This is a genomic window from Sphingomonas faeni (assembly GCF_024273235.1).
Classification (GTDB): domain Bacteria; phylum Pseudomonadota; class Alphaproteobacteria; order Sphingomonadales; family Sphingomonadaceae; genus Sphingomonas; species Sphingomonas faeni_A.
Map to the genome: position 1 here is coordinate 1 of NZ_JANBVH010000032.1, position 51,938 is coordinate 51,938.

Consider the following 51,938-nt stretch of genomic DNA (forward strand, 5'->3'; position numbering starts at 1 on the left):
CCGCGTCCAGGCCGTTGAGGCCGTCCGCTGCGGTGACACCCCTCTAGGCGGGGTTCGCAGAACCGTCAAACGCTTTTTTACAGTTCCGCGTCACTTTTTTGGGTTTTCAACCGGAGACGCCCTCCGGGCTTCCTAGCGTGGGTGGAGACGGGCCAACGCAATGCCCGCCAGGTTTTGCGCCCGGCCGATATGGCGGATGCGAATGGAGTCGAAGCCGCGGGCAAGTTCTGCGAACCTCGCGCGATGGGCTTCGAGTGCGGCGGTGCGGCATCGCGCTAGGCCGTTTGCTTGAGTCACGACGAGGGTCGAGTCTCCCAGCAGGACAATGTCGCGTTCGCCGTTCTGGTTGGCGACTTCGAGGGCGTGGATAGCCGCGAGCCACTCCGCATCGCTGTTCGTGCCGTGGCCGTAGTCGTGCTGGTAATAGGGTACGCCCTTATGGACGACGGCGCACTCGATCGCGCCCGGGTTCGGGCGACAGCCACCGTCAAAGAACAGCTTGGTGCGTCGGCGGTGCGGCATCAGGACTTGGCCGATGGGCGCTTGCGCGATGCCAGCGCTGCACTGGTCACGAGCAGGCCAATGCCCGTGACGGTCGCCCCACGGCGGACGGCACGTAATCCGCCAAGTGCCAACAGCGATGCGGAAAGGCTGCCATCGGCGCCGGCTATATGCGCTAGTGCCAACCGCCCTACCCCGCCAGATGGTGGTGGAGATGGCGCCGGAATCGGCAAAACTTCAGTGGCGACGGTATCTGCGACGGTGGCGCCGCGATCTCCTAACGGTTGCGCAGCGCCGGTCGTCGTATCGTGCTTGGTCTGATGCTCGAGTTCGGAATTGAGTTCGGCGCCGAGCAGGAACACATAGGCCGACAACCAGAGCCAGGTTAGCAGCACGATGACCGCGCTCAGCGATCCGTAGGTCGCGCCGTAATTGCCGAAGCGCGACACATAGACGCCGAAGCCGATCGTCGCGGCCAACCAGATCAGCGTCGCCGCGAGCGAGCCCGGGGTGAGCCACGTCCATTTCGCCTTGTGGCGGTTCGGGCCGAACCGGTACAGGCACGCCGCCGCGGTCACGCCCAAGGCTGCGAGCACCGCATAACTGACCAGCTGGATCGCGGCGAGCAGGAGGTCGGGCGCGTTCGGGATCAATCCGTCGAGCAACGCGAACGCCGCCGTCGACAGCGCCGCGACCAAAGCAAGGACCACAGCGCCGGTGGTGATTGCGAGGGCGAGCAGGTTCAGCGTTATGAAGCCGCGGGTTTCGCGTTGTTCATAGGCGATATTCAGTGCGGTGACGATCGACGAGGCGCCCTTCGTGCCGCCATATAACGCGATGCCGAGCGCGATGACGAGACCGAAGCCCTTCTTGCCCTCGGACGTGCCGACCACGGTGGTGAGCTGATCGCCGATCACGCGCGCGGCATCGTCGGGCAGGACGTGGAACAGCGCGCGGATGTTGGCGACGACGGTTTCGGTGTCGGCGACGAGACCGTAGATCAGGACAATCGACGCCAGCAAAGGCACGATCGCGGCGAACCCGTAGAACGCGGTGCCTGCCGCGATGAGGCCGATATTGTCCTCGCCCGCCTCGGTCCAGGTCCGCTTCAGGACCTTCCACCATTCGCGGGCCGACATCGACCACGGGCTGGTGGCCTCATGCTCGGCTCGTAACTCCCCTTTGCTCAGCGTCTTGCCCCTCGGTCCCGGTATATGCCGACCCAACGCCGTGCGCGCGCAAACGTGCCGTCAGAGTTGCCGCAGCGCCTGCGCCGGACGTGCGCCGAGGATCGGCCACGCACCGATCAACCCGATCGCCATCGTCAGCCCTGCCCCGCCAACCAGCGTCGCCGCGACCGCCGCATAATCAGGCAGCCACTGAAAGCTGAACAGCTGCGTGACGACGTACCACGCGCCGCCGAGCCCGAGCGCGAGCGCGAGGAGCGACAGCACGATGCTCAGAAAGGCGTATTCGAGCGCCTGGACCGCGAGCACCTGGCGTCGCGTCGCCCCGAGCGTGCGCAGAATCACGCCGTCATAGGTGCGCGCCTCGCGTGCGGCGGCGATCGCGCCGATCAGCACGGCGATACCGGCGAGGATCGCGACCGACGCCGCCGCCGTGATCGCGGTCGCCATCTGCGAGACGATCGCGCGGACCTGCCCCAGCACGCCGCGCACCTCGATCACCGACACCGACGGGAAGCGAGGCAGCAAGGCGCGCATCACCATCGATTCCTCGCCCGGCGCGAGATCGATCGTCGCCGCCAAATTATGCGGCGCATCCTCGATCGCGTTGGGCGAGAACACCATCACGAAGTTGAAGCCGAGCGTATCCCAGCTGATCCGGCGGAACGATGCGATCCGCGCGGTACGCTCGACCCCGAGCACCGTGTAGCTCAGCGGATCGCCGATCTCGAGGTCGAGCGCCTTCGCCAGCCGCTCGTCGATCGAGACGAGCGGTGGGCCGCGGTAGTTACGCGGCCACCAGCGGCCGGCGGTGAGTTCGCTCCCCTCGGGCAAGGTCGCGGAATAGGTCAGGCCGCGTTCGCCGCGTAACGCCCACGCGCCTTCGGGCAGCGTCTTCAGGTCGGCGACGCGCGTCGTGCCGTAGCCGGTGATCGTGCCGCGCATCGCCGGCACGGTGCGGATCACCGGGTGGATCGCGATGCCTTCGATGGTGCGGCGAAAATCGGCTTCGCGATCGGGCGGGACGTCGAGCGCGAACAAGGCCGGTGCGCGCTGCGGCACGGTCCGCTCGATATTGGCGTCGATGCTGGTGCGGATCGCTGCCAGCAGGACGAACAGCGTCAGTCCCAGGCCGAGCGCGACGACCAGCGTGCCGGTCCTTGCGCCGGGCCGATGAAGGCCAGCGATCGCCAACCGGAGCAGCGGGCGGCGCGACCGTGGCAACAGTGCGGCACCCCGTCGGACGGCCCATCCGAACACGGCCAGGAGGGCCAGCACGCCGGCCACCGCCGCCAGGAACCCGGCGCTCAGCGCCGGCTGTTCGGCGGTGAGCAGCGCGAGCGCGACGATCGCGGCGCCGGCGCCGAGCACCCATGGCAGGGTCTTGCGCAGCGGCACGGGGCGCTCGCCCGGCACGCCGCGCAACAGCCCGGCGGCGGGGATGCGCCCGGCCTCGATCAATGGCGGCGCGGTAAAGGCGAGCGCGATCAGCATGCCGTACGCCGCGGCAAGCGCCAAAGGCGCGAGCTGGAGGGTGAAACGCGGCGCGACCGGCAGCACGTCGCCCGCCAACCAGACGATCAACGGAACGGTGAGGACGCCCGCGACCAGCCCGGCGGCGATCCCGATCGCCGCGACGACCGCCACCTGCAGCACGTAGATCCGCGCGATGATCCCCGACGTCGCGCCGAGCACCTTCAACGCGGCGATGCTCCCGCGGCGGGCGGCGAGATAGGAGGACACGCCGTTGCCGACGCCGATCCCGGCAATGACCAGCGCCGACAGCCCGACCAGCAGCAGGAACTGGCCCATCCGGTCGACGAAGCGCTCGGCGCCGGGGGCGGCGCGATCGCGCGTCTTGGTTTCCCAACCGGCGGTCGCGAACGCCGCCTTGAAGCGATCGACGGCCTTGGCGGGCGATGCGCCGGTCGGCAGGCGAACACGATATTTGCTTTCGTACAGGCTGCCCGGCTGGACCAGTCCGGTCCGCGCGATGCCGGCAAGCGAGACGATCGCCACCGGGCCGAGCGTGAACCCTTCGCCCAACCGGTCGGGCTCGCCCGTGACGATACCGCCGACCGTGAAGGTCGCGGTGCCGAGCTTCAATTGCGCGCCGGGTGCTATCCCGAGGCGATCGGCAAGCGCCGGCACGATCAAGGCGGTGTTCGCGTCGAGCGACTTCGCCGTATCGCCGCGCAGGGCGAGCGTACCATAGAGCGGATAGGCGCGATCGACGCCCTTGAGTTGGATCGGGACGCTGTTGGTGCCGCGCACCGCCATCGCCTGCATGCGCACGGTTTCGGAGACTGTCCCCAGCCGTGCCATCGCAGCACGTTCGGCAGGGGTCGCGGCGCGCTGAGACGCGGCGAACTCGACGTCGCCGCCGAGGATCGCGCTACCGCGAGACGCCAGTTCGGTGTCGATCGCCCGGGTCAGGCTGCCGATCGCGGCCAGCGCACCGACGCCGAGGAACAGGCAGGCGAGCAACAGCCGCAGCCCGCGAAACCGCAGGTCGAGTTCGCGCCGCGCAAGCCGCCACGCCAGCCGCCAGTCGTTCACCGCAACCGGTCCGAGACGATCCGGCCATCACCGAGTTCGACGATCCTGTCGCAGCGTGCCGCGAGGGCGGGATCGTGGGTGATGACGATCAGCGTCGCGCCGGTAACCGCGCGGCGGTCGAACAGCAGGTCCATGATCGCGGTGCTGGTCGTCGCATCGAGGTTGCCGGTCGGTTCGTCGGCGAAGACGATGTCCGGCCTCGGCCCGAGCGCACGGGCGATCGCCACGCGCTGTTGCTCGCCCCCCGACAATTGCGTCGGGTAATGGCCGATCCGATGCGAAAGGCCGACCGCGTCCAGTTCGGCCTCGGCGCGCGCGAACGCGTCCGGCATGCCCGCCAGCTCCATCGGCACCGCGACATTCTCGAGCGCCGTCATCGTCGGCAACAGATGAAAGGCCTGGAGGACGATCCCGATCCGCCCGCGCCGCGCCCGGGACAATGCGTCCTCGTCCAGCGTGCCGAAATCGAGCCCGGCGACCTCCACACGCCCGCCGCTCGCCTGTTCGAGTCCGGACAGGATCGCCATCAGCGACGACTTGCCCGACCCCGACGGCCCGAGCAGCGCGACGCTGGTGCCGCGGGCGATGTCGAGGTCGATGCCCTTGAGGATCGTCGTCGCGGCGGTGGCGGCGCCGAGTGTCAGCGTGACATCGCGCGCCGAGATCACCATATCGGCGGAGGCAGGTTCGGACATGGAGACCAATATCTTGGAGAAACAGATGCGACGCTGGCCTCTTTATGGGGGCGGACTGGCGCTTCTCCAAGCCGCGCTGTTGAGCGCGTGCGATCGGGCGGCGGAGGCCCCTGCCCCGGCTGCCACCACGAACGCGGTCGCACCGGTCGTGGAAGCGCCCGCCCCGAGCGGACCCGAGCGGCTGATCCTGGCGTTCGGCGACAGTCTGTACGCGGGCTATGGGCTCGACCGCGGCCAGAGCCTGCCGGACGCGGTGCAGGCGCGACTGCGGCGCGACGGCATCAACGCGACGATCGTCAACGCCGGCGTCTCGGGCGACACGAGCGCGGCGGGACGGCAGCGGTTCGCGTTCGCGCTCGACAACATGGCGCGCAAGCCGGACCTCGTACTGATCGGACTCGGCGGCAACGACGTGTTGCGGCAGATCTCGCCGGCCGAGACGCGCACGAACATGACCGCGATGCTCGACGAGGCGAAGCGGCGCGGGATTCCGGTCGTGCTGACGGGCATGATGGCCCCGCCCAACCTTGGACCGGACTTTTCATCGCAGTTCAACGCGATATGGCCCGATCTTGCGAAACGTTACGATGCGACGCTCTATCCGTTCATTCTGGACGGCGTGATCGGCAATGCGCAGTTGATGCAGGCGGATCATGTCCATCCCAATCAGACCGGCGTGAACAAGATTGCGGCCCGCGTCGCACCGGTCGTCGAGAATGCTCTGAAAAAGGCCGAATGATCGGAAACACTTGGCAGGCAGTTCTGTGTACGGGTCGCAAATAGTTGGCGAGGCCATCGCAAGATCGTCCAGTTTCGTCACGGGGCGTGGCTTGCATTCCCCCTTTCACAGGGGGCGCGGTTGGTGCAACGCCGACATGAGGGATACAGAGGGCTAGGACACACAGGGCGATGCAATGCAATTGAGCGGTTTGATCGCACGGCTTGGTCGACATCTCGACCTGACCGATGCGGAGCGCGAGGCGATCACGCGGGCCGAGCGCGGCGAGCGGCGGTTGAAGGCCGGCGACATCCTGATGGCGGAAGGTGGCGAGAGCCACGCGCTGTACGTCGTGCGCCAGGGGTGGCTGCATTCCTCGACCAAGCTGATCACCGGCGGCCGGCAGATCCTGCGGTTCCATTATGCGGGCGACCTGATCGGCACGTCGAGCATGGCCTGGTCGCAGGCGGCGGCAACGCTGACCGCGATATCGGACTGCTGGGTGATCGAACTGCCGAAGACCGAACTCGGGCTGCTGTTCCGCGCGCAACCGCGGATCGCCGGGCTGCTCTACGCCATCGCCGCGGCCGAGAACGTCGCGATGAGCGACCGACTGACGACGATCGGGCGGATGGGCGCGAGCGAGCGGCTGTCGACCTTGCTGCTCGACATCATGGCGCGGCTGCGCGTGACGGCGGGCGGGATCGTCGACTCGTTCGACCTGCCGCTGACGCAGACCGACATCGGCGATGCGCTGGGGCTGACTAAGGTGCACGTCAACCGGACGATCCGGGCGCTGGAGAAAGCGGGCGTGATCGAGCGGAACGGGCGGCGAGTGCGGATCGTCGACGAGGCGGCACTGGTCGCGGCGACCGGGTTTACCGATCGGTATGGCGAGATCGAGACGGCCTGGTTGCCGCCTGCGGCTTGAGGGAATTCCGATCCTCCCCCGCCAGGGGGAGGTGTCTCCGGAGGTGACGGAGGGGGAGGACACGGAGCAGGCGTTTCGCATGCCTCCCCCTCCGTCTGGCAAGAGCCAGCCACCTCCCCCTGGCGGGGGAGGATCAGTTCAGGTGCGGTCTACTACGAACAGGGTTACGCGGTCGTACTTGATGTCGCCGGGGTTGAAGATCGCGTCGGGGACGAACGGGCGATCGATCACCTCGATATCCTTCAGGCCGGCGAGCTTAAACGTGCCGAGCTTGATCTCCTTGGGCGGCTGACCGTCGCGCTCGAGCGTGATCGCGTCGACGAACACGTCGTCATGCTTGGTGTAGAGGATGTGCGGCGCCAGCGTGCAGACCATCCGGTTGTAGGTCGCGGTGATGCACTGGCGCAGCGCGATCGCCTGCAACAGCAGCGCGTTCGCGTTGGACGGGGCTGACTGGGATGGGGCGGACTGGTCTGGGGTCGAGGTCATGTTGTGCATCGCAGCATAAGTTAGGGGATCGGTGCCGTTAGGCCGAACGCGCTACATGCGACAAGGCCTAACTTGACGCCATACGCGGTTTAGCCCGCCTGCTCGACCCGCCCCGGAGCTTCGACCTCGTCGGTATGGACGTCGAAGCCGACCAGACGCGCGGGGCCGAAGCTGGTGGTGAGCGCGGTATCGGTCGCGTCGCGGCCGCGCGCCATCAGGATCCGGCCGATCCGCGGGCGATTGTGACGCGCGTCGAGCGTGTGCCACGTGCCGCCGAGATACACGTCGAACCATGCGGAGAAGTCCATCGGCGCATCGACCGGCGGGATGCCGATATCGCCGAGATAGCCGGTGCAATAGCGTGCTGGGATGTTCATGCAGCGGCACAAGGTGACGGCGAGATGCGCGAAGTCACGACAGACGCCCTGGCGTTCCTGATAGACGTCCCACGCGGTCTTGGTCGATCGCGCGAAATGATAGCCGAACTCGACATGGTTGTGCGTGAAGTCGACGATCGCCTGGACGCGCTGCCAGCCGGCGGGGACGTGGCCGAACAGCGACCAGGCGGTCTCGGACAGGCGGTCGGTCTCGCAATAACGGCTGCCAAGCAGGTAGATCAGGATGTCGTCGGGGAGATCGTGCACCGCGTGCTGGACCGCGTCGGGGGAGACGGGATCCGGCAAACCGCTGTCCTCGATCGTGAAGTCGCACGACAGGGTGAGGCCGCCGCTCGGCACCGTGAACCGCGTGCAGACGTTGCCGAACGCGTCGAGATAATCATAGGTCGGCACGTCGGGATCGGCGGCGATCCGGTGCGGGGTCACGAAATCCTTGTTTCGCGACGGATGCACGCTGAGCATCGCCAGCATCGGTGTCTCGACGTCGGTTTCGAAACGAATGTCATAGCCAGCCCGGATCAGCATCGATGTCCCCCTTGGGCGCCGTAAGTCGCGCCGTATGTCACGCTGTGTGTGATGATTGGTGGTGGTCGGCGGCCTCGTTCGAGTCTTCGTCGACGGTGATGTCGACCGACACGCTCATGTCGAGGAAGCTGCCGGGAAAGCCGCTCCAGGTGCCGGAGACGGGCACCGCCTGGTAGATATCGCGCGCGACGGCGACGCGGACGAGGCCGCGGTTGCCGACGATGCCGTTGGTCGGATCGAACTCGACCCAGCCCGAGCCGGGGATATAGACGCGGACCCAGGCATGCGTGTTGCCGCCGCCGGTGCGATGTTCTCGACGTGTCGGATTGTAGACATAGCCCGATACGAACCGTGCCGCGAAGCCGAGCGCGCGGACCGCCTCGATCATCAGCATCGCATAGTCGCGGCAGGTGCCCTTGCGCTTGGCGAGCGTCTCTATCGGCGACTGCGTGCCCTTTTCGGGACGCTGGACATAGGTGAACTCGCGCTTGATCGCCGCGGTCATCTCGGAGAGCATCGCGAGCGTATCGGTCTGCCCGCCCGGCGCGACGAACCGCCGCGCCCAGGTGTCGATCTCGCGCAGCGGATCGTGATGCTGGCGCTCGATCGAGCGGAGCAGGTCGGGCATCTCCTCCGACGAATAGGTGAACGGATAGAAGCGCGCGTAACGTTCGATATCGACGTTCTGGAGTTCGGCGGGGGTGTGAGCGAGCCTCACGCGGCTGTCGATCACGAGGTCCTTGGCGCGCTTGTCGAAGGTGGCGATCGCGACCGCGTTGCCGAACACGTCGTGCAGCCAGCGAACGTCGGACGGCTCCGGGGTGATCGTCAGCTGCGTGTCGATCAGATGCTGGTCGTAGCTTTCGCGCGGCCGGACCATGATCCGATGCTCGCCGAACGCAACCGGTTGGCGATACGAGTATTTGGTTACATGAGAGAGCGTTAGAGATGGCATCGAGGATCCACGTCGCATGAACAGCACTGCCAGCCAAACGCTGCTTGGGACCGAAGATGCCGCACCGGTCAGGGTAATCAACCCCAAAGGCGCGTCATCGTTCCTGTTGATCGGCGATCATGCGGGAAATGCCGTACCGAAGGCGCTGGGGTCGCTGGGCCTGAGCGAGGCGGAGCTGTCGCGGCACATCGGCTGGGACATCGGCATCGGCGAACTGGGTGCGCTGCTATCCGAGAAGCTCGACGCGGTGTTCGTCCGGCAGAGCTATTCGCGGCTGGTGATCGACTGCAACCGGAGCCCGAGCCAGCCGGATCTGATCGCCGAGGTGAGCGACGGGACCGTGGTGCCGGGCAATGCGGGGCTCGGGGAGGCCGATCGTGCAGCGAGGTTCGACGAGATTCACACGCCGTATCAGGCGGCGATCGCGGCGGAGATCGCGCGACGCGATGCGGCGGGGATGACGACGGTGCTGGTCGCGCTGCACAGCTTCACGCCGGCGATGAAGGGCGCGTTGCGGGATCAGGCGCGGCCCTGGCATATCGGCATCCTGCACGACGGCGGCGACACCGCGTTCGCGCACGCGCTGCTCGACGTGTTGCGCGACGAGGCGGACCTGGTGGTGGGCGACAACGAACCGTACCGGATGGACCTGATCGACTACACCATCCCGCGTCATGCGTATCCGCAGCGTCGGCTCTATGCCGAGATCGAGGTTCGGCAGGATCTGCTGGGGTCGAGCGAGGGATGTGCGGCATGGGCGGAGCGGCTGGCGCGGGTGCTGCCGGTGGCGCTGGGCCTGCTGTAGGTCCGATATTTCGATCCTCCCCCGCCAGGGGGAGGTGGCTGGCACTCGCCAGACGGAGGGGGAGGAAAGGTAAACCCTGGTTGCGTGTCCTCCCCCTCCGTCGCCTTTGGCGCCACCTCCCCCTTGCGGGGGAGGATCAGAGTGTTTGGGGTTCGGTTTGGCCATGGGTTCGCAGGCGCAATCGGATCGGGGATCGTCTTGGCGGTCTGGTGCGTTCGCTCGGCGGCCAAAGATGTGACCACCCCTCTGTTTGAAACTCGAGCCTGATGCAGTCCACGCCCCAGCCCCCGGCGCCCGACCAGATCCCGATCCCGGCGCAGGAGCGGTACAAGGCCCTGTTCGAGGCGATCGACGCGGGATTCTGCATCGCCGAGGTCATCTTCGACGAGCATCGGACGGCGGTCGATTACCGCTTCGTCGAGGTCAATCCGCAGTTCGAGCAACAGACCGGGCTGCTCGACGCGGTCGGCCGTACCGCACGCGAGCTCGTTCCCGATCTCGAGCAATTCTGGTTCGACACGTACGGCAAGGTCGCACTGACCGGCGAGCCGGTACGGTTCGATCATGGCTCCGACCCGATGGACCGCTGGTTCGAGGTGCATGCATTCCGGATCGGCGCGCCCGACGCGCATCTCGTCGCGATCCTGTTCAACGACATCTCGGACCGCCGCCGCGCCGCGTTGCAGACCCAGGAGAGCGAGGACCGCCTCACCCAGGCGCTGACCGCGGGCAACGGCATCGGCACCTGGGACTGGGACGTTCCCAACGACAGGATCAAGGCGGACGAACGGTTCGCGCGGCTGTACGGCGTGCCGGTCGAGATGGCCCGCAAGGGCGCGCCGCTCGAGCGCTATTTCGCCTGCGTCCATCCCGACGACTTGCCGGCGACCCGATGCGGCGTCGCCGATGCGATGGAGGCGGGCGGCGACTATTCCGCGGAATACCGCGTGGTCCAGCCCGACGGCGCAATCCGCTGGGTCGCCGCGCAGGGCCGGTGTCGGCTCGCCGCGAATGGCTCGCCGCTGCGTTTTTCGGGCGTCAGCTTCGACATCACCGAACGCAAGCAGGCCGACCTGCGGCAACACGCCTTGCTCGAACTGGGCGATGCGATCCGCGACCTGACCGAACCCGACGAGATCGCCTATGCCGCGTCGGCGATCCTCGGCACCGCGTTGCAGGTCAGCCGGGTCGGCTACGGCGTGATCGACACGGTGCGGGAGACGATCACCGTCGAACGCGACTGGAACGCGCCGGGGATCACGACCATCGCCGGTACGCTCCGGTTTCGCGACCACGGGTCCTATATCGAGGATCTGAAGGTCGGCCGCACCGTGGCCATCGCCGACGTCGATCTCGACCCGCGGACGTCCGAAACGGCCGATGTGCTGAGGGCGATCAGCGCGGCGTCGTTCGTGAACATGCCATTGGTCGAGCAGGATGATTTCGTCGCCTTGCTCTATGCCAATCACGCGACGCCGCGGCTATGGACCGAGAACGACCTGCTGCTGATGCGCGAGGTCGCCGAACGCGTCCGCACCGCGACCGAGCGCCTGCGCGCCGAGAACGCCCGCCGCGCCAGCGAAGAACAGTTCCGCGTGTTCGCCGAGGCGGTGCCGAACCAGATCTGGGCGGCGCGACCGGACGGCTATCTCTATTGGTTCAACCAGCAGGTCTATGCCTTCAACGGCCTCGAGCCCGGCGCGCTCGACGGCACGCGCAGCTGGGCGAACCAGGTGCACCCGGAGGACTCCCCTGCTGCAACAGAGGCTTGGAAGCGATCCCTCACAACCGGTGAGCGCTACAACGCCGAGTTTCGCGCGCGCGGCAAGGACGGCATCTACCGCTGGTTCCTGGTCCGCGCCGATCCGGTCCGCGCCGCCGACGGTACGATCCTGCGCTGGGTCGGCACCAACACCGATATCGACGACAGCCGTCGCCAGGCCGCCGAGCTGGTCCGCTGGAACGAGACGCTCGAGGAGCAGGTCGCCGCCCGCACCCGCGAGCTGATGGCGACCGAGGAAGCGCTGCGCCAGAGCCAGAAGATGGAAGCGGTCGGCCAGTTGACGGGCGGAATCGCGCATGATTTCAACAATCTCCTGACCGGTATTACCGGCAGTTTGGAACTGTTGGGAATCCGCATCTCGCAAGGGCGGCTGAACGATGTCGAGCGCTATTCGATCGCCGCACAGGGCGCCGCCAAGCGTGCGGCCGCACTGACCCACCGCCTGCTCGCCTTCTCCCGCCGACAGACGCTCGATCCCAAGCCGACCGACGTCAATCGGCTCGTGTCGGGGATGGAGGATCTGGTGCGGCGGACGGTCGGTCCCGCCATCGAGGTGGAGGTCGTCGAGGCGGTCGGGCTGTGGGCCACGCTGGTCGATCCGAACCAGTTGGAGAACGCGCTGCTCAACCTGTGCATCAACGCGCGCGACGCGATGCCCGAGGGCGGGCGGCTGACGATCGAGACCGCCAACCGCTGGATCGACGCACGAACCGCGCGTGAACGCGAGCTTGAGCCCGGCCAATATGTCTCGCTCAGCGTATCGGATACCGGCACCGGGATGCCGCCCGAGGTGATTGCCAAGGCGTTCGACCCGTTCTTCACGACCAAGCCGCTCGGGCTCGGCACTGGGCTCGGGCTATCGATGATCTACGGGTTCGCGCGACAGTCGGGTGGCCAGGTGCGGATCTATTCCGAGGTCGGCGACGGTACCAACGTCTGCCTCTATCTGCCGCGGCATTTCGGCGAGGCGGAAGACGCCGGCGTCGATGCCGAACTCGCCGACGCCCCGCGCGCGCTCGACGGCGAGACCGTGCTGGTGGTCGACGACGAGCCGACCGTGCGGATGCTCGTGATCGAGGTGCTGGAGGAACTCGGCTATAAGGCGATCGAGGCGGCGGACGGCGCCGCGGGATTGAAACTGCTGCAATCGTCCGCGCGGATCGACCTGCTGGTAACCGATGTCGGACTGCCCGGCGGGATGAACGGACGCCAGATGGCCGACGCCGCACGCGTCGGGCGGCCCGAGCTGAAGATCCTCTTCATCACCGGCTATGCGGAGAATGCGGTGGTCGGCAACGGCTTCCTCGATCCGGGCATGCACGTGATGACCAAGCCGTTCGCGATGGAAGCGCTGGCTGGGCGGATCAAGGCGTTGATTACCGCGGGATGATGTTGCCCGCAGCGTAGATTTCGAACCCGACCGTCGATCGGTGCGCATGGTCCGCCCGCCCCCGACGGCATGCGCTTCCGTGCCAGACCGCGCGATGATCTGTGTTGCCTTGCGGTAACAGCCTGACTCCCAAGTACGAAGATGGCAATATTGTCACTTGATATGATGTATCATCAAATTTACCCGGCGACTCGTACAGGGACGACACCCCGACGATAAGGGAATTTCATGAAGACGATGCTGTTCGGCGCCACCGCCCTGGCTGCCCTCCTCGCCTCTCAGGCTCACGCTCAGACCGCCGCGACGGATCCCGCGACGCCGGCCCCTACCCCGGCGCCCGCCTCGACGTCGGTCGGTTCGACCAACCAGCGTGACATCATCGTCACCGCACCGCTGCAGACCAGCGAGCGCGATGTGTTGCAGGGCACCACCGTCCTCACCGGCCAGGAACTCACGCGTCAGTTGCGCCCGTCGATCGGTGAGACGCTCGCGCGCCAGCCCGGCGTGTCGGCCAGTTCGTTCGGGCCGAGCGCCTCGCGTCCGATCCTGCGCGGCTTCCAGGGTGACCGCATCCGCGTGCTGACCGACGGGATCGGCTCGATCGACGTGTCGAACACCTCGGTCGACCACGCGGTCATCATCGATCCGCTGCTCGCCGAGCGCATCGAGATTCTGCGCGGCCCCAGCGCGCTGCTGTATGGCACGTCGGCGGTCGGCGGCGTGGTCAACGTCATCGACACGCGCATCCCGCGGTCGGTGCCCGAGAACGGCTACCGGTTGAACGGGATCGCCAATTATGGCTCGGCGGCGAACGAACGCTCGGGCGGCATGGCCGGCGACGTCGCGGTCGGCCAGCATCTCGTGCTGCATGCGGACGGCTCGTACCTGAAGTCGGGCGACCTGCGCACCGGCGGCTATATCCTGTCGCGCGACGCCCGCGCACAGGCGCTGGCGACAGCGGCCACGCAGCCGGTCGACCCGAACGAAGCCGATCCGATCGATTATGCCGCATCGGCGCAGCTGAAGGGCAAGCTCCCCAACACCCAGTCGGAGACCTGGACGGCGGGCGCCGGCGCGTCGATCATCACCGACAATGGCAGCCTTGGCGTGTCGTACAGCCACTATGACAGCCTGTACGGCGTGCCGATCCGCTACGCCACGCAACCCGGGCAGGAGCAGGAGGCACCGCGTCTCGATGTCGTCCAGAACCGCGTCGACCTGCGCGGCGAGATCGATACCGGCGGCGACGTGCTCAGCAAGATCCGCGTCCGCGTTGGGCAGGCGAGCTATCGCCATTTCGAGCTGGAAGAAGACAACTCGGTCGGCACCGCCTTCTACAACAAGGGCCTAGAAGGGCGCCTCGAAGTCGTCCAGGCGAACCGCGGCGGCTGGCAGGGCGCGTCGGGCGTGCAGTTCTACAACCGGATCTTCAACGTGGTCGGCGACGAGGCCTTCCTGCCGAAGAACGAGACCAACCAGACCGGCCTCTTCACGCTCCAGCAATATGAGTCCGGCAAGTTCCGCGCCGAGGGCGGCGTGCGCTACGAGATCACCGATCTCGCCGCACGGACGCCCGAGGACGATCTGCGCTTCTTCCGCGGCAGCCAGAGCTATCATTCGGTCTCGGGGTCGCTCGGCGCCTCCTACGCGCTGACCGACAGCATCCGCGTCGGCCTGAACGGGTCGCGGACCGAACGGGCGCCCTCGGCCGAGGAACTGTTCGCGAACGGCGCGCATGCGGGCACGCAGGCGTATGAACTCGGCAACCCCGACTTCAAGCTGGAGAAGTCCTGGGGGCTGGAAGGCACGCTGCACGCGCATGGCGATGGCTTCAGCTTCGATGCGTCGGCCTATTACAACTGGTTCTCCAACTACATCTCGGAGAACCAGGTCGCGTCGTCGGTCTGCCAGGCTGCTGCGAACCCGTCGGGCCGCGTCGTCGACCTGCCCTGCTTCCAGTATCAGCAGGCGGATGCGCGCTATTACGGGTTCGAAGCGGATGCGTCGGTGAAGGTCGCGCAGATCGGCGGCTATGCGGTGAACGCCGACGTGCTGGGCGATTACGTCCACGCGAACATCGTCGACCAGGGCCCGGTCCCGCGCATCCCGCCGATGCGCGTGCTCGGGGGACTCGAGGCGCAGGGCGATCGGCTGAACGGCCGCGTCGAGGTGGAGCACGTGTTCGACCAGAATCGGATCGCCGCGTTCGAGACGAAGACCAACGAGTACACGATGGTCAACGCGTCGATCGGGCTGAGCCCGTTCGGCAAGGATTCGAAGACGACGTTGCTTCTGAGCGCGAACAATCTGTTCGACGTGAATGCCCGGCGCGCGACGAGCTTCCTGAAGGACTTCGCACCGCTTGCCGGTCGTGATTTCCGCGCGACCCTGCGCTTCGGGCTGTAAAGCCGCTACACGCCCCCTCCCCCAACCGTCACCCCAGCGAAAGCTGGGGTCTCCCCCCGTGGCACGCGGCGTCTGCCCCCATGATGAGATCCCAGCTTTCGCTGGGATGACGTGCGGGGTGAGGCGCGATTTGTAGGCGATGCTGCGCTTCGGGTTGTAACCCGCTCGCGATCCTCCCCCGCCAGGGGGAGGTGGCGGGCTCTTGCCAGACGGAGGGGGAGGATAGGGACACCTCTGTTCCGTGTCCTCCCCCTCCCCCTCCGTCACCTTCGGCGACACCTCCCCCTGGCGGGGGGAGGATTGGCCGAACGAATGTTGATCCTCCCCCCGTCCGTCACCCCAGCGAAAGCTGGGGTATCCGCCGTGGCACGCGGCGTTCGCCACATGCTGAGATCCCAGCCTTCGCTGGGGTGACGGGGAAGGATACCCGCTGGCCCATCGCAGGAGGGACAGCCCCCCGCAGAAGGGACAGTGCTTCACCCCCAACATGAAACATATGTCATTTTCGGGTTTACGCCGCCCCGCCCCCGCCGCTAGGAGAAGTCCTTCTAAAGGGTGGCAAGGTGATGATGCGGAAGGCTATTTCTCTTTCCGTGGGCGCGTGCCTGCCGCTGTTGGCGGCGTGCAACCAGCACCAGTCGACGCTCGCCCCGTTCGGTGAGGAAGCGGACAAGGTCCTCTCGATCACCATCGTCCTTGTCATTGGTGCCATCATTCTCGCAGGGGGCCTCGCGCTGCTCATGCGTCACGCGATGCGCGCGCCCGAGGGCGACCTGACGCACAAGGGCGGGATGAAGCTGGTGCTGTGGCTCGGCGGTATCGGGCCCTCGATCATCCTGCTGGCGCTGCTTCTCTACGCGCTCCCCGCGATGCGCCCGCGCGAGGTCGCGAACAGCGATCTCCGCATCGGCGTCGAGGGCGAGCAATTCTGGTGGCGGGTCCGCTATGCCCCGCCCGGTGGATCGGTGGTCGAGGGGGCCAACGAACTTCGCCTGCCCGTCGGCCGCACCGTCGAACTGTCGCTGCGCAGCCCCGACGTCATCCACAGCTTCTGGGTGCCTGGCCTCGCCGGCAAGATGGACATGATCCCCGGCCGCACCAACCGGCTCGTCGTTCGCGCGACCAAGGCGGGGACGTACCGCGGTGTCTGCGCGGAGTTCTGCGGGCTCGGCCATGCGCTGATGGCATTCGACGTGATCGCGATGGAGCCCCCCGCGTTCGAGCGCTGGCTCGCCGCGCAACGCCAGCCCGCCGTCGTCACTGCATCGCCGGGCGCGCGCGCCTTCGCGAGCTATGGCTGCAGCGGCTGCCACAGCGTCCGCGGGGTCGGACCGGTCGCGAAGATCGGCCCGGACCTCACGCACTTCGGTTCGCGCCCGACGCTCGCCGCCGGCATCCTGCCGATGACCAAGGCCAATATCGCCGGATTCGTTCGCGATCCGGCCAAGACCAAGCCGGGCGTGCGGATGCCCGCCTTCCCGCAGATGTCGGCCGCCGAAGCCGACCAGATCGCCAGCTATCTCCAGGGGCTCAAATGACCACCGAGAGCGCCCAGTACGTCGCCCCCGACCAGAACGATCCCGCGGTGCGGAAAGGCCAGGAGGATCGCCTGCGCGAAGTGTGGAAGCCGCCGTCGGGCTGGTTTTTCCGCTGGACCGACGTCAACAACAACCGGATCGGCGTGTGGTACACGCTGACCGCGTTCGGCTTCATGCTGTTCGCAGGCGTGCTCGCGCTGATCATGCGCACGCAGCTGGCGGTGCCGAACAACGATCTCGTCACGGCGAACACGTTCAACCAGCTGTTCACGCTGCACGGCTCGATGATGATGTTCCTGTTCGCGGTGCCGATGTTCGAGGCGGTGTCGATCATCCTTCTGCCGCAGCTGCTCGGCGCGCGCGACCTGCCGTTTCCGCGGCTGTCGGGGTTCGGATACTGGAGCTTCCTGATCGGCGGGGTGTTCGTGTCGGGCTCGATCTTCTTCGACGCGGCGCCCGATGGCGGCTGGTTCATGTATCCGCCGCTGACGACGCGGACCGATCTGAGCGGGCTCGGCGCGGATATCTGGATGCTCGGCCTCAGCTTCATCGAGGTGTCGTCGGTCGCCGCCGCGGTCGAGCTGATCGTCGGCGTGCTGAAATGCCGGCCGCCGGGCATGCGGCTGAACCTGATGCCGCTCTATGCCTGGTACATCCTGGTCGTCGCGGTGATGATCCTGTTCGCGTTCCCGCCGCTGATCGCCGGCGACGTGCTGTTCGAGATGGAGCGGCTGCTCAATTGGCCATTCTTCAATGCCGAGAAGGGCGGCGATCCGCTGCTGTGGCAGCATCTGTTCTGGATCTTCGGGCATCCGGAAGTCTACATCGTCTTCCTGCCGTCGATCGCGCTGTTCGCGATGCTGATCCCGACCTTCGCGCAGCGGCACCTGCTCGGCTATCCGTGGATCGTGCTGGCGGCGGTCGGGACGGCGTTCCTGAGCTTCGGGCTGTGGGTCCACCACATGTTCACGACCGGGCTGCCGAAGATCAGCCTCGCCTTCTTCGCAGCCGCCTCGGAAGCGGTGGCGATCCCGACCGGCGTGCAGATCTTCGTGTTCATCGCGACGCTCTGGGCAGGCAACGTCAAGAAATCGACGCCACTTCTGTACGCGAGCGGAAGCCTGGCGGTGTTCGTGATCGGCGGCCTGACCGGCGTGATGGTCGCGGTCGCCCCGTTCGACTGGCAGGCGCACGACACCTATTTCATCGTCGCGCATCTTCATTACGTGCTGATCGGCGGTACGCTGCTGCCGCTGTTCGCCGGGCTGTATTATTACTGGCCGCTGATCACCGGGAAGAAGCTGAGCGACAAGCTCGGGCGGATCGCGTTCTGGATCATGTTCGTCGGCATGAACCTGACCTTCTTCCCGATGCATCTGTCGGGGCTGCTCGGCATGCCGCGCCGCGTCTTCACCTATCCGGAAGAACTCGGGATCGGCGGGCTGAACCTCGCCTCGACCGCCGGCTCGTATATGTTCGCGACGGGCGTGTTGATCGTCTGCATCGACCTCGCGCTGTCGCCGCGCCGCCCGAAGGCGCCGCGCAATCCGTGGAATGCGGGCACGCTGGAATGGCTCGCGCATCCGGACGACGAGGATTGGGGTATCCGCTCGGTGCCGTTGATCGAGAGCCGCTATCCGATCTGGGACCAGAAGAACTTCGTCCAGAAGGTCGACGAGGGACGTTTCTTCCTGCCCGATGCGGAGGAGATGCGACGCGAGTCGATCATCACCACCGTACTCGATGCGCGGCCGTTGCAGGTGATCCGCCTCGGCACGCCGAGCGTGAAGCCGATGATGACCGCGGTCGCGCTGGCCGGCGTCTTCATCCTGACGACCTACCATCTTTATATCTGGTCGGCGGTCAGCGGCGTCGCGACGCTCGCGTGCGTGCTGTGGTGGCTGTGGACCGGGACCGCCGAGATCCCCGAAAAGCCGACCAAGCATATCGGCCATGGTATCGAGGTGCCGCTCTACACCTCCGGGCCGTCGGCGCCGGGCTGGTGGGCGATGTTCATCACGATGATGGCGGATGCGACCGCGTTCTCTGGCCTCGTGTTCGGCTATTTCTTCTTCTGGACGATCCACAATGATTTCCCGCCCACGGGAGCCGGGCTGAACGGGCCGGGCGTGTTCTGGCCGATGGTCGCGCTGGCGCTGACCCTTGCCGGCTGGGCCGCGACCGTCGGCGCGCGCGAAGTGCATCGTCGCGGCAACGTCGGTGCGGGGCGCGCGCTGCTGGTGGTCGGGATCGTCGCGACGCTGGCGAGCCTGTTCGCCGGGCTTGCCGGACCGTGGTATTCGGGGCTCGATCCCGAACTCCACGTCTATCCGGCGATCGTCTGGACGCTGGCGATCTGGACCGCGGTGCATGCCGCGATCGGGGTCATCATGCAGGCCTATACGCTGGCCCGCAGCCTCGCAGGGAAGATGACGCCGGTCTATGACGCGGACCTGCGCAACATCACCGTGTACCATCATTTCCTCGCGCTGACCGGCATCGTGACGTTCTGCACGATCGGCCTGTTCCCGGGGGTCGCATGACCGAGCCAAAGTCCAACCGGAAGTCCGAGTCCGACCGAAAGCATTGGGCGCGCGACCTTAAGGTGACGCTGTGGACGCTGATCGTCCCGCCGACGATCTGGGCCGTGCATTTCCTGTTCTGCTATTTGTGGGTGGCGGTGACCTGCGCGAAATCGCCGACCCCGGGGACCGCCTTGACCGGCTTCCCGCTCGCGACGCTGATCGCGACGATCGTAGCGCTGCTGGGGATCGTCGCGGCGGGCTATATCGCGCGCGTCCAGTCCGAGACGCCGGGGGATCCGGCGCCGCACGAACAGGGCACGGCGATCGACCGGCTGCGATTCCTGGCGCTGTCGACGCGGTTGCTGGCGGGGCTGAGCTTCGTCGCGGTCATCTTCACCGCACTGCCGGTCATCATCTTCGGCGATTGCCGGTGAGGCGCGCGAGCCTTGTTCTAGGCGCCGTGCTCGTCCCGATCGGCTGGGCGTTCGCCGCCGCGCCGCTCGGGATGGTGGGGCACATGGCGGGGCACATGATCGCGGTCGCGGTCGCCGCGCCGTTCCTCGCCTACGGGATCGCGGGGAGTCGCTTCGATCCGGCCGAGCGTTGGCCTGCGATCGTGACCCCGCTCGCGATGTCGCTGGTCGAGCTGGTCGTGGTGTGGCTCTGGCACCTCCCCGCGCTGAGGCTGCGCGTCGACATGCAGCCGGTGGCGTTGTTGATCGAACAAGCGAGCTTTCTCGCCGCGGGCGTCCTCCTGTGGAGCGCGGTGCTCGGCACGCGCATCGGCGGCGCGAGCGATCGACGCGCATCGGGCGTCGCGGCGATGTTGCTGACGTCGATGCACATGACGCTGCTCGGCGCGCTGATCGGCCTCGCCCCGCGGCCACTCTACGCGATGATGGAGATGCACCCGGCGATCCACGGCCTCGACGCCCTCGAAGACCAGCAACTCGGCGGCGTCGTCATGCTGATGGTCGGTGCGGCGAGCTATTTCCTCGGCGGGCTCGCGATGCTCGGCGGACTGTTGAAGACACGGAGCGCGACCGCATGACCATCCGGATCACCTGGGCGCGCGCCGCCGCCGCCATCGTCGGGCTCGCGCTGGCGGGGCTGTTGTTCGCGTGGTCGGGCGTGTTCAACATTGCCGCGTCGTCGGGCCATTGGAAGATCACCGACTGGTTCCTCCACTGGACGATGCGCAACTCGGTCCGCACCTACGCCGCCGTCACCGCGCCCGACGATCCAAAGGCCAACGAGGGCCTGGTCAGCGCCGCCGGTTTGTTCAAGGCGAGTTGCGCCTCGTGCCACGGCGCACCCGGTGTGCGCCCGCTCCCCGTGATGCAGGCCGCGACTCCCCCTGCCCCGGACCTTTCGATCAACGCGCGCGAGTGGACCGACAAGCAGATCTTCTGGATCCTCAAGCACGGCGTCAAATACACCGGCATGCCCGGCTGGGCGGCGAAGGACCGCGACGACGAAGTCCGCCGCATGGTCGCGTTCGTCCGCCTGCTGCCGGAAATGTCGCCCGCGACCTATCGCTCGCTGACCGAGGTACCGGGTGTCGCAGATGCCAGGATCGCGACCTGCGCCGGCTGCCACGGCGCAGACGGCCGTGGCCGCGGCCAGCCCGACATGCCCGTGCTCGGCGGCCAGAGTCCGGCGTATCTCCGCGCTGCGCTGGAGGCCTATGCGTCCGGCAAGCGCCAGAGCGCGGTGATGGCGAACGCCGCCGCGACGCTGACGCCCGCGGAAATGACGCGGCTTGCGGATCACTTCGCGGCAATGCCGGGCATTGGCAGCGTCACCCCGTCGGGCTCGAGCGAGGCCGCGAAGATCGACCGTGAGGGACTAACGAAGGTCCAGCTTCCCGCCTGCGCAAGCTGCCACGCGCCCGGCAAGCCGTACCCTGTGTTAGCCGGCCAGCGTGCCAGCTACATCGCTCAACGGCTGCGCAACTGGCGCGGCGACGAGACGGTGGTCGACGCGCGGAAATCGCAGGCGACGATGCCAGTGATCGCCCGCCGTATCCCCGAAGACATGATCGACCCGCTCGCCCGCTACCTCGCAGGCCGCTGATCGCTCAGCCTTTCGCGGGGAGCATCTCGATCGAAACGGAACGCGCGCCGAGCAGATCGGCGAGCGTTTCGCCAGATGCGAGCGCGGTGTCGCCCCACCAGTCGCGGGCGTCGATCCGTTCGAGATGGCGCTCGGCACAGCGGAGCGGAACGACGCAGCGAAGGCTTGCATCGTCGCCGATTCGCCGAAACGCAAGCACCTGATCCCCGCGGATCCCGGTGACGGCGATGGGCTCGTAGCGCCCCTCCGAGAACAAGGTCGGATGATCCCTTCGCATCGCGAGAAGCTGCCGGATCAGCGCCATCTTCGCCGGCGTTTCGCCGTCCAACAATGCCTGGAGTCGCGCGTAATCTACCGGGCGGCGATTGTCGGGATCGACCAGGCTCAGGTCGGCGGTCTCCGTTCCTTGATAGAGGTCGGGCACGCCGGGCACGGTGTAGCGCAGCGCGACCTGCGCGAGGCCGTTCGCCGCAGCGGCGGGTGCGATCCGCGCGACGAACGCGGTCATGTCGTCCAGGAATGCCGGCGACCGCTCGGGATCGAGCAGCGCGCGGGCGAGATCGTGGCAGCGGCTCTCGTACGCCTCGTCCGACGCCTCCCACGAAGACCGCAGCTTCGCCTCCCGCAGCGCCTTTTCCTGCCACGCGACGATCCGCTCGGCAAAATCCGATAGGCCCTTGGCATCCGATGCGGTCAGTCCGTCGGGCCATGCACCGAACAGCGTCTGGAACAGCATATAGGCGTCGGCGGAATCGACCCCGTCGGCAAACGGCGCGGCGAGTTCGCGCCATCGTTGCACATGCGCACGCCATAGGTCGGGCACCTCGCTCAACACAGCGAGCCGTGCGCGGACGTCTTCGCCACGCTTATGATCGTGCGTGGCGGTCGCGAGCATTGCCGCCGGCCAGTCGGGGGCCCGGTCGACCATTGCCGCGTGAAAGTCGTCTATATCCAGCGACATGCGCGCGGCGTCGAAACCCACGTCGTTGCGCGAGAGCAGGCGACCGTAGCGGTAGAACGCGGTATCCTCGACCGACTTCGCCGCGATCGGCGCGGAGAGTTGCTGGAACTTGCGCGCCGCTTCCGCTGCGAGCCTGGCGTCCCCGGGACCCTCGCCTGCCAGCCATGAGAGAATCCGCTCGACCACGGCGCCCTCGCCCGGTGGGACGAACTGCGCGATGCGCTGGCGGACCGTCTCGCGGATCGCGGCGTCCGCTGCCGGGGCGGCGTCGCCCGTTCCGTAGGTGCGATAGACCGGGAAGACCCAGAGCAGTCGCTCGATCGCGCGGTCGAGCATGCCGCGGGTAAGGCCGTCGCATTCGGGCGTCGAGCGAGCGAGCGCGACGAAGGCCTCGATGCAGCCACGGTGCTGCGCGTGGAACTGCCACGCGAGCAATTCCTGGCGAGCGCGCAGTTCCTCGGGCGCGAAGTCGGGGGAACGGCCACTGATGTCCGCCCAGAGTTTGGCGAGCGGTTCGGCGCCGGCCGGCGCGTGGAGCAAGGCCGTCACCTGCTCCATGAAGTCGTACCCACTGGTGCCGTCGACGCCCCAGTCGGTGCTGAGCGGTTCGCCGTCGGCGAGGATCTTCTCGATGACGATATAGGCCGGACCGGGTGGCGCATTGGCGGGGCGCTCGATCGAGTCGAGGCGCGCGCTGAGGCGGCGGCAATAACCGGCGGGATCGGTCAGGCCATCGACGTGATCGACGCGGACGCCGTCGATCAGGCCCTCGGCGTACAGGCGGAAATAGAGCGCATGCGTGGCCTCGAACACGACCGGGTCTTCGGCGCGAAGGCCTGCGAGGTCGTTGATCGTGAAGAACCGGCGCCAGTTGAGTTCGTCGTTGGCGACGCGCCAGGACGCGAGACGATAATGCTGGCGGTCGACCAGCGCGGCGATGTCGTCGGTTGCTGCGGTGGCCTGATCCTCGTCGCGGATCGGCAGGCGGTGTTCGCCATACGCTTCGAGGACGTAGCGACCATCGACCTGCTCGACCTTCAACGCGCCACTCGCGAGCGTCTCGGCGAGCGGATCGCCCAGGATCGGGAGCACCAGCTTCTCGCGCCAGTCGATGTCGAAGTAGCGCGCAAATTCGCTTGGTTCGCCGTGCGTTAGGACGTCATTCCACCACGCGTTCTCACCACCGGCGACGCCCATGTGGTTGGGGACGATGTCGATGATGACGCCCATGTCCCGCTTGCGCAGGGCCGCGACCAGGCTGCGAAACGCGTCCTCACCGCCGAGTTCGGGATTGATGCGGGTCGGGTCGACCACGTCGTAGCCGTGCGTGGACCCGCTGCGCGCGGTGGTGATCGGCGAGGCGTAGAGGTGACTGATCCCGAGCGCGTCGAGATACGGCACCAGCCCCTCGGCGTCGGCGAAGGTGAAGTCCTTGTGGAACTGGAAGCGATAGGTTGCGCGCGGCGTGGTGGGAGGTGTCATGCGGGTCTCGCGGTGTTGAGCGCGTCGATGCGAGCGGCGACGGCGGGGCGTTGGATTAGCGCCTCGGTCGTGTCCGGCAGGCGGCGGCGCCAATTGGGATGTTCGTCGATCGTGCCGGGGAGGTTGGGCTGCTCGATCAGTCCGGCCATATCCTCGATAGGTATGATCGCCAGCGCGCAGGGTGTGCCGGCGACATGCGCGATCGCGGCGTCGACGACCGGGTCGGTATCATCGGGCAATGGTTGTTTGGCGCCCGTGTCGAAAGCGGACCAGAGTGCCGCACGATCGTCGGCGCGGGCCGCCCGGTCTGCGGGTTCGTCGATAGCATCGGACTTGCGGCCGAGGTCCCATGTCCAGTCGATGTCGCGGCCGCTCCACCAGCCGGCGATCGTCGCAAGGTCATGCGTGCCGGTCATCGCCACCGCATCGGGCGCCCATTTCGCGGGGGGCACGAAACCGTCCGCGTCGCGCTCGAACCACAAGACGCGCATGCCGAGCATGCCGCGCGCATCCATCGCCTCGCGGAAGCCGTCGGGGACGGTGCCGAGGTCTTCGCCGATCACGATCGCCTTCGCCCGCTGAGATTCCATCGCGACGATCCGCATCAGGTCGTCAAACGGCATGTCGAGATAGGCGCCCTCCGCCGCCGACGCGCCTTCGGGGACGACCCAGAGGCGACGGAGGCCGAACGCGTGGTCGATGCGGATGCCGCCGGCATGCGCCAGGGCTGCGCGGATCGTCGCGATGAACGGGGCGAAGGCATTGTCGCGGAGCGCTTGCGGGTCGAAGCCGGTGATGCCCCAACTTTGGCCGTCCGGGCCGAGCGGATCGGGCGGCGCGCCGATCGACAGGCCGGTGAGCAGGTCGCCGCGCCGGCTCCAGCCGTGGCTGCCGCCGGGGTCCATGCCGACGGCGAGGTCGGCGATGAGGCCGATCGTCATGCCGGCATCATTCGCTACCGTCTGCGCGGCGTCGAGGTCGCGACGGGCGAGCCATTGGAGGAAGACGTAGAACGTGACGTCCTCGGCATGCTCGGTAACGAACCGACGGACGGCTGGGCTGACGGGGTCGTGATACTCGACGGGCCATTGCTGCCAGCCGCGCGCGCCGGTTGTCGCGAAGAAATGCGCGTGGAGGGCGTCGAACTCGGCGTGGCGTTCGAGATCATCTCCGCCTTCGCGCCTGAACACGTCGAGGGTTTCACCAAGTTGTCGAGCATCTTGATCGAACGTCTTGCGAAGGCGTGCGAGCTTTGCGGGTATCGCGCTCTGCCAGTCGATCAGGTCTGGCGTGGGGTCGTCCGATGTCCCGGCGAACGCAGACGGATCGGCATACAGGCCGTTGAGGAATTGCCGGCTCGATGGCGCGTAAGGGCTGTACCGGCTCGCGTCGGCCGGGAACAAGGCGTGGGTCGGGCTGATCGCGAGCGCGTCGGCGCCGCGCTCGCCGAACGCTCGGGCGGTCTCCGCGAGTGTGCCGAAGTCGCCGAATGCCTTGGCAGTCTCGCTGCGCAGGCTAGGGATCTGGACCGCGGGTGCCCAGACTTTGCGCCCCGGTACGGCGTCGGCGATCGTGAAGCAGCGGCGCGACGCGACGAGCAGGTCGATCACGTGGTCGCCGACTTCGAGACGGTGATAGCCGGTGTGCTCGATCGGCTTCAACGCGCCTTGGTCGATCGCAACCGACGTCCGCGTGCCGTTTTCGAGGGTGAGTTCGGCCTTGCCGAATAGCGTCGTCGCAAGCTGGATCGGATCGCCGACGTCGACAGACAGGAAGCGGGGCGCCCGGGCAGTCCTGACTGCGATCACAGCCAGGCTTTCGGCGATCTGTTTGGCGCTGGCAGACGGATGGCCGAGGTGATCGAGGATCGTCCGCAGCGCTTCGTCCGACACCGTCTGGCGACGACCGGCCGCGTCCTGCCATTCGGGTTGCAGGCCGGCGGCCACGACAAGCTTTTGGAAATCGCTCATCGTTCCAGCCAAACCGCGACGCTGCCGGGCTGGCCAGATTCGCCATCTGCAAAGATCGGTACGCTCGATATTTGTGGAAAATCAACGGCCTCTACGCCGAGGTTGAGGACGACTGTGAGAACCGCGCCATCACCCATGCGCCAGCGAGCGATGACAGCCCCCTCCCCGATCGCCTCGGCCCCGATCGACTCCGTGCCAGCTAGCCGGGGGATGATCGCCTCGTGGCGAAGTGCCAACAGCGAGCGATACAGGTCCTGCCACTCGGCGGCAGCGGCGCCCGGTTGCGCGCGGGATCGATGGAAGGTTTCGTGTGCATTCGGGTCTGGGATCGCCTTCCGCGCCTCGGGATCGGCGAAGGCGGCGAACTTGGCGAACTCCTTGCGGCGGCCTTCGCGCACCGCATCGGCGAGGTCGTCGTGGAAATCGGTGAAGAACAGGAACGGGCTCTCGCTACCGTGTTCGTCACCCATGAACAGCAGCGGGATCTGCGGGCCGAGCAGGAGCAACGCGGTCGCCGCGCGCAATTTCTGCGGGTCGGCGAGCAGCGTCAGGCGTTCGCCCATCGCGCGATTGCCGATCTGGTCATGATTCTGGAGGAACGCGACGAACGCGGTCGGCGACAGATGCGCGCTGGGCTTCCCGCGCGGCTTGCCGTCGTGGTTGGGCGAGCCCTCCCCCTGGTAGATGAACCCTTCGCTGAGACAGCGTGCGAGGCGTTCTGCCGGACTGTCTGAGAAATCAGCATAATAGGCGCTCGTCTCGCCAGTGAGCAGCACGTGGAGGACGTTGTGGAAGTCGTCGTTCCACTGCGCGTCGAACGCGGCGGGGTAAAGGCGGTCGGCGTCGTTGCCTTCGTTTTCGAGGACGAGGTGGACGTGGCGGCCTTCGGTCTTCTCGCGGAGTTCGGCGGCCATCGCGTCGAGGAAGTCGTCGTTCGCGATCGCATGGACCGCGTCGAAGCGGAGGCCGTCGAACTTGTACTCGGTCAGCCACATCAGCGCGTTGTCGACGAAATACCGGTGGACCGGCGCCTGATCGACGGCGACCGCACCACCCCAGGGAGTGTCGACTTCGGCGTGAAAGAAGCCCTTGGCGTACGCGCCGAGATAGTTTCCGTCGGGGCCGAAGTGATTGTAGACGACGTCGAGGAACACGGCGAGGCCGAGTTCATGGGCGCGGTCGACCAAGGCTTTCAGTTCGTCGGGCGTGCCGTAGCTTTCAGCGGGGGCGTAGGGCAGCACGCCGTCATAGCCCCAATTGCGGGTGCCGCCGAATGCATTGACGGGCATGAGTTCGATCGCGGTGATGCCGAGTTCCGCGAGCGCCGCGAGGTGATCCGCAACTCCCGCGAAGCCGCCGAGCGCGCCGACATGGACCTCCTGGATGACCATCTCTTCCCACGGACGGCCGATCCAGTCGGTCGTGCGCCAGTCATAGGCGGCGTGATCGACGACGACGCTCCAGCCATGGACGCCGCCCGATTGTGATCGCGAGGCCGGATCGGGGACGGCGAGGTCGTCGCTCAGGCGGAATCGGTACCGCGTCCCTGGCCCTACGGGAGCCGAGGTGCTGAACCAGCCGTCGGCGCTGCGCGTCATGGGAACCGCATCGCCATCCGCGATCTCCAGAGCCACGACGTCGCGATCGGGAGCCCAGAGGCGGAACGTCGTAGCGTCTTCGGCGAGCGTCGGTCCCCAAGTCATGCCGCTGCGATCGTCCAGGAAAGCAACGCCGCACCCTGGGGGGGAAGCTCGTAGCTGTCCTTGATCGGGGTCGGCCCCTGCTCGGGCTTGCTGCTGTCGATCAGAACGGTGCGCTCCACCTCTTCGGGCGGCGGCATGTGGAAGGTCAGCGGGCCCTCCGAGGCGTTGAGGAAGAGCGAGATCACCTGGATCTCACCCGATTCCATCTCGCACGCGCGGCGCATCACCAGCGCACGGCCATTGGTGTTGTCCCAATCGTCCGCCGTGAGTTGCTGCCCGCGCTCGTCCCACCATTCGATATCCTTCAGCCCTTCGGCCGGGGTGTCGTCCCCGTACAGGAAGTTACCGGCGCGGAGCATGCCGTATTCGCGGCGCAGGGCGATCAAGCGCGCGGTGAAGTCGATCAGCGCCTCGCCTTCGGGGGACTTCGCCTTCTCCCAGTCGAGCCAGCTGATCTCGTTGTCCTGGCAATAGGCGTTGTTGTTGCCGTTCTGCGTGCGGCCGAACTCGTCGCCGGCGACCAGCATCGGCGTGCCGAGCGACGCGAACAAGGTAGTCAGCATCGAGCGCATCACGCGCGACCGGGTCTCCAGGATCGCGGGGTCGTCCGTCGGGCCTTCGACGCCCCAGTTGCGCGAGCAATTGTTCGAATGGCCGTCGTTATTGTCTTCACCGTTCGCTTCGTTGTGGCGCTCCTCGTAGGCGACCGTGTCGGCGAGCGTGTAGCCGTCGTGCGCGCCGAGCAGGTTGACGCTCGCCCAGGGCCGGCGGGCGCGGCGGTCGAACAGGTCGGCCGAACCAGTCAAGCGCGCGGCGAGATCGGCGCGCTGCGCGTGATCGCCGCGCCAGAATTTCCGCACGGTGTCGCGGTATTTGTCGTTCCATTCGGCGAAACCGGGGGGGAAGTTGCCGAGCTGATACCCGCCGGGGCCGATGTCCCAGGGCTCGGTGATGAGCTTCAGGCGCCCGAGAACCGGGTCTTGGCGGAGGACGTCGAAAAAGCCTGCGCCGGGATCGAAGCCGGTATCCGTCCGGCCGAGCGTCAGCCCGAGATCGAAGCGGAAGCCGTCGATGCCAAAGCTGGTCGCCCAGTAGCGCAGCGAATCCGCTACCATCTGCAGCACGCGCGCTTTGGTGAGGTTGAGCGTGTTGCCGGTGCCGGTGTCGTTGATTGCGTAGCGGGGGTCGTCCTTTACCAGGCGGTAGTAGCTGGCGTTGTCGAGCCCGCGCCAGGATAGCGTCGGGCCCTGCTCGGAGCCTTCGCACGTGTGGTTGTAGACGACGTCGAGGATCACCTCGATCCCGGCCGCGTGCAGGCGGCGGATCGAGCGGCGGAGTTCGTTGTGGCTGTCGGTCGCGAAGAACGAGCGCTCGGGCGTGAAGAAATTGAGGGTGTTGTAGCCCCAGTAGTTGCGCAGGCCCTTTTCTTGGAGAAAGCGGTCCTGGATATAGGTGTGGATCGGCAGCAGCTCGAGCGCGGTGACGCCGAGCCGCTTGAGGTGATCGATGACCTTGGGATTGCCGAGCGCCGCGAAGGTGCCGCGTTCGGAGGGCTGGACCTCCTCGAACAGCTTGGTCAGGCCCTTGGTATGCGCCTCGTAGATCACCGTCTCAGACCAGGGCGTGTTGGGCCGCACGTCGCGCGACCAGTCGAAATGGCTGTCGGTCACGACGCCCTTGGGCATCGTCAGCGCGCTGTCGCGGCGGTCGAAGCTGAGATCCGCACGCGGCGACTTCACCTGGTATCCGTACATCGCGTCGGTCCAGCGGAGTTCGCCGATCATCTGCTTGGCGTAAGGGTCGAGCAACAGCTTGTTCGGGTTGAAGCGGTGGCCTTCTTCGGGGGCATAGCGGCCATGCGCGCGATAGCCGTAGACGAGGCCGGGCTGCGCGTCGGGAAGATAGCCGTGCCAGACTTCGTCGGTCCATTCGGGGAGCGGATAGCGGCTCAGCTCGCGGCGGCCGGTCTCGTCGTAGACGCAGAGTTCGATCTTCTCGGCATTGGCGGAATAGACTGCGAAATTGACGCCGAGCCCGTCGAAGGTCGCGCCGAGGGGGTAGGCCGAGCCGGCGTCGAGCGTGTCGGGCAGTAGATGCAATGCGAGGACCCTTTTCGTGTCGTAATCGTCTCGATGCGGACGCGGCTTTACCGCGGTGCAGCATTCCTTGCCGTGAAACCCGTCCGCCGGTTCCTATGTTCCGCTCGCAGCAGCGAGTTTTCGCCGCACGTTCTCAGATTTCAAGGAACATCCCTATGCCATTTTCCTTCCGATCGATCCACGCATGAGCGGCCCGAAACTGTTCGAGCCGCTCACGGTCGGCAATCTGACGCTGACCAACCGGATCGTGATCGCGCCGATGTGCCAGTATTCGGCGGAAAACGGCTGCATGAACGATTGGCACCAGATCCACCTGGGCCAACTCGCGCTGTCGGGGGCTGCTTTGCTGACGATCGAGGCGAGCGCGGTGCTGCCCGAGGGGCGGATCACGCATGCCGACGTCGGGCTGTACGACGATGCGACCGAGGCGGCGATGGCGCGCGTGATCGAGAGCGTACGGCGCTGGTCGGACATGCCAATCGCGATCCAGTTGTCGCATGCCGGGCGGAAAGCGTCGTGCGAGGTGCCTTGGAAGGGCGGACTCCAGATTGCGCCGGGCGCGCCTAACGGATGGCAGACCGAGGGGCCCTCGACGCTCCCGTTCCTGCCCGAGGAGAACGCACCGGTCGCGCTCGATGCCGAAGGACTGGCGCGGGTGCGCGATGCGTTCGTGGCGGCGACGGTGCGGGCTGCTCGGCTCGGGATCGACGCGGTGCAGTTGCATGCGGCGCACGGCTATCTGTTGCACGAGTTTTTGTCGCCGCTGTCGAACCGGCGGGAGGATGAGTATGGCGGCAGTCTCGAAAACCGGATGCGCTTCCCGCTCGAGGTGTTCGATGCGGTTCGGGCAGCGTTTCCGGCCGAGCGTGCGGTGACGATGCGCGTATCGGGGACCGACTGGGCCGAGGGCGGCTGGGATTCGGAGCAGACGGTGGCGTTCGCCAAGGCGCTCGAGGCGCGTGGGTGCAGTGCCATCCACGTCTCGAGCGGGGGCACGACGCCGGCGCAGCAGATCCCGGTGGGGCCGAGCTATCAGGTGCCGCTGGCGCGCGCGGTTAAGCAGGCGGTGTCGATCCCGGTGGTCGCGGTCGGGCTTATCACCGATTTCGAGCAGGCCGAGGCGATCGTCGGGACGGGCGATGCGGACATGATCGCGCTGGCCCGGACGATTTTGTACGACCCGCGTTGGCCTTGGCATGCGGCGGCGCATCTTGGGGGTAAGGTGAAGGCGCCGAACCAGTATCTCCGGTCGCAGCCGCGGCAGTTCAAGGATTTGTTCGAGGGGTAGAGGCGCTCTTGCAATCCTCCCCCGCCAGGGGGAGGTGGCGCGAAGCGACGGAGGGGGAGGAACACGCAACATCGGTTGTGCCTTCCTCCCCCTCCGTCAGGCAAGTGCCTGCCACCTCCCCCTGGCGGGGGAGGATCGCTTGGTTCCGCTCCGGTATTAGCAATGATGGTTGGCGGCTTAACCCGCCACCGTCATCACCGAGCCGGAGTCCACCCGAATATCCGCGCCGTTGATGAAGCTCGCCCGCTCCGAGCACAGGAACACGATCGCCGAGGCGACCTCTTCCGCCGTGCCGCGGCGCTTGAGCGTCATGCCGGGGCGCTCTTCCTCGAGGAACGTCTCGATCGCCTCGTCGAAGCTCGTGCCCTTCTCGTCGGCGCGCTTCTTCATCATCTTGTCGGTCATCGGCGTGGCGATGAACGCGGGCGAGACGGTGTTCACCAGCACGTTGTCGCAGCCATAGGCCTTGGAGAGCCCCTTCGAGAGACTCGAAATCCCGGCCTTCGATGCGCAATAGGCGAGCTCATCGACATAAGGCTGCACCGCGTCCTCGGAGCTCATCAGCACGATCCGGCCCCATTTCGCCGCGCGCATCGCCGGGATCGCCTCGCGGCAAACGCGGACGGCGCCCATCAGGTTGATGTCGAGCGTCGACTGCCAGCCGGCATCGTCGACGTCGAGGAAATCGCCGGTCGCTCCGGTCACGCCCGCGCAGTTGACGAGGATGTCGGGCTCGCCGAGCTGCTCGCGGACCTTGGCGAACAGCGCCTTCACGTCGTCGAGCTTGGTCAGGTCCGCCTCGACCGCGATCACCTCGCCATGTGCCTTCAACTCCGTCGCGCTCGTGTCCAGATCGCCGCCGGGCTGGTCGGTGATCGCGACGCGCACGCCCTCCTGGAGCAGCATCCGGGCGGTTTCCTTGCCCATGCCGCTGTCGGCGCCAGTGACGAGCGCGATCTTGCCTGCAATATCGAGGTTCATGGTCGTATCCTTGTCGGAATGAAGGTCATGCCCAGGCCTTGGGCCCGCCGTCGTCGAGCGCGCGGTCGAGGTAGAAGGCGGCGCTGATCAGCGCGAGGTGGCTGAACCCTTGCGGGAAATTGCCGAGGAAGCTGCCGTCCTGCGCGATTTCCTCGGCGAACAGGCCGAGATGATTGCCGTGCGCGAGCAGCTTTTCGAAATTCCAGCGCGCCTCGTTCAGCCGCCCTGCCCGCGCGAGGCATTCGACATACCAGAACGAGCAGGCGACGAACGTCCCCTCCCGTCCCGGCAAGCCATCGTCGATCTTGTAGCGATACACCTGCCCGTCGTCGGACAGGTCCTCGCCGATCGCATCCAGGGTCGCGAGCCATTTGGGGTCGGTCGGGCCGATGAAGCGCACCAGCGGCATCATCAGCAGCGCGCCGTCGACCGCCACGTCCTCGGGCGCATCGCCGATCGCGCGGACGAAACGGCCGAGGTCGTCGTTCCAGAAATTCGCCCAGATATCCTCGTTGATCGCGGTTCGGACTTCCGACCAGCGCACGAGCGGCGCGGGCAGCGAGCGTTTCTGCGCCAGCCGCACCGCGCGGTCGACCGCGACCCAACTCATCAGCCGGGAGTGGAGATAATGCTTCTTCGGCCCGCGGACCTCCCAGATCCCGGAGTCCGGCGTGGCCCAGGTTTCGCAGACCTGATCGACGATCCGGCAGATCGCCATCCAGGAATCATGCGCGATCGGCTCGCCATATTTGGTGCCGAGATAGGTCGCGTCGAGCAGCGCGCCGTAGATATCGTGCTGCGTCTGGTCCTTCGCCTCGTTGCCGACGACGATCGGCGACGCGCCCTCGAACCCGGCAAGATCGAGCGGGCGCTCGTCGGCGATCGGGCCGCCGTCGAGCGCGTACATGACGCCGAGATGGCCCTTCGAACACGCCTGCGCGCGGTCCATCGTCCAGTGGAGGAAGTCGACCGCCTCGCTCTGGAAGCCGAGGCGCAGCAGCGCATAGACGGTGAACGAGGAATCGCGGATCCACGTCGCGCGGTAATCCCAGTTGCGCACGCCGCCGGGCGCTTCGGGCAGGCCGAAGGTGGCCGCCGCCGCGATCGAGCCATGCTTGCGCGAGGTGAGGAGTTTCAACACCATCGCCGAGCGCTCGACGGTCTCGCGCCAGCGGCCGCGATAGCGCGACTGGCGGCTCCATGCCCGCCAATAGGCGATGTCCTTCTCGACGATCGCATCGAGCGCTTCGGTATCGAGCGAGACGTCGTCGGGGTTGCTGAGGATCAGCGACACGGTGTCGCCTTCGCGCAGGTCGATCTCGGCGGTGAGGTCGCAACCGTCCGCGACCAGCGATGCCGCGCCGTGCAAGGCGAGCGCGAGCCCGCTTTCGTGATCGAACCGCCCGCGCGAAACGTCTGCGCCGTTGCTGGCCACCGATGCCGTGCGCCCCGCCGCGCCGTAATCGAACCGCGGCGCGCACCGCACGCGGATCGTCGCCGCCCCGCGCGTGCAGGTCAGCCGTCGGACCAGCCGGGGCGGTGCATCGTCGACGTCGTTGCCGACCGGCATCAGGTCGACGAGGTCGATGCTCGCGGAATTCGCCATCCAGCGGGTGAGCAGGATGTTGGTCTCGGGCAGGTACATTTGAACGATGTTCGCGCCGGGAAGGTCGGGCTCGACCGCGAAATGCCCGCCCTTCTCGTCGTCGAGCAGCCGCGCGAAGACCGTGGCGCTGTCGAGGCAGGGCCAGCAGAGATAGTCGATCGTGCCTGCCGTATCGACCAGCGCGATGGTTTCCAAATTACCGATCGCGCCGTGATCCGCGATGGGTTCGGGCTTGTCGCCAAGCTCAACCATTGTCGCGGAAGCCGGGATACAGGCTCATGCCGCCATCGATAGTGAGCGTCGATCCGACGATATAGTCCGCCGCATCCGACACCAGGAACAGCGCGGCGCGGGCGACATCCTCGGGATCGCCGATCCGGCCGTAAGGGATGAGTTCGAGCAGCTTGTCCTGGTCGGCGGTCGCGTCTGCGTTGATCTCGGTCGCGATCGCGCCGGGGGCGATGCCGTTCACGCGGATGCGGTCGCCGGCGATCTCCTGCGCGAGCGTCCGCATCAGCATCCCGCTGCCGCCTTTCGACGCGGCGTAGTTGGCGTGGCCTGCCCAGGGAATGACCTCGTGCACCGAACTCATGAACAGGATCTTCCCGATCGCGCGGCTGAAACCGCGGTCGCCCTGCTTGCGGAAACGGCGCACGGCCTCGCGCGACACGAGGAACTGCCCGGTCAGGTTGACGTCGATGACCCGCTTCCAGTCCTCCAGCGTCAGGTCGGCATAGGCCGCGTCCTTCTGCATGCCCGCATTGGCGAAGACGATGTCGACGCCGCTGAAACGCTCGACCGTCTCGTCGAACAGTTTCAGCACCGCCGCCTCGTCCGACGTATCCGCCTCGCACGCGAACGCCTCGCCGCCCGCCTGCTCGATCGCCTCGACCACCTCGCGCGCCTTGTCCGCGCTGCTGTTATAGTTGACCGCGACCTTCGCGCCGGCCTTGGCAAAGGCGATGGCGGAGGCGCGGCCCAGCCCGGAACTCGCGCCGGTGACGATCGCGGCCTGGCCTGTCAGGTCGATGTTCATGGCTGGTCCTTCGCTTGGGGATTTCATTGGGGACATCGCCGCTCAACGCGCCCCGCGGTCAGTTTCTCCAAGGCTCCACGAACCGTTCGGCAATCGCGCTGATCTGCATCAAGCGTCCGATTTCGGTGCAACTCTTACGGCTCGCCACGCGCTGTGGGTCTTGAGTAGCTACGAGGACGGCACATGACCAAGACCATCGCCAAGGATACCGGCACACCACCGAAAGGTGCCACGTTCGAAACGCAGATCGGCGAAGGCGGCGAACTGCACCAGATCGCCAGCGGCGAAGGCGCCGTATTGACGACGCAGCAGGGCATCCCGGTTGCCGACGACCAGAATTCGCTGAAAGTCGGAGATCGCGGGCCGACGTTGCTGGAGGATTTCCACTTCCGCGAGAAGATCTTCCATTTCGATCACGAGCGTATCCCCGAGCGCGTCGTTCATGCCCGCGGTTACGGCGCGCACGGCACGTTCACGCTGACCGAGAGCCTGGAAGAATTCACCAGCGCTGGCATCCTGACAGAAGTCGGCGAGCAGACGCCGATGTTCCTCCGTTTTTCGACGGTGGCGGGTAACAAGGGTTCGGCCGATCTGGCGCGCGACGTGCGTGGTTTCGCGGTGAAGTTCTATACCAAGGAGGGTAACTGGGACGTTGTCGGCAACAACATCCCGGTGTTCTTCATCCAGGACGCGATCAAGTTCCCCGACCTGATCCATGCCGCCAAGCAGGAGCCCGATCGCGGCTTCCCGCAGGCACAGACCGCGCATGACAATTTCTGGGACTTCATCAGCCTGACCCCGGAATCGATGCACATGGTGATGTGGATCATGTCCGACCGCACCATTCCGCGCGGCTTCCGCTTCGTCGAGGGCTTTGGCGTGCATACGTTCCGGCTGGTCAATTCCGAGGGCAAGGGCACCTACGTCAAGTTCCATTTCAAGCCGAAGCTGGGACTCCAGTCGGTCGCGTGGAACGAGGCGGTCAAGATCAACGGTGCCGATCCCGACTTCCATCGTCGCGACCTTTGGGACGCGATCGATCAGGGTAACTTCCCCGAGTGGGACATGGGCGTGCAGCTGTTCGACGATGAGTTCGCCGACAATTTCGAGTTCGACGTGCTCGATGCGACCAAGGTCATTCCCGAGGAGCAGATTCCTGTCCGCATCATCGGCAGCTTCAAGCTCGATCGTCTGGTCGACAATTTCTTCGCCGAGACCGAGCAAGTCGCGTTCTGCACGCAGAACATCGTGCCGGGGATCGGCTTCACCAACGATCCGCTGTTGCAGGGCCGCAACTTCTCGTATCTCGATACGCAGTTGAAGCGCCTTGGCAGCACCAACTTCACGCATATCCCGATCAATGCGCCGAAGATTCCGGTGAACAATTACCAGCAGGACGGCCACATGGCGATGCATGCTCGCAAGGGTCGTGCGAACTATGAGCCGAACAGCTGGGAAGGCACGCCGCGCGAGAGCCCGACCAAGGGCTACAAGCACTTCCCGTCGCAGGAGACCGGGCGCAAGGCGCAGGTACGCTCGGCGACGTTCGCCGATCATTATAGCCAGGCACGCCAGTTCTTCATCAGCCAGACCGAGATCGAACAGAAGCACATCGGCGATGCGCTGACGTTCGAGCTGTCGAAGGTCGAGCGGGTGGATATCCGCGAGTTGATGGTCGGGCATCTGCTCAACATTGACGAGAAGCTGGCGAAGACGGTCGCGACCGGACTCGGGCTGAAGGCGATGCCGCCCAAGGCGAAGGCTGCGGTCGAGCCCCGCACCGACCTGCCTGCTTCGGATGCTCTCAGCATTCTGAAGAACACCACGGGCAGCTTCGAAGGGCGCAAGCTTGGTATCCTCGTCACGGACGGGGCACCGGCTGCGATCGTCCAGGCATTGGTCGATGGGATCGTCGCGGCGAAGGCCACGTACGAGATCATCGCGCCGAAGGTGGCGGGCGCGACGCTCGACGACGGGACGCTCGCGGAAGGCAAGCAGAAGATCGATGGCGCGCCTTCGGTTCTCTACGATGCCGTGGCGATCGTCGTATCGGCGGATGGGGCCAAGAAGCTCGGCAAGGACAAGACCGCCAAGGACTTCGTCAGCGATGCGTTCGGGCATGCCAAGTTCATCGGCTTTAACGCCGATGCGAAGCCGTTCCTCGAAAAGGCCGGCATCGAGGACGAGGACATGGACGACGGCGTAATCGCGCTGGGCGGCAAGGGCGATGTCGACGCGTTCCTCAAAACGCTCGGCAAGCTGCGTATCTGGGATCGCGAACTGAACGTCGACCTCGACGCTCCCGCGTTCGAAGATCCTGAGGCGGCTTGATCGCTTCGATGAAGCCCAAGGCATCGCCACCGTACGCTCAGCGTGCGGTGGCGGTGGCCATTCCCGTCAAGAACGAAGACGAGTATCTGGGCGAGTGCCTCGACGCGCTGGATCGTGCGGCGGGGCGCTTCGGTGGCAAGGTCGTCATCGTCGCGATGGCGAACGATTGTACCGATGGCACGATCGAAATTTTGAACACCTGGCGGCCGAGCCATGCAACGCTCGCATGGTCGGCCGTTTCGCTTTTACCGGGGGCACGGCACGCCGGCTGGGCACGGCGCCTTGCGCTCGATGCAGGCGCGAACCTGCTGACCCATAATACCGATTTGCTGCTGTCGACCGACGCGGACACGAATGTCGCGGCCGACTGGATCGTGCGGATCGTCGCGCATATCGATGCGGGCAACGATGCCGTGGCCGGACGCGCGCTGACGCTCAAGGCGGATCGGGCGTCGCTGGGGGTCACGGCACGGCGACGGCTGGACCAGCTCGGACGCTATTACACCGCGCTCGATTATCTTCGCGCTCGCGCCGGGACGCAGGCGCACGATCCCTGGCCTCGCCATTTCTACGAGGGCGGCGCGAGCATTGCCGTCACGCACGCGATGTACCGGCGGATCGGCGGGGCGCCCACGCCGTCGGTGGCGGAGGATCGTGCGTTGTTCGACCGCATCCGCGCGCATGGTGGCCAGGTGCGCCACCCGCTGAACGTGCGCGTGTTCACCTCGTGCCGGATCTCTGGTCGCGCGCCGGGCGGGATGGCCGATGCCGTGGCGCGGTGGATCGATCAGCCGATCGATGCGCCCTTGCACGAAACCTACGCCGTGGTCGCGGCGCTCAACCCCGCGGTTGCCAGGCCGGACGACCAGTTAAGCTTTGCTACGCTGCCCGCGGCGATCCGGGAGGCGCAGTCGCTGATCCGCCTAACCCGCACCTTCCAGACGCCAGAGATCGAGCCGGTACGCCTCGTGCCGGTCGCTGCGAACGACCGTGACGCGATCGTCGAGCGCAGCCTGGAGTTCGGCAACGGCCTCGTCCCCGCTTTTGGGATAATCGGTCTCGCCGATCCAGTGGACCAGCATCACATACCCGCCTGACGCCACCGCGCCGCGCAGATAGCCTGCGAGCCGGACGATGTCGGCGCTATCCCAGTAATAGACGACCTCCGACAGCATCACGAGATCGAAAATCCCCTCGGGCGCCTCGTCGGGGAGGCGGCGCTGCTCGATCGTCACGTTCGGCTGATCCGCGCACCGCGCACACGCCGAGGCGAGCGCGGTCGGTGAGACGTCGACCGACAGCAACGCGTCGCACCGCGCGCCAAGCTGGGTTGTCAGCACACCGTTCGCGCACCCGACTTCCAGCGCATTGGCGAACCGCGGCTGGGGCAAGGCGGCGAGCGTCTCGGCGTATTTGGCGGCCTCGTACGCGCTGGTCTCGAAGTCCCAGGGATCGCCCTTGTCCTTGTAGAGCGCCTCGAAATAGTCGGGGGCGATCGAGTGTTCACGACGCACGGAGGATCTCCAGCAAGAGGGTTGTCGGCCGATCGAGCAGCCGGAGCATCCTGTCGGGGAGGCGGAAGTTCTCGGCGGCACCGACGATACGCCCGCCGCGCTGGCTGCGGTGGCATGCCATCGCGCGACGCTGTTGAGGCTTGGCCTTCGCCGTATCGATCGAAATGACGCGGCGACTACGGACACGCTCGGCCAAATCCGCGACGGTCCAGCCCCAGACGAGATAGTGATAGAGGCGAACCGATATGCGGCGTGCGACGGCATCGGCGAGGGCTGCGGCGGCCTCGTGATCGCAGTGCGGCTCGCCGTCCCACGTGACCGCGATCCGGCGGATCTCGCGGGCGCGACACCAGGCTGCCAGGCGATCCGCGGTGCGTTCGAAGAGCGGGTCGCCCGGTTTCGGGGGGGCTGCATCGGGCCAGTCGAGGTGCAGCGGGGCCGCCCCGCCCAGCAGGCGCAGCGCGGCGGCGGCTTCGGTGCGGCGTAACCCGGCGATGCGCATGCGACTCCAGCCTGGTGCGTCGGGGTGCGATCCGGCGCCATCGGTCACGAACGCGGTATGGGCGCGTCCCCCGCTGGCGGCGATCGCGGCGATCAGCGCACCACAGCCGAGCGTCTCGTCATCGGGATGCGGCGCGAGGATCAACCACGGGCCCTGTGCCGCGGCGGCCTTGGCGGACATCGGTCGGGCGCGACGGAAGAGCGTGCTCCAGGCGCGATGGCCCGGCGCTACCACCACCGATCGTCGCCCCAGCAATCCTCCTCCAGCCATGCCGCCGCCGCGCGGTCGCGGGCCTGGTCGGGCACCGGCTGACGCAGATACAGCCCGAGATCGCGGGTGATCCGGTCGATCCGGCTGGCGGCGAAGAACGACGCGGTACCGACCGAGCGCGCCGCCGCCTCCATCGTCTTCAACCCTGCCTCCTCGACAATGCCGCGGGTCATCAGCACGAACGGGATCGCCTCGGTCGCCTGCGCCTCCGCCAGGTGCGCAGCGCGGCGTACCCAGAGGCCAGCGCTACGCGTCTCCGTCAGGCAGGCGGCGAACCGTGCGCGCTGGACCGCGTCGTCGCCCTTGCCGGTCGTGACGAGGTGATCGCGCAGATGCCGCACCAGCGCCTCGACCGCGCCGAGCTGGACCGCGGTGAACCGCCATGCGCCGGCACTGAACCGCGGCTCGGTCTCGTACACGTCGGGGGCACCGATCATGCCCTCGGGACCGATCGGCATGTCGGAGAAATCGAACAGGCCGCTGCACGTGCCACGCATGCCGCGAACCTGCCATCCGCTATTGTCCGCGCGCGCTGATTCGCCTGCGATTCGGACGAGGACGAGTTGCTTGCCGCCGGTCGCATCGCGCGCGGTCACCAGGATGCGGTCGAGGTGCCCTGCGCCGGTCGCGAAACTCTTGCGGCCCTGAAGCACCCAGCGACCGTCGGCGTCCTGCCGGATCGACAGGCCGGGCTGCGGCTCGGTATTCCAGACCCCGTAGACGCGACCGGCCTCGAGATCGTCCGCCAGCGTCCGCCGCTGGGGGTCGTCGCCATAGGCCGACACCAGTTGCGCCGCGTTCACATGGCCCTCGAACACGCGGCCGAGGCTGAGATCGGCGCCCCCGATCGCGCGCAAGACGTCGACCAGCGCGTCGGTCCGCTCGGGAGACGAGATATCGACGAACCCGGCAAGCGCTCCAACCTCGTGCAGCGCGACTACGCGCTCGGCGGGAAACACCTCGTCCCCGTTGGTGCGATCCCAGTCGGCTGCCAGCGCGCGCACCGCTTCCAACGTCGTCCAGCCCTGTGGATGTGCGGGCGATCGTGCCGGTGATGTCATGGCCAGTGGATCAATCCCCGCGCGCTGCGAACCATGCGATACGGCCGCTGTGCCAGTAGAACGCCGGAACGCCGCGAGCGTTGCGTGTCCTGCCCCCGGCGACGGTTAACCGGATCCAAATTCGCCCAGAACCTTTGGTTAACGCTTGGCCGGCATAGTGGTGCGATCGGAAGGGACCGGATCGATGGCACAGAAACAGGATATCTTCGCGCTGGTCGGCAAGCGGATGTGCGCGTCGCCGCGACATGGCGATCTGGCTGCCGGGTATGACGTGCCGCCGATCGCGGACCTGATCCGGCGGATCGACCGTGCGCTGATGGAGCGCCGCGCGGCCTGAACCTCTAGTCGTCCGCGCCCGCCATGCCGATCGCGGACGCGTACATCTGCGCCGCGCGCTGCTCCCGCGGGTCCTTGAAGGCCCGCGTCGGATCGGGCGCATCGCCGGTCGCGCGCAACACCGCCCATAACGCGAACCGCCGGCCGGCATCGCGCTCGGTGCCGAACGCCAGCGACACGCGGTCGCGTCCCGCTTCCAGCGCTTCGGGGCTGAGCGTGTCGATGTCGGTCGTGCCGAAGAAGTGGTGCGAAATCGCGTCTAGGTCCATGCGGGCAGCCTAGCGGACCGCCCGCCCCTCGCGCAATCGGATGCGGCGATGCGGCGGCCTATCGCAACGGTTGCGATCCCGCCGCTCTCCGCTTAGACGCCGTCGTCCGGCTCATCCGAGCGCCGGTACGGAAGAGTGTCCGAGTGGTTTAAGGAACTGGTCTTGAAAACCAGCGATGGGGTAACCCATCCGTGGGTTCGAATCCCACCTCTTCCGCCACCCCTTATTTTCAGGTTGTCTCAAAGGGTCTCCGAACCCCGCGGAAATCCTTAGGTAACGGGTTGCCGTTTGTCTCGCACAGCATCATTAAACATCAATGCAGCGTAACCAATCAGGGGGCACTTCCGGGGCACCGGTTCGGCCAGGTGGGGGCACCGAATGCTGACCGATCGCGCTTGCCGTCAGGCGAAGCCCACGGAGAAGCCCTACAAGTTGGGCGATGCTCACGGACTCTACCTGTTCGTAATGCCGAGTGGCTACAAGAGCTGGCGCTGGAAGTATCGAATCGGCGGCAAGGAAAAGCGCATCGTGTTCGGTGCCTATCCGGACGTACCGTTGCAGGAAGCAAGGGATCTGCGGGAGGCAGCCTCGCGGGAGCTTCGCCGCGGCACGGACCCGGCCGTCGACAAACGCCAGAAGGCAGCTGCCCAAATCGCGCGGGCCGGCAATTCGTTCGAGGTCATCGCGCTGGAATGGCATGCGAGCCAAATGCCAACCTGGTCGACGCGGCATTCAGCGCTGGTCCTCAGCACGTTGCAGAAGGACGTGTTCCCCAAGATCGGCAAGCTGCCGATCGACGCAATCACGACACCGCTCGTGATCGAGGTGCTTCGTCCGATCGAGCAGCGGGGGGCGATCGAGACCGCACATCGGGTGCGGCAGCGCATATCGGAAATCTTCGCGCGGGCGATCGGGGCGGGGATAGCGACGGCCGATCCAGCGGCGGTAGCTGCAAAGGCGCTCGCTCGGACACCGAAAGGCAAGTTTCCCGCGGTCCGGACGATCGAAGCAGCCACGGACGTGTTGAGGTCGGTGGAGAGTACGCCTGGCCATCCGCTCACAAAGCTTGCCTCACGCCTCTTGGCCTTGACGGCGGTCCGAGCCGGCGTTCTGCGCTTGGCGGAAGCCAGCGAGTTCGAGAATTTGGACGGCCCCTCCCCTCTCTGGCGCATCCCCGCAGCGAAGATGAAGCTGGTTTTGGAGCGCAAAGAGGACGTTGCGTACGAATTCCTTGTGCCCTTGTCCTCTCAGGCGGTGGCAACGGTGAAGGTCGCAATGGCTTTCTCCGGCAATGCGCCACTGATCTTTCGAAGCATCCGACATCCACGCAAGCCGATCAGCGACAGCACCGTGAGCAAGGCGTATCGGGACGCCGGTTTCGCGGGCGTGCATGTGCCGCACGGCTGGCGCTCGACATTCTCCACCGTGATGAACGAGCTGGCGGGCGAGCAGAACCGAGTCGGGGATCGGGCGATAATCGACTTGATGCTGGCGCACGTACCGACTGGTGTTTCCAGCAACGAGGGCGCGTACAATCGGGCCGCATACATGCCACGCCGGCGCGAGCTTGCGCAGGAATGGGCAGACATGCTGATCCAGGATCTGGTTCCACCGGAAGCACTGCTTACTATCCCTCGACGCTGACCGGCGTGGGAGCAGCGGCATGACCGCGCGCTCCCTTTTTAAGATCGTCGGCGGCAAGGCCACGAAGGGGCATCGTACCGGGCAACCCGTACGCCGCAGCAGCTATCGCGCCGGCGAGCGCGAGCAGCGGTACTGGCGGCCGTTTAACAAGGCTGAACGCAACGCACGCATGCGCGCTGCCGAGACGTATGATCGGAGCCACAAGGTTGCCGGCAAGCGTAACGGACCGCTCGGCGCGATCGGCGTCGACGTGCTGCGCGAGCTGATGCGAATGATCGACTTCAAGACGGGCAGGCTCGAGCCCGCCATTGCGACGTTGGCGACACGGCTTAGCCGTTCGCGAGGCGCGATCGTGAAGGCGCTTGCCAGACTCAAGGATCATGGCTTCCTCAACTGGATCCGGCGGTTCGAACCGATCGAAGATCCCGACGCGTTTGGTCCCCAGGTGAAGCAGGTGACGAACGCGTATTGGTTTGGCTTGCCAAAGGAAGCGGCCGACATGGTCCGTCGCATGATGGGCAAGGGGCCGATGCCGGACGACGAGGTAACTCGTAGGAAGGCCAACGAAGAGGAAACCGCGGCGATGCTGGCGACGATCTCGGCCGAGGACCTGGCGGCATTCCGTGCCGGCGACGAGTCCCCTCTCGCGAAAGCTCTCGCTTCGCTAGGCCGTCGCGTAGACCTCTGTAACGCGAATTCACCGGGTGGTCAGAACCCGACCCTACAAGGTTAAATATAAAAGGAACGCCGTTGGCGTGCGCAGATTGCTGCTCCACCAAGCCCCCGAGGCCCCGAACCCAACAGGTTCAACATCCAGCGACCGCGGGTGAGCGTGCCGGCTTGCGCCGTCCCGTGCATCCTGGGGAGGATGCGCAAATTCGGCGCCATCTCACTCATTCACGTCACCCGCGCTGCGATGTCACGTAAGCGGAATGTCCCGGATGGGCAGGAAAGCGGACGGGCGGCTTTCGGGGGGTGATTCCTGACTAGCTGCCGTTCGTCGAACTGTGGCTCGCTTCGTTCCATTCGATAGCGATCTCACTCGCCCATCAAATAACGGTAGGCCGCGCGGCATGGTGAAAACAAAAAGACTGCTGCTGCACAAAGGAATATTACGATGCTATTACCCTCATCGACCCTGGTAAAAAACATCACAGCAATAGCAGCTACGGTGTAAATAATTCGGGGATAGAGAAACTTGGTGTAGCCATCTCCTTCGCCGTAAAAGTAGGGCATGCCAAGGGTGAATACTATCCGCGAGTACAGCGCCCAATCGAGCGCTAACCCTACCGCGATGGAACTAAAAAAGTAAAATACCACCACCAATCGGCCCTCCGCGCGTACGGTATGCTACCAGTATTATGTCCGCTAGTGGGTGGCGTCGTAAGCCGCACAAACGGCGACGTTTGGGCGGAAGCGGAATGGCCGGTTCGGAGAGGAAACCGGAAGGGCAGCTTATGGATGAGAGGAGTGCTTAACTGCCGTTTCCTCGTGCGCTCATAGTGACGTCGACATCCGCTACCTTCTGGCGAAGGCGAGTAAGAAACGGCCGTCCGTGCGTTTCCATTTTGTCAGGCGAGTAACCGCGTATGACGTCCTCGTACCGCTGCACCTGATCAACAAGGCCGGCACGGAGCCGCTCCAAATCGCGATCGGATAGGGTCTCTCGTTCTGCGTGGGCTCGCTCGATGAACATATCGTGGGATGGTATGCCCGCATGAACGAGCAACTGCAATTGGGCGGCATAACGACGAGCTTAAACGACCGGCATTCGTAGTTAGCTGCCGGTCGTTGTCGGTGATACCCGAGTTCGATGACCGAACGTTACGAGCCTGCATCCGACTTTCCCAAGGCAGTTGCTGCTGAAGAAGTGCCGCTTTCAGGCTCGGCCTTTGCTGACGCGAACATGCAACAGCTTATCGCGATGACGCGGGACGACGATGTCTCTAACCGCGATTGGGCGACCATGCTCCTTGCGCTGGAGGAAGCGGATACGCCGGAAATCCGCGAGGCATTGCTATCGGCCGCGAACGATGAAAACGACGTCGTGCGAGCAGAAGCGCTCGTCGGTATTGCAAGACGCGATCGAGAGCTGGCGCTACCGCTCGTCCTAACAGCGTTGTCTGGCGAGTGGGCGGGTATGCCCATTTTCGAGGCCGCTGCATTGGTTGCCGTACCCGCCTTAGTGGAGGTGCTTAAAACTTGGACTGAACGGTCAGATGACGAATGGCTCGACCAGCTCGCGTGCGACGCCCTAGCAGCTTGCGAAAAGAGCCAGCCCACCCCTAACTGATCAATGTCCGCTATTGGGCCCTTTTTACCGTCGCAACACGGTCCCCGACGCATTAAACTTGCGCATCAAGGTCGGGTCACGTTTTAGCCGCTCGCAGCCTGATGCAAAACTTGTGAGTTTTGCATCAGGAGTGGAAAGCGGGCCGTTAGTGAATAGCTACGTCACCGCCGCCTAAGGCGATTACAGAAATGCCGCCATGCTCTGGTGCCAAGCTGATGTGCCATCCCTCGTAGCCGGAAGAGTTGCTGAAGGTGTCGAGCCTTATCTCGTCGCCGAAATAGATCATGAGGTCGGCTGTCTGCCTATCTATGGATAGGCTCGTTATCGACCGTTCCCCGATAAGTTCGTTCGCCTTCGCCTCCCCGTCTACTGGAGATGGAAGGCCAAACTGCTGTCCGTCATCCTCATTCGCAAAAGCGATTCTCCCGTTGGCGACGATGCGCCACGGAATTGGAAGGGCAATGCTTCCGCCGCCAGATGCCGTGATTACCCAATCGGCCTCCCGACGGGCGATTTTGCACCGCCGTCCGAGCAACGCTTTCTCAAGCTGTGGTAGCCATTCTACGTCCATGTCGCAGAATTGGCACCTGTTCGGAATGTCCGCAACCGGCGACTGCCAACCGTCAGCTTAAGACCTACTCGTTGATGCAGAACTTCTGATTTTTGCATCAGGAATGACCGGGATAGAAAGATCGCCCTGAACGAATCGCAGCTTTCGGAAGCGCCTATTTGTAACCCGAGTGTCCGGCATTGGGCGTTTTGCGACAACGATGCGAATGCGTTATCGCGGATTGTCAGCGTAGCTCAATTGGCGGGAGCACCGGTCACAACCGGAGGTTGCGGGTTCGAGTCCTGCCGCTGGCGATCCAACCTGAACGATCGTCTGCAATTGGGAAGCACAATCGGACCGGGAAACGGCAAAGATTGGGCGAAGTGCACCGAACTGCACCGGCGTACGAGCCCGAAAAAAGCTAACGCGGGCTAGGACCTGAGCCAGTTTCAGCAGGCCGTTCGACCGCACCTTTTGCGGCACGAAAAGACCGCGGGCGAGGCGGGGGGAATAGCGTGTTAAATCGGGTCGCAGGGACGGGGCCGCTCTACTCTGTGCCGCCGCCCCGCCCGCCCGACGCGCGCGCCCCGTCCGGACTAAAAAAGCCCTCCACCTACGACGACGGTTGTAGCTGCGCCTATCCTGCCCCTAGATGCTGCGATGGGGGATGACACAGAGGTCGACGCGTTCATCGCGCAGTGGCGCGATACCGGCGGGTCCGAGCTTGCCAACACGCAAAGCTTCATCAACGGCCTGTGCCGGCTGATCGGCGTCGCGCCGCCCGACGGCAGCCGCACCGACGACGCGCATAACGACTATGTGTTCGAACGCCGCGTGTTCCAGGACAATGGCGACGGCACCAACAGCTTCGGCCGGATCGACGCCTATCGCCGCGGCGCGTTCATCCTGGAGGCCAAGCAGGGCAGCGACGCCGATCGCGCGGCGGCACAGCGCGGCGAGGACGATCTCGACCTGTTCGGCCAGACCGCCACCGCGCGTATGAAGCGCGGCACCGCCCGGCGCGGCACGCCCGGCTGGGCCAAGGCGATGGTGCAGGCCAAGGGGCAGGCCGAACGCTATGCCAAGGCGCTGCCGGTCGATCATGGCTGGCCGCCGTTCCTGCTCGTCACCGACATCGGCTATTGCATCGAGGTCTATGCCGACTTCACCGGCAGCGGGAAGGCCTATGCGCAATTCCCCGACCGGTCGCGCTACCGCATCATGCTCGAGGACCTGCGCGACCCGCAAGTCCGCACGCGCCTCGCCGCGATCTGGACCGATCCGAAAAGCCTCGATCCGTCGACCCAGTCGGCGCGCGTCACGCGCGAGGCCGCCGACCTGCTCGCCACCATATCGCGCCGGCTGGAGGCGCGCGGCCATTCGGCGGAGGCGGTCAGCGGCTTCCTGATGCGGCTGCTGTTCACGATGTTCGCCGAGGATACCGGCGTGCTGTTGCCGCAGGACAGCTTCAAGACGCTGCTGCGCGGCCAGCTCGACCACCCCGAGCATCTCCACCACCAATTATCTTCGCTCTGGGCGGCGATGGACAAGGGCAGTTTCGCGCCTGCGCTCGGCATCCCGGTCAAGCGCTTCAACGGCTATCTGTTCAAGGATACCGCAGCGCTCCCGCTCGACCACGACGAATTGCTAGTGCTGATCGAGGCGTCGGAGAAGGACTGGACCGAGGTCGAGCCCGCGATCTTCGGGACTTTGCTCGAACGCGCGCTGAACCCCAAGGAGCGCGCCAAGCTCGGCGCGCATTACACGCCGCGCGCCTATGTCGAGCGGCTCGTCGGCCCGACCATCATCGAGCCGCTGCGCGCCGACTGGGCGGGCGTGCGTGTCGCCGCCGCAGAGCTGATCGACCAGGACAAGCCCGACGAGGCGCGCCGCACGGTCGAGACGTTCCACGGCCGCCTCGCTGCCACCCGCGTGCTCGACCCGGCATGCGGCACGGGCAATTTCCTGTACGTCGCGATGGCGCGGATGAAGGAGCTGGAAGGCGAGGTCCTCGACCTGCTGATGGACCTTGGCGACACGCAGTACGTCGCCGAGCTGACCGGCCACACGATCACGCCCGAGAATTTTCTGGGGATCGAGATCAACCCGCGCGCGGCGGCGATCGCGCAGCTGGTGCTGTGGATCGGCTATCTGCAATGGCATTTCCGCGTGAACGGCCGGAACAGCCCGCCGCCCGAACCGATTTTGCGCGACATCCGCACGATCGAGAATCGCGACGCGCTGATCGACTGGAGCGCGCGGGAGCTGGAGCGCGATGAGCGCGGTGCGCCCGTCACACGCTGGGACGGCGAGACGATGAAGGTCCACCCGGTGACGGGCAAGCCCGTGCCCGACGAAGCCGCGCGCGCGGAAGTGTATCGCTACGTCAAGCCGAAGGCCGCGACATGGCCCAAGGCGGATTTTATCATTGGAAATCCGCCGTTCATCGGCGGCAAAGATGTGCGCGAGAAACTGGGTGGCGGCTATTTTGAAGCATTGTTCCGCACCACCGACGTGCCCGAAAGCGCCGATTTCGTGATGCATTGGTGGGACAAGGCCGCGCTCGCGGTGCGAAAGCGCGGCACCCGACGCTTCGGATTCGTCACAACCAATTCGATCACGCAAGTTTTCAGCCGTCGCGTCATTGCCAAGCACCTTGACGCAAAAGACCCAATTTCTCTGCGCTTCGCTATTTCAAACCATCCTTGGGTGGATGAAAAGGACGGCGCAGCGGTACGCATTGCGATGACAGTCGCTGTCAGCGGTCCAGGTGAGGGTTTGCTTTTAACGGTTTCGAATGAGCGGAACGTTCCCGACATCATAGAATTTCAAGAGCATTTCGGTGTCATCGGCAGCGACATGCGCCCTGGCATTGACGTAACTTCGACGAAGCCACTGAAGGCCAACGCCAACATTTCATTTCGCGGCGTAACACTGATCGGGAGTGGATTTATCGTCGATGATACGACTTTTCAGAAGATCGCCGTAGGCGATACACTTGGGCAAGTTGCATTTGTAAAACAATATGTAAATGGACGAGATTTAGTTGCTCATACTCGCGATGTGAGAATAATTGATTTATTCGGGCTATCCGAAGATGAGGCTAAGGCTCGGGCCCCATCTCTTTATCAGCACCTAGCAAATACTGTTCAGCCATTTCGCGCACAGAGCAAGCGGAAATCCTATGTAGATAATTGGTGGTTTTTTGCCGAGCCGCGATCTGAAATGAGGCGCGCACTAGTTGGACTGGATCGCTACGTCGCCACAACACAGACCGCTAAGCATCGAACGTTCCAGTTTGTGGACGGAAAAACGCTAATCGATCAGCAGGTCATCGGCTTTGCAATCGACGATGCGTACGTGCTGGGTTGCCTTAGCTCAGCACCACATATGGCCTACGCATTAGCCGCCGGGGGCAGACTCGGCGTAGGCGATGATCCTCGCTACAATAACACACGCTGTTTCGACCCTTTTCCCTTCCCCACAGACGTCCCCGAACCGCTCAAGGCGCGCATCCGTGCCAAGGCAGAGGCTCTCGATGCGCTCCGCAAGCGCGTGCTCGCCGAGCATCCCGACCTGACGCTGACCAAGCTGTACAACGTGCTGGAGGCGTTGCGCGCGGCGGACCGCGGCGGGCCGGCGCTGTCCGACAAGGACCGCGACGTGCATGACCGCGGGCTCGTCACGCTGATCCGCCAGCATCACGACGCGATCGATGACGGCGTGGCCGACGCCTATGGCTGGGGTGACGATCACCGCGCGGGGACGCTCGACGACGAGACGATCCTGACGCGGCTGGTCGCGCTCAACGCCGAACGCGCGGCCGAGGAAGCGCGCGGGCTGATCCGCTATCTGCGTCCCGACTATCAGGACCCGGGCTATCGCGCGCCGGTGTCGGCGACGCTCGATCTGGGCGAGGCCGCGGTCGCGCCGGTCAGCAACGTTATCCCCTGGCCCGCTAGCCTGCCGGACCAGGTCGGCGCGGTGCAGGCGATCCTCGCCGCCGCCGCCGGGCCGATGGCCGCGCAGGACGTCGCGCGCACCTTCAAGGGCAAGCGCGCCGGCACGGTCCGCCCAGTCCTCGACGCGCTCGCCGGCGTCGGCCTCGCGCGCCGCCTGACCGATGGGAGATATGCCGCGTGAGCGACCTGAAGCTGTTCCGCACCACTGCGACGGGCGTCGCCGAACTGCCCGGCGGCGCGGTCGCGCTCGAAAAATCGTTGCAGACCTTGTTCGAGGCCAATCTGGAGGCGTTGCTCGGCGTGCGCTTCCTCGCGTCGGAATTCATCGCGAGCGCCGCCGGGCGGATGGATACGCTGGGCATCGACGAAAACAACGCGCCGGTGGTGATCGAATATAAGCGTGCGACGAACGAGAACGTAATCAACCAAGGGCTGTTCTATCTCGACTGGCTGATGGGTCACCGCAAGGATTTCGAGTGGCTGGTGATGGAGAAGCTCGGCAAGGACGTCGCGCAGAAGGTCGACTGGCCCGGCTCGCGGCTGATTTGCGTCGCGGGTGACTTTCAGAAATGGGACGAGCATGCGGTCAAGCAGATGAACCGCACGATCGATCTGGTCCGCTATCGCCGCTATGGCGACGACCTGTTGCTGCTGGAGCAATTGACCGCGACGACCGCCAGTCCTGCGGTCGGCGGCCAGGGAGCTGCGGTGGCGACGGCAGGCGGCACGACAGGGCTCGCGAAAAAGACGAAGACCGTCAGCCAGCAAATCGAGGAGGCGCCTCCTGCGCTGCTCGATCTGTATCACGCGGTCGTGGCCTATCTTCAGGCGGCCGGCGATGATGTTCAGGTGAAGCCGACCGATCTGTACATCGCGTTTCGTCGGTTGAAGAACTTCGCATGCCTCGAAATGCGTAACCAGATCGGCAAGCTGCTGGTTTTCGTGCGCGTAAATCCGGACACGGTGACGCTAGAGCCCGGCTTTACGAAAGACATGCGCGGCATCGGCCACTACGGCACCGGCGATCTGGAGATTTCAATCCATACGCTCGCCGATCTGGAAAAGGCCAAGCCGCTCTTCGACAAAGCCTATCAGAACGGATGATGAGTCCGGGCGACGCAAAACGCCGCCCGGTCATTCATAGTGCGGCGACGTTCGAAACGATCAGCTCGCCCGCCTTCATCGCAGCCCCGGCGCCAACCGAATACGTAGTTTCCGCCGTCCGGATATGGAATCGGCTGAACGTCTCGCGCGCGCCGGGCGTGTCGTTGATCGACAGCAGGAACTTGCCCTTAATGCCGGCGAGCTGCGCGGCGAGCTGCGCAAAGTCGGCCCGGCCAAACACGTCCTGGCCATAGTCCTCTTCGCATCCCCAATAGGGCGGGTCGAGATAGAACAGCATGCCGGCGCGATCGTACCGACGGATGAATTCGGCATAGCCGAGCTGCTCGATCACGACGCCGGCCAGGCGCTCGTGAATGTCGGCGAGCAATGGCTCCAGCTTGGCGACGTTGAACCGCGCGCCCTGCGTCTTGTCGACACCGAAATGCCGGCCGTTGACCTTGCCCCCGAACGCCAGGCGCTGGAGGTAGAGGAAGCGGCACGCTCGCTCGAGGTCGGTCAGCGTCTCGGGCGGAGTGGCCTTCAGCCGTTCGAATTCGGCACGGGCGGCAACGCGGAACCGCAGCATGTCGATCATGTACGGATAGTGCCGCTGCAGGACGCGGAAGAACGTCACGACATCGCCCGACACGTCGTTGATGACCTCGACCTTCGGCCGTGATCGGCGCCGCAGGAAGACGCCGCCCATGCCGACGAAGGGTTCGGCGTAGCCTTCATGGTCGACGCGCTCGATCATCGCGACCAGGCGCGACGCCAGATTGCGCTTGCCGCCGATATAGCCCGCGGCCGGTGCGACGGGCTGAACAGAATTAAGGGTGTACATGTAGGATTTCCTCGCCTTGTAGAGATCCCGCCCGTGCGGATCGCGCGGGTGCGGGACGGCCGATGGCCGTTGGTCGTGGCGAGACAGATCCTCGTCGGTGTGCCGGGTTGCAGCCCAGCATCCCCCGCCCGGCTATGCCGGACGTGAAAGCTTAGCTGGCTGGTGCAACCATCTTACGGGGCGCGAAGGCGACTGCCTCGACGCCAACCGCCTCGTTGATGTCCAACAGGCGCGCCTGGATCGGTTCGATCTCCAGCTCGAAAAACATATCGACCGCTTCGCTAGGCTTGCCGAGGGTCGAGCCCTGGGCGGGCACGATGCCCAGCAGCACAGGCGGCGTGCGGTGCGCTGCCAATACGTCGTCGCGCGTCGCGTTCTTGATCCCCATGAACTCGTCGTTCGCGCCGACCTGGGCGATCGGCAGGATTTTGATGCCGCCATCCTTGCCGCCAGGCTGGTGGACGAAGAGGTTGCGAAAATTGCCCGGCCCCTTCGACCGTTTCAGCGCGTCGCGGATCGCATTGACGTCCCCATCGGAGAACTCGCCGGTCGCATGCAAGATGAAACCCGCGTGACTACCGTTAAGATAGTATTTGCGGCGAAACAGTGTGGCGGCTTCATTGAGCAAGGCGGATTGCAGCGCGGAGAAGCTTT

At 65.7% G+C, this 51,938-nt stretch carries 39 protein-coding genes, 2 tRNA genes and 2 pseudogenes; 21 read left to right on the forward strand and 22 right to left on the reverse strand.

All coding sequences use genetic code 11. The features are described from left to right. Positions 1-132: 132 nt before the first annotated feature. The 4 genes from NLI89_RS15945 to NLI89_RS15960 all read right to left on the reverse strand — a co-directional run bounded on the left by NLI89_RS15945 (position 133) and on the right by NLI89_RS15960 (position 4,942). Positions 133-522, reverse strand: coding sequence for a reverse transcriptase-like protein (locus NLI89_RS15945; RefSeq protein ID WP_254687929.1), 390 nt, complete (start codon positions 520-522; stop codon positions 133-135). Further along, entirely contained in the window at positions 522-1,640 is a 1,119-nt protein-coding gene (locus tag NLI89_RS15950; protein WP_254687930.1) for a YihY/virulence factor BrkB family protein, read from the reverse strand. The genes NLI89_RS15945 and NLI89_RS15950 overlap by 1 nt, the downstream gene beginning before the upstream one ends. A gap of 111 nt (positions 1,641-1,751) precedes the next feature. Beyond that, complete coding sequence (locus NLI89_RS15955) at positions 1,752-4,247, reverse strand: ABC transporter permease (RefSeq protein ID WP_254687931.1); 2,496 nt, start codon at positions 4,245-4,247, stop codon at positions 1,752-1,754. Further along, positions 4,244-4,942 (reverse strand): ABC transporter ATP-binding protein, encoded by a 699-nt coding sequence (locus NLI89_RS15960; RefSeq protein ID WP_254687932.1) that lies wholly within the window; start codon positions 4,940-4,942, stop codon positions 4,244-4,246. The genes NLI89_RS15955 and NLI89_RS15960 overlap by 4 nt, the downstream gene beginning before the upstream one ends. A gap of 25 nt (positions 4,943-4,967) precedes the next feature. Here NLI89_RS15960 and NLI89_RS15965 point away from each other — a divergent pair, with 25 nt between their 5' ends. Both NLI89_RS15965 and NLI89_RS15970 read left to right on the forward strand, forming a co-directional pair. Beyond that, positions 4,968-5,681 (forward strand): arylesterase, encoded by a 714-nt coding sequence (locus NLI89_RS15965; protein WP_254687933.1) that lies wholly within the window; start codon positions 4,968-4,970, stop codon positions 5,679-5,681. 181 nt (positions 5,682-5,862) lie between these two features. After that, entirely contained in the window at positions 5,863-6,591 is a 729-nt protein-coding gene (locus NLI89_RS15970) for a Crp/Fnr family transcriptional regulator (protein ID WP_254687934.1), read from the forward strand. 138 nt (positions 6,592-6,729) lie between these two features. On the opposite strand, the gene NLI89_RS15975 is transcribed toward NLI89_RS15970, so the two are convergent. The 3 genes from NLI89_RS15975 to NLI89_RS15985 form a co-directional block, all read right to left on the reverse strand. Continuing rightward, positions 6,730-7,080, reverse strand: a complete 351-nt coding sequence (locus tag NLI89_RS15975; protein ID WP_398456556.1) for a hypothetical protein — start codon at positions 7,078-7,080, stop codon at positions 6,730-6,732. Between the two features lie 89 nt (positions 7,081-7,169). Next, entirely contained in the window at positions 7,170-8,003 is an 834-nt protein-coding gene (locus tag NLI89_RS15980; RefSeq protein WP_254687935.1) for a transglutaminase-like domain-containing protein, read from the reverse strand. A gap of 37 nt (positions 8,004-8,040) precedes the next feature. Beyond that, positions 8,041-8,976: a transglutaminase family protein gene (locus tag NLI89_RS15985; protein WP_368077290.1), complete on the reverse strand. Its 936-nt coding sequence runs from the start codon at positions 8,974-8,976 to the stop codon at positions 8,041-8,043. Between NLI89_RS15985 and NLI89_RS15990 the strand changes: the two genes are divergently transcribed. The 8 genes from NLI89_RS15990 (at position 8,975) to NLI89_RS16025 (ending at position 21,481) form a co-directional block, all read left to right on the forward strand. Further along, a complete protein-coding gene (locus tag NLI89_RS15990; protein WP_254687937.1) occupies positions 8,975-9,763 on the forward strand; it encodes an N-formylglutamate amidohydrolase in 789 nt (262 codons plus the stop codon). The genes NLI89_RS15985 and NLI89_RS15990 overlap by 2 nt on opposite strands. Before the next feature lie 266 nt (positions 9,764-10,029). Beyond that, positions 10,030-12,936, forward strand: coding sequence for a PAS domain-containing protein (locus tag NLI89_RS15995; RefSeq protein WP_254687938.1), 2,907 nt, complete (start codon positions 10,030-10,032; stop codon positions 12,934-12,936). 228 nt (positions 12,937-13,164) lie between these two features. Beyond that, positions 13,165-15,342: a TonB-dependent receptor gene (locus tag NLI89_RS16000; protein ID WP_254687939.1), complete on the forward strand. Its 2,178-nt coding sequence runs from the start codon at positions 13,165-13,167 to the stop codon at positions 15,340-15,342. A 569-nt stretch (positions 15,343-15,911) separates the two neighbouring features. Then, a complete protein-coding gene (locus NLI89_RS16005; protein ID WP_254687966.1) occupies positions 15,912-16,880 on the forward strand; it encodes a cytochrome c oxidase subunit II in 969 nt (322 codons plus the stop codon). Beyond that, positions 16,877-19,423, forward strand: coding sequence for a cytochrome c oxidase subunit I (ctaD, locus tag NLI89_RS16010; protein WP_254687940.1), 2,547 nt, complete (start codon positions 16,877-16,879; stop codon positions 19,421-19,423). The genes NLI89_RS16005 and ctaD overlap by 4 nt, the downstream gene beginning before the upstream one ends. Further along, positions 19,420-19,839, forward strand: a complete 420-nt coding sequence (locus NLI89_RS16015; RefSeq protein WP_254687941.1) for a hypothetical protein — start codon at positions 19,420-19,422, stop codon at positions 19,837-19,839. The genes ctaD and NLI89_RS16015 overlap by 4 nt, the downstream gene beginning before the upstream one ends. Beyond that, positions 19,836-20,456, forward strand: coding sequence for a cytochrome c oxidase assembly protein (locus tag NLI89_RS16020; protein WP_254687942.1), 621 nt, complete (start codon positions 19,836-19,838; stop codon positions 20,454-20,456). The genes NLI89_RS16015 and NLI89_RS16020 overlap by 4 nt, the downstream gene beginning before the upstream one ends. Then, entirely contained in the window at positions 20,453-21,481 is a 1,029-nt protein-coding gene (locus NLI89_RS16025; protein ID WP_254687943.1) for a c-type cytochrome, read from the forward strand. The genes NLI89_RS16020 and NLI89_RS16025 overlap by 4 nt, the downstream gene beginning before the upstream one ends. A gap of 4 nt (positions 21,482-21,485) precedes the next feature. Here the strand turns inward: NLI89_RS16025 and treY are convergent, their stop codons facing one another. From treY to glgX, 4 genes are read right to left on the reverse strand one after another with little or no spacing between them, the layout of a single operon-like run. Further along, complete coding sequence (gene treY / locus NLI89_RS16030; protein ID WP_254687944.1) at positions 21,486-23,924, reverse strand: malto-oligosyltrehalose synthase; 2,439 nt, start codon at positions 23,922-23,924, stop codon at positions 21,486-21,488. Next, positions 23,921-25,894: a 4-alpha-glucanotransferase gene (gene malQ, locus NLI89_RS16035; RefSeq protein ID WP_254687945.1), complete on the reverse strand. Its 1,974-nt coding sequence runs from the start codon at positions 25,892-25,894 to the stop codon at positions 23,921-23,923. The genes treY and malQ overlap by 4 nt, the downstream gene beginning before the upstream one ends. Continuing rightward, positions 25,891-27,597, reverse strand: coding sequence for a malto-oligosyltrehalose trehalohydrolase (gene treZ, locus NLI89_RS16040; protein WP_254687946.1), 1,707 nt, complete (start codon positions 27,595-27,597; stop codon positions 25,891-25,893). Before treZ ends, malQ begins: the two co-directional genes overlap by 4 nt. Then, positions 27,594-29,696, reverse strand: a complete 2,103-nt coding sequence (gene glgX / locus NLI89_RS16045) for a glycogen debranching protein GlgX (RefSeq protein WP_254687947.1) — start codon at positions 29,694-29,696, stop codon at positions 27,594-27,596. Before glgX ends, treZ begins: the two co-directional genes overlap by 4 nt. 184 nt (positions 29,697-29,880) lie before the next feature. On the opposite strand from glgX, the gene NLI89_RS16050 reads away from it, so the two are divergent. Next, positions 29,881-30,984 (forward strand): NADH:flavin oxidoreductase/NADH oxidase, encoded by a 1,104-nt coding sequence (locus tag NLI89_RS16050; RefSeq protein WP_254687948.1) that lies wholly within the window; start codon positions 29,881-29,883, stop codon positions 30,982-30,984. Between the two features lie 177 nt (positions 30,985-31,161). Here the strand turns inward: NLI89_RS16050 and NLI89_RS16055 are convergent, their stop codons facing one another. From NLI89_RS16055 to NLI89_RS16065, 3 genes are read right to left on the reverse strand one after another with little or no spacing between them, the layout of a single operon-like run. After that, the gene (locus NLI89_RS16055) at positions 31,162-31,965 is read right to left on the reverse strand and encodes an SDR family NAD(P)-dependent oxidoreductase (RefSeq protein ID WP_254687949.1); all 804 of its coding nucleotides are present in this window, start codon (positions 31,963-31,965) and stop codon (positions 31,162-31,164) included. Positions 31,966-31,990: 25 nt separating this feature from the next. After that, on the reverse strand, positions 31,991-33,823 hold the full coding sequence (locus tag NLI89_RS16060; protein WP_254687950.1) for a glycoside hydrolase family 15 protein: 1,833 nt from the start codon (positions 33,821-33,823) through the stop codon (positions 31,991-31,993). Further along, positions 33,816-34,607 carry an SDR family oxidoreductase gene (locus tag NLI89_RS16065; protein ID WP_254687951.1) on the reverse strand — a complete coding sequence of 264 codons (792 nt, stop codon included), beginning with the start codon at positions 34,605-34,607 and terminating at the stop codon, positions 33,816-33,818. Before NLI89_RS16065 ends, NLI89_RS16060 begins: the two co-directional genes overlap by 8 nt. Positions 34,608-34,790: 183 nt before the next feature. Between NLI89_RS16065 and NLI89_RS16070 the strand changes: the two genes are divergently transcribed. Beyond that, positions 34,791-36,938: a catalase gene (locus NLI89_RS16070; protein ID WP_254687952.1), complete on the forward strand. Its 2,148-nt coding sequence runs from the start codon at positions 34,791-34,793 to the stop codon at positions 36,936-36,938. 8 nt (positions 36,939-36,946) lie between these two features. Beyond that, positions 36,947-37,708: pseudogene (locus NLI89_RS21790) on the forward strand (glycosyltransferase); the annotation flags it as partial. 153 nt (positions 37,709-37,861) lie between these two features. Here NLI89_RS21790 and NLI89_RS21910 read toward each other — a convergent pair. Genes NLI89_RS21910 through NLI89_RS16090 form a run of 3 tightly spaced genes read right to left on the reverse strand, consistent with a single transcriptional unit; the run spans position 37,862 to position 40,285 of the window. After that, positions 37,862-38,452 (reverse strand): class I SAM-dependent DNA methyltransferase, encoded by a 591-nt coding sequence (locus NLI89_RS21910; protein ID WP_254687953.1) that lies wholly within the window; start codon positions 38,450-38,452, stop codon positions 37,862-37,864. Beyond that, the gene (locus tag NLI89_RS16085; protein ID WP_254687954.1) at positions 38,442-39,134 is read right to left on the reverse strand and encodes a PIG-L deacetylase family protein; all 693 of its coding nucleotides are present in this window, start codon (positions 39,132-39,134) and stop codon (positions 38,442-38,444) included. The genes NLI89_RS21910 and NLI89_RS16085 overlap by 11 nt, the downstream gene beginning before the upstream one ends. A gap of 47 nt (positions 39,135-39,181) precedes the next feature. Further along, positions 39,182-40,285, reverse strand: a complete 1,104-nt coding sequence (locus tag NLI89_RS16090) for an acyl-CoA dehydrogenase (protein ID WP_254687955.1) — start codon at positions 40,283-40,285, stop codon at positions 39,182-39,184. A 184-nt stretch (positions 40,286-40,469) separates the two neighbouring features. Here NLI89_RS16090 and NLI89_RS16095 point away from each other — a divergent pair, with 184 nt between their 5' ends. Then, positions 40,470-40,622, forward strand: a complete 153-nt coding sequence (locus tag NLI89_RS16095) for a hypothetical protein (protein ID WP_254687956.1) — start codon at positions 40,470-40,472, stop codon at positions 40,620-40,622. A 4-nt stretch (positions 40,623-40,626) separates the two neighbouring features. On the opposite strand, the gene NLI89_RS16100 is transcribed toward NLI89_RS16095, so the two are convergent. Continuing rightward, positions 40,627-40,890 (reverse strand): hypothetical protein, encoded by a 264-nt coding sequence (locus tag NLI89_RS16100; protein ID WP_254687957.1) that lies wholly within the window; start codon positions 40,888-40,890, stop codon positions 40,627-40,629. 129 nt (positions 40,891-41,019) lie between these two features. Here NLI89_RS16100 and NLI89_RS16105 point away from each other — a divergent pair. The 3 genes from NLI89_RS16105 (at position 41,020) to NLI89_RS16115 (ending at position 43,267) form a co-directional block, all read left to right on the forward strand. Then, a tRNA-Ser gene (locus tag NLI89_RS16105) sits at positions 41,020-41,109 on the forward strand. Positions 41,110-41,268: 159 nt separating this feature from the next. After that, entirely contained in the window at positions 41,269-42,534 is a 1,266-nt protein-coding gene (locus NLI89_RS16110; protein ID WP_254687958.1) for a tyrosine-type recombinase/integrase, read from the forward strand. Positions 42,535-42,553: 19 nt separating this feature from the next. Next, on the forward strand, positions 42,554-43,267 hold the full coding sequence (locus NLI89_RS16115; RefSeq protein ID WP_254687959.1) for a replication protein A: 714 nt from the start codon (positions 42,554-42,556) through the stop codon (positions 43,265-43,267). A 305-nt stretch (positions 43,268-43,572) separates the two neighbouring features. Here NLI89_RS16115 and NLI89_RS16120 read toward each other — a convergent pair whose 3' ends face one another. Next, positions 43,573-43,860, reverse strand: coding sequence for a hypothetical protein (locus tag NLI89_RS16120; RefSeq protein ID WP_254687960.1), 288 nt, complete (start codon positions 43,858-43,860; stop codon positions 43,573-43,575). A gap of 487 nt (positions 43,861-44,347) precedes the next feature. Here NLI89_RS16120 and NLI89_RS16125 point away from each other — a divergent pair, with 487 nt between their 5' ends. Beyond that, on the forward strand, positions 44,348-44,827 hold the full coding sequence (locus NLI89_RS16125) for a lyase (RefSeq protein ID WP_254687961.1): 480 nt from the start codon (positions 44,348-44,350) through the stop codon (positions 44,825-44,827). Positions 44,828-44,972: 145 nt separating this feature from the next. Here NLI89_RS16125 and NLI89_RS16130 read toward each other — a convergent pair whose 3' ends face one another. Then, entirely contained in the window at positions 44,973-45,398 is a 426-nt protein-coding gene (locus NLI89_RS16130; RefSeq protein WP_254687962.1) for a hypothetical protein, read from the reverse strand. 222 nt (positions 45,399-45,620) lie between these two features. Between NLI89_RS16130 and NLI89_RS16135 the strand changes: the two genes are divergently transcribed. From NLI89_RS16135 to NLI89_RS16145, 3 genes are all read left to right on the forward strand, one after another. Next, a tRNA-OTHER gene (locus NLI89_RS16135) sits at positions 45,621-45,691 on the forward strand. Between the two features lie 346 nt (positions 45,692-46,037). Continuing rightward, entirely contained in the window at positions 46,038-49,520 is a 3,483-nt protein-coding gene (locus NLI89_RS16140; RefSeq protein ID WP_254687963.1) for a class I SAM-dependent DNA methyltransferase, read from the forward strand. Then, positions 49,517-50,443, forward strand: coding sequence for a DUF5655 domain-containing protein (locus NLI89_RS16145; RefSeq protein WP_254687964.1), 927 nt, complete (start codon positions 49,517-49,519; stop codon positions 50,441-50,443). Before NLI89_RS16140 ends, NLI89_RS16145 begins: the two co-directional genes overlap by 4 nt. A 34-nt stretch (positions 50,444-50,477) precedes the next feature. Here NLI89_RS16145 and NLI89_RS16150 read toward each other — a convergent pair whose 3' ends face one another. Together NLI89_RS16150 and NLI89_RS16155 are read right to left on the reverse strand one after the other, a co-directional pair. Then, on the reverse strand, positions 50,478-51,284 hold the full coding sequence (locus NLI89_RS16150) for a DNA adenine methylase (RefSeq protein WP_254687965.1): 807 nt from the start codon (positions 51,282-51,284) through the stop codon (positions 50,478-50,480). Between the two features lie 151 nt (positions 51,285-51,435). Further along, positions 51,436-51,938 (reverse strand): annotated as a pseudogene (locus tag NLI89_RS16155) (phage portal protein); the annotation flags it as partial.

What these genes read in the sequence shown, in the direction of transcription:
- NLI89_RS15945 (WP_254687929.1), bottom strand. Translation starts at nt 522, where the DNA reads ATGCCGCACCGCCGACGCACCAAGCTGTTCTTTGACGGTGGCTGTCGC.
- NLI89_RS15950 (WP_254687930.1), bottom strand. Translation starts at nt 1,640, where the DNA reads ATGTCGGCCCGCGAATGGTGGAAGGTCCTGAAGCGGACCTGGACCGAG.
- NLI89_RS15960 (WP_254687932.1), bottom strand. Translation starts at nt 4,942, where the DNA reads ATGTCCGAACCTGCCTCCGCCGATATGGTGATCTCGGCGCGCGATGTC.
- NLI89_RS15965 (WP_254687933.1), top strand. Translation starts at nt 4,968, where the DNA reads ATGCGACGCTGGCCTCTTTATGGGGGCGGACTGGCGCTTCTCCAAGCC.
- NLI89_RS15975 (WP_398456556.1), bottom strand. Translation starts at nt 7,080, where the DNA reads ATGACCTCGACCCCAGACCAGTCCGCCCCATCCCAGTCAGCCCCGTCC.
- NLI89_RS15980 (WP_254687935.1), bottom strand. Translation starts at nt 8,003, where the DNA reads ATGCTGATCCGGGCTGGCTATGACATTCGTTTCGAAACCGACGTCGAG.
- NLI89_RS15990 (WP_254687937.1), top strand. Translation starts at nt 8,975, where the DNA reads ATGAACAGCACTGCCAGCCAAACGCTGCTTGGGACCGAAGATGCCGCA.
- NLI89_RS15985 (WP_368077290.1), bottom strand. Translation starts at nt 8,976, where the DNA reads ATGCGACGTGGATCCTCGATGCCATCTCTAACGCTCTCTCATGTAACC.
- NLI89_RS15995 (WP_254687938.1), top strand. Translation starts at nt 10,030, where the DNA reads ATGCAGTCCACGCCCCAGCCCCCGGCGCCCGACCAGATCCCGATCCCG.
- NLI89_RS16000 (WP_254687939.1), top strand. Translation starts at nt 13,165, where the DNA reads ATGAAGACGATGCTGTTCGGCGCCACCGCCCTGGCTGCCCTCCTCGCC.
- NLI89_RS16005 (WP_254687966.1), top strand. Translation starts at nt 15,912, where the DNA reads ATGCGGAAGGCTATTTCTCTTTCCGTGGGCGCGTGCCTGCCGCTGTTG.
- ctaD (WP_254687940.1), top strand. Translation starts at nt 16,877, where the DNA reads ATGACCACCGAGAGCGCCCAGTACGTCGCCCCCGACCAGAACGATCCC.
- NLI89_RS16015 (WP_254687941.1), top strand. Translation starts at nt 19,420, where the DNA reads ATGACCGAGCCAAAGTCCAACCGGAAGTCCGAGTCCGACCGAAAGCAT.
- NLI89_RS16025 (WP_254687943.1), top strand. Translation starts at nt 20,453, where the DNA reads ATGACCATCCGGATCACCTGGGCGCGCGCCGCCGCCGCCATCGTCGGG.
- treY (WP_254687944.1), bottom strand. Translation starts at nt 23,924, where the DNA reads ATGACACCTCCCACCACGCCGCGCGCAACCTATCGCTTCCAGTTCCAC.
- malQ (WP_254687945.1), bottom strand. Translation starts at nt 25,894, where the DNA reads ATGAGCGATTTCCAAAAGCTTGTCGTGGCCGCCGGCCTGCAACCCGAA.
- treZ (WP_254687946.1), bottom strand. Translation starts at nt 27,597, where the DNA reads ATGACTTGGGGACCGACGCTCGCCGAAGACGCTACGACGTTCCGCCTC.
- NLI89_RS16050 (WP_254687948.1), top strand. Translation starts at nt 29,881, where the DNA reads ATGAGCGGCCCGAAACTGTTCGAGCCGCTCACGGTCGGCAATCTGACG.
- NLI89_RS16055 (WP_254687949.1), bottom strand. Translation starts at nt 31,965, where the DNA reads ATGAACCTCGATATTGCAGGCAAGATCGCGCTCGTCACTGGCGCCGAC.
- NLI89_RS16060 (WP_254687950.1), bottom strand. Translation starts at nt 33,823, where the DNA reads ATGGTTGAGCTTGGCGACAAGCCCGAACCCATCGCGGATCACGGCGCG.
- NLI89_RS16065 (WP_254687951.1), bottom strand. Translation starts at nt 34,607, where the DNA reads ATGAACATCGACCTGACAGGCCAGGCCGCGATCGTCACCGGCGCGAGT.
- NLI89_RS16070 (WP_254687952.1), top strand. Translation starts at nt 34,791, where the DNA reads ATGACCAAGACCATCGCCAAGGATACCGGCACACCACCGAAAGGTGCC.
- NLI89_RS16085 (WP_254687954.1), bottom strand. Translation starts at nt 39,134, where the DNA reads ATGTCCGCCAAGGCCGCCGCGGCACAGGGCCCGTGGTTGATCCTCGCG.
- NLI89_RS16090 (WP_254687955.1), bottom strand. Translation starts at nt 40,285, where the DNA reads ATGACATCACCGGCACGATCGCCCGCACATCCACAGGGCTGGACGACG.
- NLI89_RS16095 (WP_254687956.1), top strand. Translation starts at nt 40,470, where the DNA reads ATGGCACAGAAACAGGATATCTTCGCGCTGGTCGGCAAGCGGATGTGC.
- NLI89_RS16100 (WP_254687957.1), bottom strand. Translation starts at nt 40,890, where the DNA reads ATGGACCTAGACGCGATTTCGCACCACTTCTTCGGCACGACCGACATC.
- NLI89_RS16110 (WP_254687958.1), top strand. Translation starts at nt 41,269, where the DNA reads ATGCTGACCGATCGCGCTTGCCGTCAGGCGAAGCCCACGGAGAAGCCC.
- NLI89_RS16115 (WP_254687959.1), top strand. Translation starts at nt 42,554, where the DNA reads ATGACCGCGCGCTCCCTTTTTAAGATCGTCGGCGGCAAGGCCACGAAG.
- NLI89_RS16125 (WP_254687961.1), top strand. Translation starts at nt 44,348, where the DNA reads ATGACCGAACGTTACGAGCCTGCATCCGACTTTCCCAAGGCAGTTGCT.
- NLI89_RS16130 (WP_254687962.1), bottom strand. Translation starts at nt 45,398, where the DNA reads ATGGACGTAGAATGGCTACCACAGCTTGAGAAAGCGTTGCTCGGACGG.
- NLI89_RS16140 (WP_254687963.1), top strand. Translation starts at nt 46,038, where the DNA reads ATGGGGGATGACACAGAGGTCGACGCGTTCATCGCGCAGTGGCGCGAT.
- NLI89_RS16150 (WP_254687965.1), bottom strand. Translation starts at nt 51,284, where the DNA reads ATGTACACCCTTAATTCTGTTCAGCCCGTCGCACCGGCCGCGGGCTAT.